This window comes from Bradyrhizobium sp. CCGB01 (assembly GCF_024199795.1).
Taxonomy (GTDB): Bacteria; Pseudomonadota; Alphaproteobacteria; order Rhizobiales; family Xanthobacteraceae; genus Bradyrhizobium.
Genome location: NZ_JANADK010000001.1, coordinates 339,170 through 395,118, shown reverse-complemented (window position 1 = coordinate 395,118; position 55,949 = coordinate 339,170). Strand labels below are relative to the sequence as shown.

Genomic DNA, 55,949 nt, shown 5'->3' with positions numbered 1-55,949 from the left:
ATGGCGCTGACTCTTCATTCCCTCTGCAATGTGATGCCGGATGGATCACATTCCAGTCTCCACGCCCCTCACCCAGGCACGATCTTTTTCGCAGGACCGGTTCCCAGCCCCAGGGATCATGCCTAAGTTCGTCTCATTATGCGCGCAAAGCCGACCCCGATAAATACACCTGAAACTACGGATCCCGCCTCGCGCGGTTTCTCCATCGACGCCCATCGGCTGACGGCGCCGAAGGCGGCGCCGGGTCTGTATCTGGTCGCGACCCCCATCGGCAATCTCGGCGACATCACGCTGCGCGCGCTTCAGACGCTCGCCGGCGTCGACATCATCGCCTGCGAGGACACCCGCATCACGCGGCGCCTGACCGAGCGCTACGCCATCGCGGCGCAGCTCAAGCAATATCACGAGCACAACGCGGAAGCGGCGCGTCCAAAAATCCTGGAGGCGCTTGCGGCAGGCGGCTCGGTCGCGCTGGTGTCGGATGCCGGCACGCCGCTGATCTCCGACCCCGGCTTCAAGCTGGTGCGCGAGGTCTGCGCCGCGGGCCATGCGGTCTACGCGCTGCCCGGCCCGTCCTCGGTGCTGGCGGCACTGTCGGTCGCCGCATTGCCGACCGACCGCTTCTTTTTCGAGGGCTTTCTGCCCGCGAAATCCGCTGCGCGCAGGTCGCGTCTCACCGAGCTCGCCCGCATCGATGCGACGCTGGTGATGTTCGACTCCGGCAACCGCGTGCAGGATACGCTGGCCGAGCTCGCCGAGATCATGGGGTCGCGCGAGGCCGCGATCTGCCGCGAATTGACGAAACTGCACGAGGAAATTTCGCGCGCGACGCTGCATGAGCTGGCGCGCGACGCCGCCACGCTGGAGACGCGCGGCGAATTCGTGCTGGTGATCGCGCCGCCTGCGGCGGACGCCGAGGTGCTGACGCCGGATGCGCTCGACGGTCTCCTACGCGAACAGCTCGCCGCGCACAGCGTCAAGGATGCCGTCGTGCATGCGGTCGCACTCTCGGGCCGGCCGCGCCGCGAGGTCTATGCCCGCGCGCTCGAGCTCGCAAAGGACCTGCGGGGCGGCAATGGCGAAGACTGACGGCCCGGCGGAACCGAAAGTCGCCTCGCCCGAACGCATCGCCGCGTTCCACACCGGCATTTCGGCCGAGAGCCGCGCCGCCGCCTATCTGATGGCAAAAGGCTACCGCATCCTCGCAAAGCGCTACCGCACCCCGCATGGCGAGATCGATATCGTGGCGCGCCGCCGCAATCTGATCGCCTTCGTCGAGGTCAAGGCCCGCGCGACGCTGGATGATGCCGCCTTCGCCGTGACGCCGCGCCAGCAGCAGCGCATCATCGACGCTGCGCAAGGCTGGCTCGTTGCGCATCCCGAGCATGCCGAATTCGAACTGCGATTCGACGCCATGCTGATTGCGCCGAAGCGACTTCCGCGCCATGTGTTGGCGGCATTCGACGCCTCGACCTGAAAGGCAGACCATGAAACTAAACGTCGCCGTCCAGATGGACCCCATCGCCCGCATCAACATCAAGGGCGATTCCACCTTCGCGCTGCTCCTGGAGGCGCAGAAGCGCGGCCACGGCCTGTCCTATTACACGCCCGACAAGCTCTCGATGGTCGGCGAGGAGATCGTCGCACCGGTCCAGCTCCTGACCGTGCGCGACGAGCCCGGCAATCACTTCACCCTGGGCGAGCCCAAACGCGAAGCGCTCAACGGCTTCGACGTGGTGCTGCTCCGCCAGGATCCGCCATTCGACCTCGCCTACATCACCTCGACGCACTTCCTGGAGCGCATCCATCCGAAGACGCTCGTCGTCAACGATCCCGCCTCGGTGCGCAACGCGCCGGAAAAACTGTTCGTGATGAACTTTCCGCAGCTGATGCCCCCGACCCTGATCTCGCGCGACCTCGATGAGATCAACGCCTTTCGCGACAAGCATGGCGCCGTCGTCATGAAGCCGCTGCACGGTCATGGCGGCGCAGCAGTGTTCCGCGTGATGCCGCAGGACATGAATTTCGGCTCGCTGTTCGACATGTTCTCGGTGACCTTCAAGGAGCCGTGGGTGATCCAGCAGTTCATCCCCGAGGTGAAGCACGGGGACAAGCGCATCATCCTCGTCAACGGCGAGTTCGCCGGCGCGGTGAACCGCGTGCCGGCCGCCGACGACCTCCGCTCCAACATGGTCCGCGGCGGCGCCGCGCAGGAGACCGAGCTCACGCCACGCGAGCGCGAGATCTGCGCGACCGTCGGACCGGCGCTACGCGAGCGTGGCCTGCTGTTCGTCGGCATCGACGTCATCAACGGCAATCTCACCGAGATCAACGTGACCTCGCCGACGGGCATCCGCGCCATCGCGCGGCTCGGCGGCCCTGACGTTGCGGCGAAGCTCTGGGACGTGATCGAGCAGAAGCGGAAGAAGTAGCAGCTGTCGTTACGCACGCTGTCTCTCCAACGTCGTCCCCGCGAACGCGGGGACCCATACCGCGGAATCCATCGATTGCGAACGGTCGGAGTACCGAACAACGGGTCTTCGCCAAATTTCTCCCTGGGGTTATGGGTCCCTGCGTTCGCAGGGACGACATCGGTTATGTGTTGCTTTGTTTCCGTCTCACCGCGATCGCGCATCACTAACCACCCATTCACCATGACGCCGCGCGCGTCATGCGAACGAACGAGCGACCACGCGTGATTCTACGGGGCCATTGGCCGACCGGATAACGCGACGTTCACCATCTGCCCAGAACGCGCGTCGTCACGGGCCATCACACTCGGCCTCGCAACACCCCTTATACTTTTACTCCCTACTCATCGACGCCGGGGAACCCGCCACGTGCGGTTCGAGTGCCCTGCGTAAGAGTAGAAGCGTATGAACACCGCACGCATTGTCGTTCTCGTCATCGCGCTGGGCGCCGGCGGCGTCGCTGCGTATCTGGCGAGCGGCTTCGACAACAAGCCCGCGCCCGCCCTTCCCGTCGCCGAAAAGCTGCCGACGGTCGAGGTCCTGATCGCGAAGAACGACATCCAGCTCGGCCAGGCCGTCAAGCCCGAGGATCTGCAATGGCAGTCCTGGCCGGCGGCGACCGCGAGCAGCGCTTTCATCCGCCGCGACAGCAGGCCCGAAGCCCAGACCCAGATCGCAGGCTCGATCGCGCGCGTGCCGTTGATGCAGGGCGAGCCGATCCGCGAGCAGAAGCTGGTGAGAGCCGAGGGCTCGGGCTTCATGGCCGCGATCCTGCCCTCCGGCATGCGAGCCGTCTCCACCGAGATTTCAGCCGAGACCGGCGCCGGCGGCTTCATCCTGCCGAACGACCGCGTCGACATCGTCCTGACGCGGCGCCTGAAGAATCCCGACGGCGCCAACGGCGCGACCGGCGGCAACGACCTGATCCTGTCCGAGGTCATCCTGAGCAACATCCGTGTGCTCGCGATCGACCAGGCGCCGAAAGAAAAAGACGGCCAGAACGCCGTGCTCGGCAAGACCGTCACACTCGAGCTCAAGCCGGAGCAGGTCGCGACGCTGTCGGCCTCGCGCCAGGGCGGCACGCTGACGCTCGCGCTGCGCAGCATCGCCGATGCCAACGCCGTCGACGGCACGCCCGACGACCAGGCGAACAAGCGTCCGGGCGGCGTGAACGTAATCCGTTACGGGGTGCAGGCACGGCAACTGACGTCACAGAAGTGATGATGGGGATACCATGAACTACGGGGATGATCGGACGGGCATGCGCATTCGGGGGAAGCGCGCACGCTCGTTCTGGACGGGGGCGATGCTGATGCTGGGGCTGGTCGCAGCTCCTGGCTGGAGCAGCGCCGCGGACGCGCCGGTCGGAGACCAGGCGCCGATGCAGGCACCGGATCTCGGCGTGTCGCCGGTTGCGACCGTCGCTCCGGCGCGAACACGCTCGCTGTCGCTCGGCGTCGGCAAATCGGTCGTCATCGACCTGCCGCGCGAGGTCAAGGATGTGCTGGTGGCCGATCCCAAGATCGCCAATGCTGTGATCCGCTCGTCGCAGCGCGCCTATATCATCGGCGGCCAGGTCGGCCAGACCAATGTCGTGTTCTTCACCGCCGACGGCCAGCAGGTCGCCTCCTACGACATCGCGGTGAAGCGCGACCTCAACGGCATGCGTACGGCGCTACGCCAGTCGCTGCCGGGCGTGCAGATCGAAGGCGTCGGCGAAAGCGTGATGCTGACCGGCTCGGTGTCGAGCCCGATCGAGGCCCAGCAGGCCGGCGACGTCGCCGCGAAGCTGGTCGGCGGCTCCGACAAGGTCGTCAACAACATCGTCGTGCGCGGCCGCGACCAGGTGATGCTCAAGGTCGTCGTCGGCGAAGTCCGCCGCGACATCGTCAAGCAGCTGGGCGTCGACCTCAGCGCCAGCCTGAATGCCGGCACCGCGGTCGTGAACTTCAACAATTCCAACCCGTTCTCGGTCAGCGGCGGACCGCTCGTCAGCAGCAACGGGCTTGGGGTCAGCGGCCTCGCCAAGGGCGTGGCCACCGTCAACGCCACGATGCGCGCGATGGAAAGCGCCGGTGTGATGCGGACCCTGGCCGAACCGAGCCTGACGGCGATCTCGGGTGAATCGGCGACCTTCATCGCCGGTGGCGAATTTCCGATCCCCGCAGGCTATTCCTGCGATCCGGTCACCCACGTCTGTACCACCCAGATCACCTACAAGAAGTTCGGCATCTCCCTGAACTTCACCCCGGTCGTGCTCAGCGAAGGCCGCATCAGCCTGCGGGTGATGACCGAGGTTTCGGAGCTGTCGAACCAGAACGCCATCTCCGTGACCCAGGCGGTGTCCTCGACCTCGACCAGCTCGATCACCATCCCGTCGATCCAGACCCGCCGCGCCGAAACCACGCTGGAGATTCCCTCCGGCGGCTCAATGGCGATGGCCGGCCTGATCCAGCAGCAGACCAAGCAGGCGATCAACGGCCTACCCGGCGTCGACCAGGTGCCGATCATCGGCGCGCTGTTCCGCAGCCAGGACTTCGTCAACAACGAGACCGAGCTGATGGTGATCGTGACGCCCTATGTGGTGCGCGCGGTCGCCCAGAAGGAATTGTCGCGGCCCGACGACGGCTTCGCGCCGGCGTCGGACGCCCAGACGGCGCTGCTCGGCCGCATGAACCGCCTCTATGGCATCGCGCGCCGCGTCGATCCGATCGACGGCAATCGCGCCGATTTCGGCTTCATCATCGACTGAGACGAACGGTTTGGGGACCGGGCAAGAAACGGGGCAAGAGGGGACAAAGCGATGACGAAGACGATCGCCGATCGACGTCGCAACCTGCGGATCGCGCTCGCGATGACGGGGCTCTCCGTCATGCTCGGCGCCTGCAACACCACCGGTGAGATCGTCACCCAGACGGTGCCGACCGACTATCGCCAGCGCCACCCGATCGCGGTGCAGGAAGCCAAGAAGTCGATCGTGATCTTCGTCGGCAAGGCCAGAGGCGGCCTCTCCGCCGCGCAGCACGCGGACGTCGCGGGCATCGCCCGGGACTGGGTGAGCGAAGGCACCGGTTCCGTCATCGTCGACGTGCCGGTCGACAGTGCGAATTCGCGCGCCGCGGCGGCGACCTATCGTGAAATCCGTTCGGTGCTCGCATCCGGCGGCGTGCCGTCGCGCGCCATCGTCCAGCATCCGTATCGCCCCGAGGATCCCGGCCTGCTGCCGACCATCCGCCTGAGCTATTCCAGGATCGCCGCGGTCGCCGGCCCCTGCGGGCTCTGGCCGGAAGACGTCGGCCCGTCGATCCTCGACCCCGGCTACAACGAGAACAGGCCGTACTTCAACCTGGGCTGCGCCACTCAGCGCAACCTCGCGGCAATGATCGACAACCCGGCCGACCTCGAGCAGCCGCGCGCCGAGACGCCGGTCTATACCGCACGTCGCGACATCGCCTTCGAGCGCTACCGCAAGGGCTCGACGACCGCGACCCCCTATCCCGAGGCCGACAAGGCCAAACTCAGCGACACCGGCAGATGACAGGCATCCACGACGAAGAAGCGGACGATCCGCGGCACCCCGAGGAACATATTGCACCGGTTCCTCGCATTTCGGTGCAGGCCTTTTGCGAGACCGAGCAGACGCTCACCGCCATGATGGCGGCCGGCGAAGACCGCCGTCTCGCCAAGGCACATCTCACCGCCAAGGGCGGCGGCCTTGCCGCGGCGATCGAAGTCTATGAGACGATGCCGACGCCGAACGTCATCGTGATCGAATCCGACGGCACACGCGATATCCTCGAAGGCCTCGACGATCTCGCCGGCGTCTGCGATCCCGGCACCCGCGTGGTCGTGATCGGCAACCCCAACGACACCGCGCCCTATCGCGAGCTGGTGCGCCGCGGCGTCAACGACTACGTGATGGGACCGGTCGAGACCCTCGACGTGGTGCGCTCGATCTGCAGCCTGTTCTCGGCGTCGGAAGCCATCATCACCGGCCGCGTCATCGCGGTGGTCGGCGCCAAGGGCGGCGTCGGCGCGTCCACGGTCGCACACAACGTGGCCTGGACCATCGCGCGCGACCTCGCGCTCGATTCCGTCGTGATCGATCTCGACCTTGCCTTCGGCACCGCGGGCCTCGACTACAACCAGGATCCGGCACAGGGCATCGCCAACGCGGTGCTGTCGCAAGACCGGCCTGACACGGCGCTGATGGAGCGCCTGCTCGCCAAGTGCACCGAGCGCCTCAGCCTCCTCGCCGCGCCTGCCACCCTTGACCGCGTCTACGATTTCGGCGCCGAAGCTTTCGACGCGATCTTCGACACGCTGCGCATGTCCACGCCCTGCATCGTGCTCGACGTTCCCCACCAATGGTCGGGCTGGACGCGCCGCGCGCTCGTGAACGCCGACGACATCGTGATCGTGGCCGAGCCCGATCTGGCCAATTTGCGCAACACCAAGAACATGCTCAGCGTGCTCAAGGCGGCACGACCGAACGACCGGCCCCCGCTGTACTGCATCAACCAGGTCGGCATGCACAAGCGGGCGGAGATCGAGGTCAAGGCGTTCGCCAAGACCATGGAGAGCCAGCCGATCGCGGTGATCCCGTTCGATTCGAAACTGTTCTCGACCGCGGCCAATAACGGCCAGATGATCGCGGAGGTCTCCAAGAGCCACCGCACCACGCTGCTGTTCCAGAACATGGCGAACCGCCTCGCCGGTCGCGGCGAGGTGAAGAAGCCGAAGCGCTCGCTGCTCGGACCGCTGCTCAGGAAGCTCAAGGGCAGGTCAAGCCGCGGGTCGGCCCCGCATCGCAAGGCGTCCTAGAAAATACAGGGCGGACTATCTGTCCGCCCGTTGCTGCTTCTTCGCCAGCAACTGCCGCAGCGCCGTGACCTTCGCCGCGGCCTGATCCGGCGGCAGGTCACCCTTCACGATGGTTTCGGCCTCGGCCTGCTTGCCTTGCAATCCTACGACGAGCGCGAGATTGGCGCGCACGCGGGCATCGGCGGGATTTCGCGCATTGGCGCGGCGCAGCGTTTCCTCGGCCCGCGGCAGATTGTTCTGGAGCATGTAGGACAGGCCGAGATTGGACAAAACCTGCGGCTCCTCGGGCACGATCTTCAGCGCGGTCGCATAATATTGCTGCGCCTCTTCGTTGCGGCCGAGCTGGTCGAGCGCTGCGCCTTGCGCCGACAGAATGCGCCAGTCCGGATCTTCAGGCGTATGCGCGCGGCTGAGCACATCGAAGGCCTGCTGGAAATTGCCGCTGTCGGCGAGCGCGCGGCCATAGCCGGCAAGCAGCGCCTTGTTGCTGGGATGATTGAGCACGGCCTGCTCCATCACCGCGACGGCCTGGGCGCGCTGGCCGGTCTCGCGCAGCGCCTTGCCGTATTCGAGGGCAACGTTGGGATCGCTCGGCTTGGCGCGATAGCGCTCGCGAAGGGCGTCCATGTCCGGCTTGGGGTCGGCCGTGGCGGCAGTTTCCGGCTTGCCGCCCAGGGCGCCGGTGACGTCCTCCAGACTCGTGGTCTGGCAGCCGCCGAGGGCGAGCACCAGAAGCGCGGAGAACAGATATCTCGCCGGGGGAGAGGCAAGGGACGAACGCTTGGGCATACTCTGATCACTCGGCGATTGATCAGAGATGCTTACCGATTAACGCTAAAGTCCCGTTAAGGACGCGGCCGCGACGACCTTAGTCGGTGAACTCGGCGCCGAATTCGCAGCCGATGCGCCAGCGCAGGCGGCATTGGCGGGAATAATCGGGCGCGAAGATGATGGTGAATTGCGGCGGCACTTCCAGAAACTCCGCCACGACTTTCACGCCGCCATCCGAGATATCCGTGATCGTGCAGTCCCGCGGCAGCGATCCCGCGCCAAAGTGAATCTTGGCGAGCCGGCTGCACACCCGACGTTCGCTTCTCCGGCGATTTGCAAGCATTTGAATTGTTCACCCGTTAGACCACGGCCCATCCCGCACCCTAGGAGTAGCGAACATTCGTTGGGATGTGCTGATGAGAGCCGCTCGCATTCGAGGCGTAGTGTCTGCGTGATGTTTACGACTGGTTAGGGATTTCCGGGCCCTTGAATCGTTCCCGTATTGTTCTTGCAGAAAAGGCCACGCTCTGCTACCCCTAATTGCACAAGAGGGCAGGCTGGTTCGGGCATGGTTCAGCGGGTTTCTACCGTCGCCTTTGAGGGGATCGAGGCCCGCTCGGTCGACGTGCAGGTGCAGGTCGCGCCGGGCCTGCCGGCCTTTGCCATCGTCGGCCTGCCGGACAAGGCGGTGTCGGAGGCCCGGGAACGCGTCCGCTCGGCGCTGATCGCCTCGGGGCTGGCGCTGCCGGCGCGGCGGATCATCGTCAATCTCGCGCCCGCCGACCTCCCGAAGGAGGGCAGCCACTACGACCTGCCGATCGCGCTCGGGCTGATGGCAGCGATCGGCGCGATTCCGCCGGATGCGCTGACCGGTTTTACTGTTCTCGGCGAGCTCGGTCTCGACGGCTCGATCGCGCCGGTGGCCGGCGTCTTGCCCGCCGCGATCGGCGCCAATGTGCGCGAGGAAGGCTTGATCTGTCCGGCGGCCTGCGGCTCGGAAGCCGCGTGGGCGAGCCCGGACATCCAGATCATTGCCGCAACTTCGCTGATCCAGATCGCCAACCATTTCAAGGGCACACAGGTGCTGTCGCGGCCCACGCCGAAAGTGCACGAGACGGTCACCTCCCCGCTCGATCTGCGCGACATCAAGGGCCAGGAAAGCGCCAAGCGCGCGCTGGAGATCGCAGCCGCCGGCGGACATCATCTGCTGATGATCGGTGCGCCCGGTGCCGGCAAGTCGATGCTGGCGGCGCGCCTGCCCTCGATCCTGCCGCCGCTGTCGCCCGGCGAACTGCTCGAAGTCTCGATGATCGCCTCCGTGGCCGGCGAGATCGAGGGCGGTGCGCTGACCGCGCGACGGCCGTTCCGCTCGCCGCATCACTCTGCGAGCATGGCCGCGCTCACCGGCGGCGGCATGCGCGCCAAGCCCGGCGAGATCTCGCTCGCGCATCAGGGTGTGCTGTTTCTCGACGAGCTGCCGGAATTCGATCCGCGCGTGCTGGATTCGCTGCGCCAGCCGCTGGAGAACGGCGAGGTCTCCGTCTCCCGCGCCAATCATCGCGTGACATATCCTGCGCGCTTCATGCTGGTCGCGGCGATGAATCCCTGCCGCTGCGGCAATGCGTTCGAGCCGGGCTATGCCTGCAAGCGCGGCCGCATCGACCGCTGCACCGGCGATTACCAGGCGCGCATCTCCGGTCCGCTGATGGACCGCATCGATTTGCGCATCGAGGTGCCCGCGGTGACCGCGGCCGACCTGATCCTGCCGCCGCCAGCCGAGGGCTCGGCCGAAGTCGCCGCGCGCGTGGCGGCGGCGCGCGACATCCAGCTCGCGCGTTACGCGGATGCGGGCCTGCCGCATGTCCGCACCAATGCCGAGGCGCCGGCCTCGGTGTTGGAAGAGATCGCAAGGCCGGATGCGCAGGGCCAGAAATTGCTGCGCGATGCCGCGGAGACCATGCGCCTGTCGGCGCGCGGCTATCACCGCGTGCTGCGGGTAGCGCGCACGCTCGCCGATCTCGACGGCGCCGAGAAGATCGGCCGGCTGCATCTCGCCGAGGCGCTGTCCTACCGCGCACTCGCGGAGGATGTGCGCCAGTTGGCGTGACCGCTTCGCGCGTCAACCCGGCGGTAACGAGTTTCCTTTACGCTCTGCAAACCATACGGCCCAAGAGCTCGTAAGCGAGTTCCCAAGAGCAGTTCACTCGGGCGTGGCGAGTAGCGTGTCATGTTGCGTTTCAAGATCCTGGCTTCGGTTGTTCCCCTGCTCGCGGCCGCGGTGTTCGCGCGCGGCGAGATCGGATCGGTCTCGCATCCCTGCATCGCGCTGGGCGACACCTCGGTCGAGCTCACATCCCTGTTCTGGACCGCCGGCGTCCATGTCGCCTTCACCGACGATCCGTCGCGGGCCACGGTGCGGGTCCGGATCACCGACGATGCCGACGAGGCAGACTTCGCGGTCGTCGACGACGGTCTCGGCTCCGAGCCCGACTCCTGCCGGGCCAATCCGGCGACGCGCCTCATCACGATTGCCGCGCAGCCGGTCGACGGCGGCCCGGTCATTTATCTTTCCACCGACGGTCCGGCCGATTATCGCATCTATGTGCGCTCGAAGACGTTCTCGCAGCGCGAAGCGGCCGCGCTGATCGTCGGCGCCCATGGCGGCCACCGCCCGCTCCCGCTCCAGGCCGCCTCGCTCTGACGCATTAAGAACTCGCTAACGCTGTTTGGAGGCCGAACCAAAGCCTCAAGCTGTTCGCAAGGTCGGCGAGACATCGTCGCACGCAGCGGCGGTGGGGTTTCGGACAAGAGTCGGGGTCGGTGGCGATGGGTCGGACGTTCCGGATCAAGGTGCGCATGCGCCGCTTCAGGCGACAGCATCCCCGCATCGCCTTCGCGATCCGCTCCTTCATGATCTTCTCGGCGACGTTCGGCGCCGCCTATGGTTTCGTCTCGGGCAGCCGGTCCGAGAATTCCGGCTACGATCCCAACGCATTCGCAATCGGCGCGAGCTTCCTGTTCGCGCTCGCCTGCCTCGGCCTCGCCACGCTCAGCATGCGGCTGCGCTTCGTCAACAAGCGGATGCGCACGCTGGCTGCCCACAACGAGGCGCTGATCGACCGCAATTGGGAGCTGAAGGAAGCGGAAGAACGCGCCCGCAGCCTGTTCGAACAGCAGGGCGATCTGATCGTGCTGCGCGACCATCAGGGCCGCATCAGCTTCGCCAACGACGCCTATTGCGCGCTCGCAGGACAGGCGCGCGGCGCGTTGGTCGGCACGCGCTTCGATTTCGACGTGCTGGAACAGGGCGACGGCGCCCGCGAAAGCAGCGGCACGCGCGTCCACGACCAGAAGATCGCAACCCCGCTCGGCGCGCGCTGGATCGCCTGGCGCGAAGGCTATGTCCGCCTCGACGCCGGCCAGCCCGCCGAATTGCAGAGCGTCGGACGCGACGTCACCGACCGCACCGAGACCGAGCGCGCGCTGTCGGACGCGCGCGACCAGGCCGATGCCGCCAACCGTGCCAAGTCGCGCTTCCTGGCGATGGCCTCGCACGAGATCCGCACCCCGCTCAACGGCATCATCGGCATGGGCGGCCTCCTGCTCGACACCACGCTGACGCCGGAGCAGACGACCTATGCCAGGGCGGTGAAAACCTCCGGCGAGGCGCTGATGGCGCTGATCGAGGAGCTGCTCGACTATTCCAAGATCGAAGCCGGCAAGCTCGATCTCGAGCAGCGCCCCTTCGCGCTCTCGACCCTGATCGAGGAGATCACCGAGCTGCTCGCGCCGCGCGCGCAGGCAAAGAAGCTCGAGATCGCCGCCTATGTCGACGAGCGCCTGCCGCTCGAGGTGGTCGGCGATGCCGCGCGGCTGCGCCAGGTGCTGCTCAACCTCGCCGGCAACGCCATCAAGTTCACCGCGAGCGGCGGCGTCGCGCTGATCGTCGAACCCGGCATCTGGCCGAACGAGATCAGCTTCCTCGTCCGCGACACCGGCATCGGCATCGCAGCCGAAGCGCGGACACGCATCTTCCGCGAGTTCGAGCAGGCCGACGAACGCATCGCTCGCACCTATGGCGGCACCGGGCTCGGCCTTCCGATCAGCGAACGCATCGTCAAGCGCATGGGCGGCCGCATCACCCTGGAGAGCGAGCCGGGCAAGGGCTCGACCTTCGAGGTCGCGATCCCGCTTGCGCCATCGCAAACCGGCGCGGGACAGACGGCGTTCCCAAGCCCCGATCTCACCGGCAAGTCGATCCTCCTGATCGCCGACGGTATCGAGGCCTCGCTGATCGCGCGGCGCCTGGAGCGCTGGGGCGGCCAGACCTGCATGGTCGCGGATGCGGCCGTCGCCGAAGCGCTGCTGCCGGAACGTTCTTGGCATGCCGTGCTGATCGATCGTGCGATCGGTCCTGCCATTGCCGATCATCTCGGCGAGGTGGCCCGCACGCACGCGCTGCAGCGGCTCGTGCTGCTGACGTCGAGCTCGCGCCATGAGAAGCTTTCGCCGGCCTTTACCGGCTTCCTGGTGAAGCCGCTGCGCGCGGCCTCGCTCGCTGCACGCCTCGCGCAGACGCCGGAGGTCGCCTCGCCCGAGCTCGCGCCGGAGCCGCCGGCTGACTCCGCCAGCGCAGGACCGGTGAAAGGCCTGTCGATCCTCGTTGCGGAGGATAACGAGATCAACGCGCTGCTGATGCGCTCGCTGCTGACCAAGCTCGGCCACCGCGTCGTTATCGCCGTCCAGGGTGCGGCCGCGCTGGAATCCTGGCTTGCGGCATCATCGGCCGGCACGCCCTACGACCTCGTGCTGATGGACATCCAGATGCCGCAGCTCGACGGTATCGAGGCGACCAAACGCATCCGCGCCCATGAGGCCGCCACCGGCGGCCACCACACGCCGATCCTGGCGCTCACCGCCAACACGCTGGTGGAGGATCGCTATGCCTGTTTCGAGGCCGGCATGAACGGATTTCTGATCAAGCCGCTCGATCGCGAGAAGCTGGACGAGGCACTGGCCGGGCTCGCGGCGTCACGGCATCTGGCGGTATAGCGGCAATCGACGCTGCCGTAGGGTGGATTAGCGAAGCGTACTCCACCAACTTCGCTCCGCAATTGCGGAAGCATGGTGGGTTACGCCGTGCGAACTGCGCTTTGCGCAGTCGCAGGGCTAACCCACCCTACGAAGCTACAGCCTTCGCAGCGCCACGCTCGCCACAGTATGGTCCGCGCCCTTCTTCAGGATCAGCGTCGCGCGGGGGCGGGTCGGCAGGATGTTGTCCTCGAGGTTGGCGAGGTTGGTGCGCTCCCAGATCGCGATCGCGGTGGCGGTGGCCTCCTCGTCCGACAACAGCGCATAGCGGTTGAAGTAGGATTTTGGATTGGTGAACGCGGTGTCACGCAGCGCCAGGAAGCGCTTGATGTACCATTGCCGCAGCGCCGCCTCGTCGGCGTCGATATAGACCGAGAAATCGAAGAAGTCGGAGACGACCGGCACCGCCTTGCCGTCGCGCGGCAGCTTGCCGGTTTGCAGCACGTTGACGCCCTCGACGATCAGGATGTCGGGCTGGTCGACCTCGGCCCACTGGTTCGGCACGATGTCGTAGGTCAGATGCGAATAGACCGGCGCGCGCACATGACGGCGGCCGGACTTGATGTCGGAGAGAAAGCCGAGCAGCAGCGGCAGATCATAGCTCTCGGGAAAACCCTTCTTCTGCATGATGCCCTGCCGCTCGAGCACGGCGTTGGGATACAGAAATCCGTCGGTGGTGATCAGCTCGACCTTCGGGCGCGGCGACCAGCGCGCCAGCAGCGCCTGGAGCACGCGGGCGGTGGTCGATTTTCCGACCGCGACCGAGCCGGCGACGCCGATGATGTAGGGCACCTTGCGATCGCGGATGTCGAGGAACTGGCGCTCCGCGTAATACAGCCGCTGCATCGCATCGACATAGATCGAGAGGAGGCGCGACAGCGGCAGATAAATGTCCTCGACCTCCTGCAAGTCCAGGCGATCGTGCAGTGAGCGCAGCCGGTCGAACTCGCCTGGCTCCAAGGTCATTGGCGTGTCGTCACGCAGTCGCGACCATTGCTCGCGCGTATAGACGCGGTACGGATTATACTGCTGCTCGGGTGCGCGGATATCCATGACGCGACCTTTCCGTTGGGGCGTACTAGCCCTTACGCGAAGCTTTCTCTTCCAACCCTGACATCGAGGTCCGCTTGTCCAGCGCGGCCTCGACCTCTTCCAGCTTTACGCCTCGCGCCTTGAGCAGCACAAGGAAGTGGTAGAGCAGGTCGGCACTCTCGGCGATCAGATGCGCGCGATCGTTTTCGACTGCTGCGATTACGGTTTCGACTGCTTCCTCACCGAACTTCTTGGCGCAATGCTCGGCACCCTTGTCCAGGAGCTTGCGGGTATAGGACGCTTCGCCGCCGGCCGCCGCGCGGGCGTCGATGGTCTCGGCCAGATCGTGGATCGTGAAACGCGGCATCGGAATTACTCAGAAACACGCTTGGCAGCACACTTGGCCACGGAGGCCATTCCCCGCCAGCCTGTGTAGCATTTTTATGAACGGGAGTCGTCAGGCATCGAGGCGCATGGCCAGTCCGCGCCGGGCCATGTGCTCCTTGGCTTCGCGGATGGTGAATTCGCCGAAATGGAAGATCGAGGCGGCGAGCACGGCCGTGGCGTGGCCGTCGCGGATGCCGTCGACGAGATGATCAAGATTGCCGACGCCGCCCGAGGCGATCACGGGGACGGGAACGCTGTCGGCGATCGCCCGGGTCAGCGGGATGTCAAAGCCCTGCCGGGTCCCGTCGCGGTCCATGGAAGTGAGCAGAATTTCACCAGCGCCGAGCGAGACCACTTCCTGGGCATATTCGATGGCATCGATGCCGGTCGAGTTGCGCCCGCCATGGGTGAAGATCTCCCAGCGGTCGCCGCCCGGCCGCTTCACCCGCTTGGCGTCGATCGCAACCACCACGCACTGCTCGCCGAACTTCTCGGCGGCTTCCTTGACGAACTCGCGCCGCGACACCGCGGCGCTGTTGATCGAGACCTTGTCGGCGCCGGCACGCAGCAGCGTCTTGATGTCGTTGACCTCACGCACGCCGCCGCCGACTGTCACGGGCATGAAGCAGGCCTCCGCCGTGCGCCGGACCACGTCCAGCATGATGCCGCGGTTCTCATGGGTCGCGGTGATGTCGAGGAAGGTGAGCTCGTCGGCACCGGCGGCGTCATAGGCGATCGCGGCTTCGACGGGATCACCGGCGTCGCGCAAATCGACAAAGTTGACGCCCTTGACGACCCGTCCGTCCTTGACGTCGAGGCAGGGGATCACGCGCACCTTGAACATCTGTCAGCTCCTGCGCGCATCGCGGATCAAGGTGAGCGCCGCGGCCGGATCGAGCCGGCCGTCATACAGCGCGCGGCCTGCGATCGCGCCGGCGAGCTTTTTCGCCCGGGGCGCCAGCATCGCCTTGACGTCGTCGATCGAGGCGAGGCCGCCGGAGGCGATCACGGGGATCGAGATGGCGTCGGCCAGCGCAATGGTCGCGTCGAGATTCAATCCCTTCAGCAGGCCGTCGCGCGCGATGTCGGTGAAGATGATGGCGGCGACGCCGGCATCCTCGAAGCGCTGTGCGATCTCGAGCACCGTCACCTGCGAGGTCTCGGCCCAGCCTTCGACGGCGACCTTGCCGTCGCGCGCGTCGAGCCCGACCGCAACGCGGCCGGGGAATTTCCTTGCAGCCGCCTTCACCAGTTCAGGGTCGCGCACCGCGGCGGTGCCGATGATGACGCGGGTGATGCCCTTGTCGAGCCAGGCTTCGACGGTGGCGAGATCGCGAATGCCGCCGCCGAGCTGCACCGGGATCTTGAGCGTCTTGAGCATCACCTCGACCGCCTGCGCATTCACCGGCTTGCCGGCAAAGGCGCCGTCGAGATCGACGACGTGGAGATACTCGAAGCCCTGTTCGACAAAGCTCTGCGCCTGCGCGGCGGGATTGAGGTTGAACACGGTCGCGCGCGCCATGTCGCCTTGCTCGAGGCGCACGCACTGGCCGTTCTTGAGGTCGATCGCGGGAAAGAGAATCACGGTTTCCATCGCAAAAAGTTCGAGATCAGGGCCAGGCCGAAACGCTGGCTCTTCTCGGGGTGGAATTGGGTGCCGATGGCGGTGTCCTTCGCGACGATCGCGGTGACGGGCCCGCCGTAGTCGGCACGCGCGAGCACGTCCGCCTCGTTGGCAGCGTTGAGGTGGTAGGAGTGCACGAAATAAGCGTGCTGCCCCTTGGGGCCGAGCGGCAACTTGTTCAGCACCGGATGCTCGCGCAGCATGTCGAGCGTATTCCAGCCCATGTGCGGGATCTTCAGGCTCTCGTCGCGCGGCGTGATCTTCTCGACGTCGCCGCCGATCCAGTTCAGGCCGTCCGTCGTGACATGCTCCTTGCCGCGGCTCGCCATCAGCTGCATGCCGACGCAGATACCGAAGAAGGGCCGCGCCTTGACGCGCACCGCTTCGGTGATCGCCTCGACCATGCCGTTCACGGCGTCGAGACCGCGCCGGCAATCGGCAAAGGCGCCGACGCCCGGCAGCACCAGACGGTCGGCGCTGTACGCCTGATCCGGATCGCTGGTGACGAAGACCTTCTGCGGAGTCTCCAGGCTGCGCGCGGCGCGCTCGAACGCCTTGGCGGCGGAATGCAGGTTACCGGAACCGTAATCGATGATGGCGACGCTCACCTTGACCCTCCCGGTTCCGGAAACAATCCAATGATGCCGCCGGCCGGCAGTGGCGGCGGGTTCGAGAATTGCTGACCCGGCACGCTGCGGGTCGGCGGCGGACCACCGCGATCGACGGCCCATTGATCGTTGACGATGCCTTGCTGCTTCTGGCTCCAGCGCTCGAAGAAGCGGCGCTCGGCGGTATCCTCGTCGTCCGCGACGACAACATCGAGCTGCCGCCATTTTCCGCGCGACAGCGTCCAACGGCGGAGGCTCGAGGCCTCAAAGCCCATCAAGAGCGCGACGATCATGTTGGCAAAGAAGATCGCACTACGGCCAACGCCGAGGCTATGCAGCCCCGCATCGAACGCAGCGAGGAAAATCAGCCAGCCGATCAGCGCAAGCCAGAGCCTGTTCCAGAGTAGCCAGAACGGGCCGAAGATCATCGCCCAGAAATGGAAGCCGTCGCGCACGAACACGAACTTGTCGGTCGCGCGCAGATCGGCTCCGGCAGGGGAGGGAGCATGAACTGTGTAGACAGGCATGGTGATGCCCCGTTCTCTAAATTCAGTGATACCGCAAGCGGCGCGTGCCGCCGGGTCGAGACGTCAGCCGCCGAGCGAGCCCTTGGTGGACGGGATTTCGCCCGCCGCCTTCGGGTCGATCGCGACGGCGGTGCGCAGCGCCCGCGCCAGACCCTTGAAGCAGGACTCGGCGATATGATGGCTGTTATCGCCATATAGGGTCTCGACGTGGAGAGTCACGCCGGCGTTCATGGCGAAGGCCTGGAACCATTCGCGCACCAGCTCGGTGTCGAACTCGCCGATCTTGTCGCGGGGAAAGTCGGCCTTGAACACCAGGAACGGGCGGCCCGAGATGTCGATGACCACGCGCGACAGCGTCTCGTCCATGGGCATGTGCACGCCGGCATAGCGGGTGATGCCCGCCATGTTGCCGAGCGCCTGCTTGACCGCCTGGCCAAGCGCGATGCCGGTGTCTTCGGTGGTATGGTGATAATCAATGTGCAGGTCGCCAACCGCCTTGACCGTGAGGTCGATGCGGGAATGGCGGGCGAGGAGATCGAGCATATGGTCGAAAAAGCCGATGCCGGTCGCGATATTGGCCACGCCGGTGCCATCGAGGTTCACGGTGACCTCGATGTCGGTTTCCTTGGTCTTGCGCTTGATCGTCGCGGTGCGCATTGAAATCTGGCTTCCATCCTAGCTTGGGGCCGAAAACGCCGGTCTTTTAACAGCCAAATGACGCCTTCGCTACTGCGGGAACGGCTGCCCGGGCCTCTACTTCTGCCTATGGTGAGCGAAATTGGGCCCGGGGCGGCCCGTTGTACGGTCGGCCCCGACCGCCTAAATCAGGCCTGACAACGAGGTATTTGATGCAGGATTCCCAGAACAGCGCGCCGGGCTGGCACGGCACCACGATTTTGACGGTCCGCAAGGGCGGCAAGGTGGTGGTCGGCGGCGACGGCCAGGTCTCGATCGGCCAGACCGTGATCAAGTCCAACGCCAAGAAAGTGCGGAAGCTCGGCAGGGGCGACGTCATCGGCGGCTTTGCCGGCGCCACGGCCGACGCCTTCACACTCTTTGAGCGGTTGGAGTCCAAACTCGAGCAATATCCGGGGCAATTGACCCGGGCCGCGGTCGAGCTGGCCAAGGACTGGCGGACCGACCGTTATCTGCGGCGGCTGGAGGCCATGATGATCGTGGCCGACAAGGATGTCTCCCTGGTGCTGACAGGCACCGGCGACGTGCTGGAGCCCGAGGCCGGGGTCATGGCGATCGGCTCCGGCGGCAACTACGCGCTGGCGGCGGCGCGGGCCCTGCTCGACACCGACAAGGACGCCGAGACCATCGTCCGCCGCTCCCTCGACATCGCCGCCGACATCTGCGTCTACACCAACCGCAACCTGACCATCGAGAGCCTGGCGAGCGGCTAGGCCATGGCGCCCGGCTACGCCTTCCGCCCGATGACCGCGGCCGATTTGCCGCTGGTCCGGCGGTGGCTGGGCGAAGCGCAGGTGCGGGAATGGTGGGGCGATCCCGACGAGCAGTTTGCACTCGTCAGCGGCGATCTCGTTGAGCCCGCGATGGAGCAGTTCATCGTGTTGGCCGGCACCCGGCCGTTCGGCTATCTTCAATGCTATCGCCTGACAGCCTGGAATACCGGCTTTGGGCCGCAACCGGAGGGCACTCGTGGGATCGACCAGTTCATCGGCGAAAGCGACATGATCGCGCGCGGCCACGGCTCCGCGTTCATCCGCCAGTTCGTCGACGGGCAGTTGCGGCAGGGCCTGCCGCGCATCGTCACCGATCCGGATCCGCTCAACGCACGTGCCGTGCGCGCCTATGAGAAGGCCGGCTTCGTCCGCGACCGCATGGTCGAGACGCCGGACGGGCCAGCGCTGCTGATGGTGCGCGAGCCGTGACGCTGACAAGCGCACACGAGAGCAAGGTCGCCGTACCGCCGCTCGCCTGGGTCGGCATTGCGCTGCTGCTGCTGGCGCTGCAGGCCTCGATCCTGCTGGCGATGGGCCGCGTGCCGATCTGCACCTGCGGCACCATCAAGCTGTGGCACGGCGTGGTCAACAGCTCGGAGAATTCGCAGCACATCGCCGACTGGTACACCTTCTCGCACGTCCTGCACGGCTTCCTGTTCTACGGATTCACCTGGCTGCTGTTCGCGCGCCTGCCGTTCCTGCGGTTGCCTCTTCCAAGCTTGTCCTGGCCGGCGCGGCTGATCATCGCGATGCTGATCGAAGGCGCCTGGGAGATCGTCGAGAACTCGCCGTTCATCATCGAGCGCTACCGCGCGGGCACGATCTCGCTGGATTATTACGGCGACAGCATCGTCAATTCGGTCTCGGACACGCTGTTCATGATGCTGGGGTTCCTCGCCGCGCGCGCACTGCCCGTAACATTGACCGTCGTGCTCGGGCTCGCCTTCGAAATCATGCTGGCGCTCCACATTCGCGACAATCTGACGCTCAATATCCTGATGCTGATCCATCCGATCGACGCCGTGAAACAATGGCAATCCGGACCGCCGATCATCTGACGGCAAAAAACCGGCTTGTCCCGACCCGCATCTGACCCTAGCTAAGGTCCCATGACAGACTTCTCTCCCCGCGAAATCGTCTCCGAACTCGACCGTTTCATCGTCGGCCAGGCCGACGCCAAGCGCGCCGTCTCGATCGCGCTGCGTAACCGCTGGCGCCGGCAGCAGCTCTCCGGCTCCCTGCGCGAAGAAGTGCTGCCGAAGAATATCTTGATGATCGGCCCCACCGGGGTCGGCAAGACGGAGATCGCGCGACGATTGGCAAAACTCGCCAATGCACCGTTCCTGAAGGTGGAAGCGACGAAATTCACCGAGGTCGGCTATGTCGGCCGCGACGTCGAGCAGATCGTGCGTGATCTCGTCGAGGTCGCGATCGCCCAGGTGCGTGAGCGCAAGCGCAAGGACGTGCAGGCGCGCGCGCAGCTCGCTGCCGAGGAGCGCGTGCTCGACGCGCTGGTCGGCGCCAATTCCAGCCAGGCAACGCGCGAATCGTTCCGCAAGAAGCTGCGCGCCGGCGAGCTCAACGACAAGGAAATCGAGATCGAGACGCAGTCCTCGGGCGGCGGCATGCCGATGTTCGAGATCCCGGGCATGCCTGGCGCACAGATGGGTGCGGTTTCGATCGGTGACATCTTCGGCAAGCTGGGTGGCCGCAGCAAGACGCGGCGACTGACGGTGGAGAGCTCGCACGAGATCCTCGTCAACGAGGAATCCGACAAGCTGCTGGATACCGAGCAGCTCACGCTGGAGGCGATCAACGCGGTCGAGAACAACGGCATCGTGTTCCTGGACGAGATCGACAAGATCTGCGCCCGCGACGGCCGGGTCGGCGGCGACGTCTCGCGCGAGGGCGTGCAGCGCGATCTGCTGCCGCTGATCGAAGGCACCACGGTCTCGACCAAGCACGGCGCGGTGAAGACCGACCACATCCTGTTCATTGCCTCCGGCGCCTTCCATGTCGCAAAGCCGTCCGACCTGTTGCCGGAATTGCAGGGCCGCCTGCCGATTCGCGTCGAGCTGCAGGCGCTGACCCGCGACGACATGCGACGCATCCTGACCGAGCCCGAGGCCTCGCTGATCAAGCAATATGTCGCCCTGATGCAGACCGAGGGCGTGACGCTCGACATCACCGACAGCGCCGTCGACGCGCTGGCCGACGTCGCGGTCGCCGTCAATTCCACCGTCGAGAACATCGGCGCGCGGCGGCTCCAGACCGTGATGGAGCGGGTGCTGGACGAGATCTCCTTCACCGCACCCGACCGCAGCGGCGAGACCGTCCGGATCGATGCGGACTTCGTGCAGAAGCACGTCGGTGACCTCGCCAAGAACGCGGATTTGAGCCGGTTCATTTTGTAATTCAGCCGGGGTCAGCTATCTATCGGGCCGGCGTCCCCGCCTGGTGCACAATTGCGCACGGGCGCGGGGACCCATAACCACCGGTCCTTGTTGAAACAGATGGCGGCTCCGATCCCGACTCAAACAACTTCCTGTGGTTATGGGTCCCGGATCTGCGCTCGCTGTGCTCGCTTGTCCGGGACGACGGCGGAGATAGATCGCGCCAGCTCGGGTGTGGCGTGATCGCTCGAATCCAGAAGAATCCCTGGCGCATCCTGCTCGCGATCAACGCGGCGGTGATCGTCGGCGTGTTCGTTCACAAGATCCAGCTGCCGCCTTACGTCCCCTACATCCACCTCCTCGTCGACTATCATTTCGGCTTCATCAAGCGCGCGCTGATCGGGGCGATCGTCGCGCTGTTCATGAACAAGGTGCCGGTCTGGCTCGTGTTCGCTCTCGGCGGGGCAACGTGGCTGGTGACGCTGGGGCTGTTCGTCAGGCTGTTCCAAAAAACGTTTGGCTTCACCGCGAAGACGCTGCCGCTGTTCGTCTTCATCGCGGGCTCGCCGTTCTTCCTCAAGAACTTCATGCACACGCTCGGCCATTTCGACATCTATGGCTGCGCACTCGCGCTCGTCCTGCTGCTGATGCCGGCCGGCTCGTTGCTGTTCGTGGCTTTGGCCGCGCTGTTCTCGATCGTCCTCGTGCTGATCCACCACATTCATCTGCTGATGTACGTGCCGACGATCATCACCATCGTCGTGATCCGGCACTACCTCGCCTGCGGCATGACCAGAACGAACGCCGCGTTCGGCTTGGTCGCGCTGCTGTGCGTGAGCGCGTTGTTCTTCGCCGCGCAATTTTGGGGAACGATGCCGATCCCCGAAGCGGATTTCGTGGCCTACCTGAGGACCCGGATGGCAGATCCGGCGCGGACCGATCTGCTGCAATTTGCCTACATCTGGTACCAGCCGCTGGCGAAGGAAGTTTCCGACACCTGGGGCCGCCTGCCGCACAACATCCTCGGCGTGCCGGTGTTTGCCCTGCTGATCTGGCTGCACACGCCGCTCTGGCGCTATTTCGCCGGCCTGATCGGCGCGCTCGCAAACGACGTGCACCGGCGCCTCGTGATCGCCGCGCTGATCGGCGTCAGCCTCGCCTATCTCGTGATGTTCGCGATGGTGTTCGATTATTCGCGCTGGATCTCGAACTGGGCGGTCTGCATGTTCCTGATCCTGCATGCGGTGAAGATGCTCCCCGCCGCGCGGGACACGCCGCTGATTCCGGCGGAAGATCAGAAGACAAACATCGTCGGCCTGATCATCACCTTGATCCCACGCGTCGGAATCGTCCGGCCGTTTTAGAATCTCGCCCGGCGAATGCGGACATAAAGCGCGCCCTCGCCGCCATGGCCGATAGCGGCCTCCTCGAAGCCGACGACGAAGGTGCGGAATTCCGGCAGGCTCAGCCATTCCGGCACCTGCCGGCGCAGCACGCCGCTTTCGCCGCCGCTGCGGCCCTTGCCGGTGATGACGAGCACGAAGGTCAGGCCGTCGTGATGAGCCCGGTGCAGGAAGCCGGTGAGGGCGCGATGGGCGCGCATCTGGGTCATGCCGTGCAGATCGAGCCGCGCCTCGATCTCGCTGCGGCCGCGCGACAGTTTTGTTCGCTCGCGCTTGCCGAGCGGCGCCAAGGGCGGCATCGCCGGCTTTGCAGCGCGTGGCGCCGGCGCAGCGGCAATCGGACGGGACGAGGGAGCAGGTCGCGTCGCTGGTACGGCGGGTGAAGGCTCGGCGCGCGGCAAGGCATGCGCCTTTGCCACGCGATGCTTCCTCAACGGCTTCACTTGCTTTGCGACGAGGTCCCACAACTCGCGCTCTTCCTCGGTCAGCGCGCGGCGGCGCGACGAGGGACGAGGCTCCAGCACGGGCGGGCGGGACGATCGCTTCATTGCTGGTCGGAACGACGATTCACGCGCTTGCGCTGTTCGCGGTCGGGCTTGATGTTGGGACGCGGCTCCGGCAACGGCACCGGGCTTGCCACCGCAACGGTGGCGTCGTTGGCTTGTGGCACGGCGGGCGAAGCCGCGCCAGCCTTGCCGGATTCAGCCGGCTTCGCCGCAGCGTTCTTCGCGGGATCGGTCTGCGGAAACAGTTTTGCGATTTTTTCCGAGGGACGCGGATCAGGCACCGGCAGCCTTGCGCCGCGCACGGATGGATCGAGGCCCTTCGGCACCAGCATGACAAAGTGCATGGGATGGCGCAGCCGCCCGGACACGCGGCCGGCATCCGCGCCGGCGCCGAAATAGAGATCGGCGCGGGCAGGCCCGATGATGGCCGAGCCGGTGTCCTGCGCGATCATCAGCCGGTGGAACGGCGTCTTCGAGCGCTCGGAATCGATCGGCAGCTCGCCCTCGATGAAGAACGGCGTGCCGTAGACATGCAGCGACTTGTCGACCGCGATCGAGCGGCCGGCCGTCAGCGGAATGCCCTGCGCGCCCACCGCCTCGTCCTTGTCGGAGAGATTGACCTCGCGGAAGAAGATGTAGGAGCGGTTCTGGCGCCGCAGGTCCTTGGCGCCATCAGGATTCTGCGCCATCCACTCCCTGATCTTCTGCATCGACATCTCTTCCTTCGGAATGATGCCGCGCTCGATCAGGACGCGCCCGACGGCGGTGTAGGGATAGCCGTTATAGGCATCGTAATTGAGCCGGACCGTACCGCCGTCGTCGAACTTGATCCGCGCCGAGCCCTGGATCTGGGCGAACAGCAGATCGGTCGGGTCCTTCAGCCAGGCGATCTCGAGTCCGCGGCCGGCGATCTTGCCGTCCTCGATCTCGCCGCGGTCGTAATAGGGCACGAGCTTGCGGCGGCCGATCTTGCGGTAGACCGGGCCCTTGTTGGGCAGGCTGACCGAGTCCTGCTTGTAGCCGCGAACGAACAGGTTCGAGGGCCGGCGATAGACCGGCACATTGAAGACCTCGGTCTGCGTGCGCGATCCATCCAGCACCGGCTCGTAATAGCCGGTGACGAAACCGTCGGGCTCGCCGAGACGCGAGATCCTCAGCGGCGAAAAATTCTCCTCGAAGAAAGTTTTAGCCCTGGCGTCGTCGCTGAGCTCGAGCGACTTGGCGGCGCGGCAGGGTTCGTTCAGCGAGGCGCCAAGCGCTTTCGGCTCAGGCGCCCCGGTCTGCGCGTTGATCGTCCGGCAACTGGCGCGGAACGTCTTGTAGGCGGCGAGATGATTGTCGTCGCTCCAGCCCTTCACGTCCGCCCAGGCCAGCGGCAGATATTGCGCACCGGGGACTTCGAACGGCAGGGGAAGCTGCGGATAGGGCAACGCCCGCGGCGGTGCGGCGGGCAATTCCGGGCGATGATGGTGATGGCTGCGATAGTGACGCCGCGCGGCCTCGGCGCCGAGCGAAAACGACGACAGCACGACGACACCTGCGCAAAGCGCCGTCGCGCTGTTCTTGAGGAAAATCTTAATTCGCGCTTCCGGTGCCAACCAGCTTCCAGTTTGGATCGCGAGAGGTGATGTCGCGGGCGAACGTCCAGATGTCGGTGATGTCGGCGACCGTGTCGGCGCTGCCGTCGACGATGTTGCCGGTCTTGTCGCGGGTGGCCGAGATCATCTGCGAGACGAAGCGGATGGTGAGCTGGGCCGTGCGATCGCGCAGCTCGGCGCCGACGAGCTCGGCCTTGTCGATCGAGACGAAGCGCGTCTCGGTCTTCTGCTCGTTCTTCTCGCGTTCCTTGATGGCGGCGTCGAAGCTCTCATAGACCTCCGACGACAGCAGGTCGCGCAGCGCACGGCGATCGCCATTGGCAAAGGCCAGCACGATCATCTCATAGGCGCCGCGGGCCCCGGAGATGAAATGGCGCGGGTCGAACGTGGAATCTTTATCGACGATGGCGTCGAGACCCTGGGCGAGCGCGGAGCCCGGCTCGGCCAGACCCTTCCAGCGATCGGAGGGCGGGGTCGGGTCAGCCGTCGGCGCCAGCGGGGCCTGGTCGATCACCTTGCCTGGCATGGTCACAACGTTCTTGTCCTGGGCACCCCCCAGCGCATTACGGGCGGCGGTGCGGTCGAACGGCGGCCGCTCGTTGCCTGTCCGCTGCCCCAGCACGCTGCGAAGCCTCAGAAAGATAAAGACCGCCAGCGCCAGGAAGATGATGGTGTAGATGTCCACGTCGAATTCGCTTTCTGGTCTTCTCTATAAGGGGTCGTCTCGAAGAGGTCGTCGCCGGGAAAATCAATCCGGCCAGTAGACCGTTCCATACGGGAACGGCAAGTCTACATCACCATTTTTGGATCCGCGGGTCTGGTCCGTGGGATGTAGGCACGAAATCTTGCCCGGCCAATGGCGCCTTTTGGCACAGCGCCGAGTGTAGCGCGTTTTATGCTTAAGGGGAAACCCGATCCTGCCCGGAAATCGCGCATCTTCAATCGTTTAACGTGTGATTTCGCCAGGGGGCCGGATTGAACGTCACAATTGTGGGCGTGGTCCGGATCCCCGTCCGGGACCGTTCGTCCTTGTGGAACGAGGCGGCCCTATGTTAGCCAACCGCCGCGAAATTCAGCCCCAATCGGGTAAGGAGAGACTTCGATGACCAACGGTAACGGCACCCCTCCCGAGGCGGCCCAGGCTCCCCAGCTCAACGTGCTGGCGCAGTACACCAAGGACCTGTCGTTCGAAAATCCGAACGCGCCCAGCTCGCTCCAGCAGCAGGGCCAGCCGCCCCAGATCAACATCCAGATCAATGTCAGCGCCAACAACCTGAGTGATACCGAGTTCGAGGTGACGCTGTCGGTCGAGGGCAAGGCCGAGACAGCCGGCAAGATCATGTTCTCGTTCGAGCTCGCCTATGCTGGCGTGTTCCGCATCACCAACGTGCCGAAGGAGAACCTGCATCCGCTGGTCATGATCGAGTGCCCGCGCCTGCTGTTCCCGTTCGCCCGCGAGATCATCGCGACGGCGGTGCGCGACGGCGGGTTCCCGCCGCTGATGCTGGACCCGGTCGACTTCGTCGGTCTCTATCGTCAGAACATGGAGCGGCAAATGGCCGCCCAGGGCGGACAGACCGGTCAGGCCTAACCAGCCGGAGGGGCGACTGGAGCGGGCAGGAACTCGTTCCAGATCGCCTTGTCGCCGAGCGTTGCGATGAAGGCCCGGTGGGCCTCGCGCTCGGCATCGGAAATCCGCGGCGCGAGCGGCACGGTCCGCTGCCGCCGTGGCGTATCGCCAGCAGCAGTGACTCTGATATCTTCGGCGTCCGACGCTAGTAGCAGCTGCGACTGCCGCGCCCCGACCAGATCGACATAGACTTCGGCGAGCAGCTCGGCGTCGAGCAGCGCGCCGTGCTTGGTGCGGTGTGAATTGTCGATCGAATAGCGCGAGCAGAGATCGTCGAGCCGGTTCGACACGCCGGGATGCTTGCGCCGCGCCAGCAGCAGGGTATCGACCAGACGCTCACGCGGGACCGCCGCGCGCTTGATCTTGTCGAGCTCGGCATTGATGAAGCCGATATCGAACGAAGCGTTGTGGATCACCAGCGGCGCATCGCCGATGAACTCCAGAAACGCATCGGCGACCTCGTGGAACAGCGGCTTGGTCGACAGGAATTCCGCCGACAGCCCGTGGACTGCGAAGGCTTCCGCCGGCATGTCGCGTTCGGGGTTGATATAGACGTGATACGTCTGTCCCGTCGGCATGCGGTTGAAAATCTCGACGCAGCCGATTTCGACCAGCCGATCGCCGCGGAGCGGATCGAGGCCGGTGGTTTCGGTGTCGAGAACGATTTCACGCATGATTTGGGACGCCGTGTGAGAGCGGCGAATCAGGCTCGCCGCTGCGGCATCTTAACGACCTCGGCCAGGATGTGCGTGATTTGGGCGCGCACCGGTTCAAGTCCGTGTGACGTATCCACTACGAAATCGGCCCGCTTGCGCTTCTCGGCATCCGGCGTCTGCTTGGCGATGATGGCATCGAGCTTGGCCTCATCCATCGTGCCGCGTTCCAGCACACGCTTGCGCTGGAGTTCCGGCGAGGTCGACACCACGACCACGGCATCGACCCGCTTCTCACCGCCGGTTTCGAACAGCAGCGGGATATCCAGGACCACGACGGGCGCCTCGGCTGCTTCCGCATCGGCGAAGAATTTCTGCCGGGAGGCGCCGAGCATCGGATGGACAATCTGCTCGAGCTGCTTGATGGCCGCCGGGTCATGCACGACGCGCGCGGACAGTTTTGGCCGGTCGACCTTGCCGTTCGCGGTGGTGCCGGGGAAGGCGGCCTCGATCGCGGGCGCGGCCTCGCCCTCGTAGAGCTGGTGGACGGCAGCATCGGCGTCGTAGACGGGAACGCCGGCCTCCGCGAACAATTTCGCGGTGGTGGATTTTCCCATGCCGATCGAGCCGGTCAGTCCAAGGATCCGCATCAGCGCCAAGCCATCTCTGTCATCACACCGCAACTAGCCGTTCGCGCCGCAGGAACGCAAGCAGCGGCAGCAGCGGCAGTCCGAGAATGGTGAAATGGTCACCCTCGATGCGTTCGAACAGATGGCTGCCGAGACCTTCGAGCTGATAGGCGCCGACGCTGGTCGTCACCGCATCTCCGGCGGCGTCGAGATAGGCTGAAAGCTCCGTCTCGGTCATCGGCCGCATGGTCATGCGAGCCACCGAAACATGCTCGAAAACAATTTCGCCGTCTCGCGCCACGGCGACCGCGGAATTCAGCTTGTGGCTTTTGCCGGCAAGGTCGCGCAATTGCGCCATCGCCTGTGCGCGGCCCGCGGGCTTGTTGAAAAGACGCTCGCCCAGAGCCAGCGTCTGGTCGGCACCGATCACATAGCTTCCCGGATGCCCCGCCGAGACTGCCCTGGCCTTTTCACGCGCCAGCAGCAGGGCGATGTCATGCGGACCCGAAAGATTCGAGGCGGCCTGAATGCCACGCTCGTCGATATCGGCCGTGATCGCCTTGAACTCCAGTCCGGCACTGGCCAGCAGCATCTTTCGCGCGCTGCTCTGCGAGGCCAGGATCAACGGAATTTCGCCGCGCCAGAGAGACATCGCCGAAACTATTCCGCGGGCCGGTTGCGCTGGCGATCACTGTAGAGCTTCATGATCGCCGCGGCGGTTTCCTCGATCGATCGCCGCGTGACGTCGAGCAGCGGCCAATCGTGCTTGGCGCTCAGCTTGCGCGCGAACGCGACCTCGTCGGCGACCGCCTGCCTGTCGGTATAGGTGTCGCTGCTGGAGTCGGCACCCATCGAGAGCAGGCGGTTCTGGCGCACCTGGATCAGGCGTTCCGGCGTCGCATGCAGGCTCACCACGAGCGGCCGCGTCAGAGTCTCCAATTGCGCCGGCACCGGAATGCCCGGAACCAGCGGCACGTTGGCGGTGCGGATGCCGCGATTGGCCAGGTAAATCGACGTTGGTGTCTTGGAGGTGCGCGAGACGCCGACGAGCACCACGTCGGCATCGTCGAGGCCTTCGACATGCTGGCCGTCGTCATGGATCATCGTGTAGTTCAGCGCATCGATGCGCTTGAAATATTCTGCATTGAGGACGTGCTGGGCGCCGACGCGGCCCGTGGTCGCAGCGCCGAGATACGCCTCGAACAACTGCATCACCGGGCCGATGATCGACAGGCTCGGAACATTGATCTCCTTGCACTTGTCCTCGAGCCTGGAGACCAGATCCTTCTCCAGCAGCGTGAACAGCACGATTCCCGGCGCTTCCTCGATCTCGTCGAGGACGCGGTCGAGCTGCTTCTGGCTGCGCACCAGCGGATAGACATGCTCGACCGGGGTTACGTTGGCGTACTGCGCGGCAACGGCGCGCGCGACCGTGATCAGCGTCTCACCGGTGGAGTCGGAGACGAGGTGCAGATGGAAATAATTGTTCGAGGTCGGCACAAAAGCCCTTTGTATGAAGGCGGGGTGGTTTGTGGATTTCTGTGGACCTTAACCCCTCGGAAAGGGATGTGCGACACCAGGGGCGGGACAAGTGCCGATTTTCTTCACACCGCTGCCCGTCAGAACAAGTCCGGCCGCCCGCCGGGAGGGAAGCGGGATTGCGCGGACAACCGCCTTGATAAGCTGCCGACAGAAACGCGCAAGCCTTTGAAGCTGGCCGACTTATCGGAAATGGCCAGATCGGTCGGGGATATGTTGATGGATGTGAACAAGCGCGCGTGAACGTGCGGACGGAATTGCGTGAGTCCAATCCACGGTCACATAGACTCAAACCTTAAGAATCTAAGATTCTAGATTTGAGGAAGGCGCTACGGACGGATATGTGTGCAGGGTAAGACCTTAACGAGTTCTTACTATCCCCAGCGTTCCCCGCGCTGGGCGGAAATCCGGACGCAGGAAATGTTCGAAGACGTCTATCTCTGGATCAAGGCGCTGCATGTGATCGCCGTCATCTCCTGGATGGCGGGCATGCTCTATCTGCCACGACTGTTCGTTTATCACTCCGAGGCCGAAATCGGCTCGAAACAGTCGGAAACGTTCAAGGTGATGGAACGCCGGCTGCTCAAGGCGATCATCAACCCCGCCATGATCGTCACATGGCTTGCCGGGCTCTATCTTGCCTGGGCCGGCCACTGGTTCTCTTTCGGCTGGCTGCACGTAAAACTGGCACTGGTCCTGGCGATGTCCGCGGTCCACGGCTTTTTTGCGCGCTGGCTCAAGGACTTTGCCGCCGACCGGCGACCCCGGAGCCAGAAATTCTATCGGATTATCAATGAGGTGCCGACTGTTCTGATGATTTTCATCGTCATCATGGTGATCGTGAAGCCGTTCTAGACAGGACCCGCGATGAATCGCTCAGTGCTTCGGCTTGCGGAGTGGAAAGCGATTTTCTATATTGGCGACATCCCACCCAACGCAGGCGGATGTGGTTTTGTCTGAGCTTTCCAGAGGCCGGACACCGCATCAGGTTTAAGCCTCACCGGCGCTCACCTTGCCAGACCTGCGGACCTTACCTTCTCACGTCCGCATTTCAGAGCCTCCTCGCACCCCCTCCCAAGGTTACCCCACAGGACCACCCCAATGCGGGAAATTAAACTCCAGGACCTCAAGTCGAAGACGCCGGCCGAGCTCGTCTCGTTCGCGGAAGAGAATGGGGTCGAGAATGCCAGCACCATGCGCAAGCAGGAGCTGTTGTTTGCCATCCTGAAGCAGCTTGCGCTCGCCGAAACCGACATCGTCGGCGAAGGCGTCGTCGAAGTGCTCTCCGACGGTTTCGGCTTCCTCCGCTCGCCCGATGCGAATTATCTGCCGGGCCCGGACGACATCTACGTTTCGCCCTCGCAGATCCGCCGTTTCGGCCTGCGCACCGGCGACACCATCGAAGGCCACATTCGCAGCCCGAAAGAGGGCGAGCGCTATTTCGCGCTGCTGAAGGTCAACACGCTCAATTTCGAGGACCCGGAAAAGGCCAAGCACAAGGTCAATTTCGACAACCTCACGCCGCTGTTTCCGAATCAGCGATTCCGCATGGAAATCGACGATCCGACGCGGAAAGACCTTTCTGCAAGGGTGATCGACATCGTAGCCCCGATCGGCAAGGGCCAGCGCGCGCTGATCGTCGCGCCGCCGCGGACCGGTAAAACCGTGCTGATGCAGAACATCGCGCACTCGATCACGCACAATCATCCCGAATGCTATCTGATCGTGCTTCTGATCGACGAGCGTCCGGAAGAAGTCACGGACATGCAGCGCTCGGTGAAGGGCGAGGTCGTGTCGTCGACCTTCGACGAGCCGGCGGTGCGTCACGTCCAGGTCGCCGAGATGGTGATCGAGAAAGCCAAGCGCCTGGTCGAGCATGGCCGCGACGTCGTGATCCTGCTCGATTCGATTACGCGCCTCGGTCGCGCCTACAACACCGTGGTGCCGTCATCCGGCAAGGTGCTGACCGGTGGCGTCGACGCCAACGCGCTCCAGCGTCCCAAGCGCTTCTTCGGTGCCGCCCGCAACATCGAGGAGGGCGGCTCGCTGACCATCATCGCGACCGCGCTGGTCGATACCGGTAGCCGCATGGACGAAGTCATCTTCGAAGAGTTCAAGGGCACCGGTAACTCGGAACTGATCCTGGACCGCAAGGTCTCGGACAAGCGCACCTTCCCGGCGATCGACATCTCGCGCTCCGGCACCCGCAAGGAGGAGCTCATCACCGATCCGCAGGTGCTCAAGAAGATGTACGTGCTCCGCCGCATCCTCAACCCGATGGGCACGATGGACGCGATCGACTTCCTGCTCGACAAGCTGCGCTCGACCAAGAGCAATTCGGAGTTCTTCGACTCGATGAACACCTGAGTGTGTTGCAGCAAACGATCAGAGGGCGCCTTCGGGCGCCCTTTTTCGTTTGTGCAGCTTTGCTGCAGCGATAGTGCAGCATGGGAAGTTGCTGGAAGCGCGGATCCGGATATCTCTCAAGCCTCTGACCTGCTTACGTAAAAACCTGACATGGGTCGCGCCGAGAGGTTCTCCGCGGAGGAATTTTGCAGCAAAATTCTCTGTGTATATTGCCACGCAATACGGGTCTTGCTGCGGGTTCCAACGCAGCAAATTGGGATTTCCATCTCAAAACTGGGGCGTTTGCCTTTTCGCCCACAGCCGGACAAATAGGCCATGCATCCGCGAGACCAGACCATCTTCGCGCTGTCGTCCGGCCGTGCGCCAAGCGCGATCGCGGTGGTGCGCGTGTCCGGGTCGCAGGCCGGACTGGCGTTGGCGACGCTCGCAGGTGAGCGCCCGGCGCCGAGACAGGCCAGCCGCCGGCTGCTCCGCGATAGTGCGAACCAGCCGCTCGATGACGCGGTGGTGCTCTGGTTTCCGGGGCCGGCAAGCGCCACCGGTGAGGACGTCGCCGAATTCCATGTCCATGGTGGCCGCGCGGTACTGGCGGCGCTCCTCGCCGCTATTTCGCAAATTCCGAACACGCGCGCGGCCGAGCCCGGCGAGTTCACGCGGCGGGCGTTCGAGAACGGCAAGCTCGACCTCACCGAAGCCGAAGGCCTCGACGATCTCATTCACGCCGACACCGATCGTCAGCGCCGCCAGGCGCTCCGCCAGTTGCAGGGCTTGCTCGGCAATCGCGCGCGCGACTGGCGCGAGCGCATCATCGAAGCCTCGGCCTTGATCGAGGCCGGCATCGATTTTTCGGACGAGGGCGATGTGCCCGCGGAATTGATGGCGCCTGCGGTCAAGGCGATCAAGGCGCTGCACGATGAAATTACAAAAGTCCTTGCGGCACAGGGACATTCTGAACGCCTCCGCGACGGCCTCGTGGTTGCGATTGCGGGGGAGCCGAATGTCGGCAAGTCCACGCTGATCAATCAGCTGGCGCGCCGCGATGTCGCGATTGTCTCGCCACACGCCGGCACGACGCGTGACGTCATCGAAGTGCAGCTCGATCTCGATGGCTATCCGGTGACGATCATCGACACCGCCGGCATTCGCGAGACCGACGATCCCGTGGAGCAGGAGGGGGTGCGCCGGGCGCGGGCGCGAGCCGAAGACGCGGACCTCGTGCTGTGGCTGGTCGACGCGGAGCAAGCGACCGATCCGGACGCGCTGCAGTCACTTCGGAAATTCGGCGACCGCGTCGGGTCCATTGGCCAAGTCTGGATTGTGCGCAACAAGATCGACCTTGGCGGGGCCGGGGGTTCCGGTTCGCACGGCGAGTTCGGGATCTCGGCGAGCCGGGGCGATGGCATCGCCGAGCTGGTCGAGGCTCTCGTGACATTCGCCGCCGAATTTTTTGGAGCCAGCGAAGGCGCCGTGGTGACCCGGGCTCGCCAGCGCGATCTGTTGAGCCGCGCGGCAGGCAGTTTGCGCCGGAGTCTGGACCTTGTAGAAGAGGGCGAAGAGCTCGCCGCCGAAGAGCTGCGTGCTGCCGCTTATGCCCTGGGCCGGTTGCTCGGCCGGGTGGACGTCGAGGACGTCCTTGGCGCCATCTTCCAGAAATTCTGCATCGGAAAGTAGCGCTAGTTCTTCAATGTAGAACTAGCGCTTGTTCCAATCCTTGCTGCTTCACGTGAAACGGGGAACCGGGGTTCCATCTTGTTTCACGTGAAACAGATTCGATCCCTCCTAGCCCGGATGGAGCGAAGCGTAATCCGGGTCCGCTTGCGCCGACCTGACGGGCCCGCGGATTTCGCTTCGCTCCATCCGGGCTCCGCATTGGCGCACCGGAGCAGTAGGGGATTTAGAGGAGCGCCCAAGCCCCAAACTCGTCATTGCGAAGAGCTCTTACCGCGAAGCGATCCAGACCGGGTGGGGTGCTGAATTGCTTCGCTCCGCTCCAATGACCAGGTGAGGCTCCGCCACGTTCGATCCCTCGCTATGGTGGACGCTACACCAAGAGCGGAGCCTCTTGCCTCTTCGCGTCGACCTACACTGTTTCACGTGAAACGCAGCCTGTGCGCCCACTTTGCTCCCCCGGGAAACAGCAGCCTCTTCAACTCCCTTCCTACTGTGCATGGGGTTGTTTTCGTCAAAACGCATTCTAGGCTCCGCCTCACCCGTTTCACGTGAAACACCCGCCCCCAGTTTCCACTTCCGGCTTTCCCGCCGCTGGGATAGAAGTCCGCCCATGCGAACAGAGCGCGAGAGTTTTGACGTCATCGTCATTGGTGGTGGTCATGCCGGCTGTGAGGCCGCGGCTGCCTCCGCCCGCATGGGCGCGACAACTGCTCTGGTGACGCACCGCTTCTCCACCATCGGCGCGATGTCCTGCAACCCCGCCATTGGCGGCCTCGGCAAGGGACATCTGGTCCGTGAAGTTGATGCTCTCGACGGTTTGATGGGCCGGGTCGGTGATGCCGGTGGCATCCAGTTTCGTGTCCTCAACCGCCGAAAGGGCCCCGCTGTGCGCGGTCCTCGCGCCCAGGCCGATCGGAAGCTTTATGCCGCGGCGATGCAGGCAGCGATCACCGCGACTGAAGGTCTTTCCGTCATTGAAGGCGAGGCCGACGAGCTGATCGTTGTCGAGGGACGGGTGACCGGACTGCGCTTGGCCGATGGCCGGGAGCTTCGGGCAGGGGCCGTTGTCATCACCACCGGTACCTTTCTCCGCGGTTTGATCCATCTCGGAGAGAAGAATTGGCCCGCCGGCCGGGTCGGTGAGGCCCCCGCGATGGGCCTTTCCAGCTCCTTTGAACGTGCCGGCTTCACTCTTGGTCGGCTCAAGACCGGCACGCCGCCCCGTCTGGATGGCACCACGATCGACTGGTCCGCGGTCGAGATGCAGCCCGGAGACGAGCCGCCGGAACCGTTCTCGGTGATGACGGAGCGGATCACGACCCCGCAGATCCAGTGCGGGATCACCCGCACCACGTCCGCCACCCACGAGGTGATCCGGGCCAATGTCCATCGCTCCCCGATGTACTCCGGCCAGATCAAGAGCTCCGGACCGCGCTATTGTCCCTCGATCGAGGACAAGATCGTCCGGTTCGGCGACCGCGACGGCCATCAGATCTTCCTGGAGCCGGAAGGGCTCGACGACAGCACGGTCTATCCCAACGGTATCTCGACCTCGCTGCCGGAAGAGGTCCAGCTTGCGATCCTCGCCAGCATCCCCGGCCTTAAGCGTGTGAAGATGGTCCGTCCGGGCTATGCCATCGAGTACGACCACATCGATCCCCGTGAGCTCGATCCAACCCTCCAGACCAAGCGTCTGCGCGGTCTGTTCCTGGCCGGGCAGATCAATGGCACGACGGGATATGAGGAAGCGGCCGGTCAGGGCATCGTGGCCGGTCTGAATGCTGCGCTGGCGGCAAGCGGCGCCGCGCTGACCGTGTTCGACCGTGCGGACGGCTATCTCGGGGTGATGATCGACGATCTCGTCACCCGTGGCATCAGCGAGCCCTATCGGATGTTCACCTCCAGGGCCGAGTACCGGCTGACGCTTCGGGCCGACAACGCCGACCAGCGCCTGACCGAGAAGGGCATCGCCCTGGGGTGTGTCGGGACAGCCCGAACCCGGCATCACCGGGCCAAGATGGATGCCCTGAACGCGGCCAGGGCACTCTCGAAGTCCCTCACGATCACCCCGAACGAAGCGATCAAGCACGGACTGTCCCTGAACCGGGATGGTCAGCGCCGGTCGGCGTTCGAGCTGATGGCCTATCCGGATATCGGCTGGAGCCAGGTCCGTGCGATCTGGCCGGAGCTGTCCGCCATTGATGCTGTGATTGCGACCCATCTCGAGATCGACGCCAAGTACGACGTCTATCTGGAGCGCCAGAGTGCCGACGTCGAAGCCTTCAGGCGGGACGAGGGCATGGTGCTTTCCGAAGTCGACTACCAGCTCGTGCCGGGTCTCTCCAATGAGGTGCGGGCGAAGCTGGAGAAGGCGCGCCCGTTCACGGTCGGCCAGGCCGGCCGGATCGACGGAATGACGCCAGCGGCGCTCGGCATCCTCGCGGCCTATCTCCGCCGCGAAGCTCGGAAGACCTCCAAGGCAATCGCATAGGCGTTTCACGTGAAACAGCGCGGATCGGGCGGGGACAGACCGCTATCGCGACGACCCGGAGCAGGTGAGGGCGCCGCTCGGCGAACCGAGCAGCCGCCGGCCGGGCCGAAGTTCGACAAGGCCAGCGCCAACGATCAGGCGCTGGATTCGATCATCGCCGCGGACAAGGTCGCGGCCCTCAAGCTCGCGCCCGTTTCACGTGAAACCGAAGCCCGGCTTGATCACTATATCACGCTGCTCAGGGCGTGGCAGGCCAAGACCAATTTGGTCGCGCCCTCGACCTTGCCGTACCTCTGGACCCGGCACATCGCCGACTCGCTCCAGCTCGTGGCTCTCGCGCCTTCGGCCAAACGCTGGGCCGACCTCGGCAGCGGTGGCGGCTTTCCCGGCGTCGTGCTCGCCTGCGCCATGGCCGGGACGCCTGATACCAGCGTCCATCTCGTCGAGCGAATCGCCAAGAAGGCCGCCTTTCTGCGCGAAGCAATCCGCGTCACCACATCTCCGGGAGTCGTACATCTGGCTGAGATCGGGGATAATGTGGATAGAATCACCGGCCCCGTCGATTGCGTCACCGCGCGCGCGCTCGCTCCGCTACATCAACTCATCGGCTTTGCGGAGCCGCTGATGCGCCAGGGCGCAAAAGCGTTGTTTCTGAAGGGTCAAGATGTAGAGGCTGAATTGACCGAAGCCGCTAAATATTGGAATATTCAGCCGCAGCTTCACCAGAGTCGGACAGGTGACGGTTGGATCGTCGAGCTGACGTCCGTCGAACGGCGCGGGTGAGTCGTTCCAGGGGTTGATTGGGGAATTTGCGATGAGCGTAATTGACGAGCCGCAGCAAGAACAAACCGCCCAGGAACAGACCGCTGAGGTCCCGCAGGGCCACCCGCGCATCCTGGCGCTGGCGAATCAGAAGGGCGGCGTGGGAAAAACAACCACGGCGATTAATCTTGGCACGGCACTCGCTGCGATCGGCGAGCGCGTCCTGATCGTCGATCTCGATCCGCAGGGCAACGCCTCGACCGGTCTCGGCATCGATCGCCGCAACCGCTCCTGCTCGACCTACGACGTGCTGATCGGTGAAGCCCCGCTGCGCGAGGCAGTTGTTTCGACCGCGGTGCCGCGGCTGCACATTGCGCCCTCGACCATGGATCTCTCCGGCCTCGAGCTCGAGCTCGGCACCACGCCCGGTCGTGCGTTCAAGCTGCGCGACGCCATCGGCGCGCTCAACAACAACGTCTCGCCGGACGCCGATTACACCTATGTGCTGATCGACTGCCCGCCCTCGCTCAACCTGCTCACGGTGAACGCGATGGCCGCCTCCGACGCGATTCTGGTGCCGCTGCAGTGCGAGTTCTTCGCGCTCGAAGGTCTGTCGCAATTGCTCCAGACCGTGGAGCAGGTGCGCTCGACGCTCAATCCGAACCTGTCGATCCACGGCATCGTGCTGACCATGTTCGACTCGCGCAACAACCTCTCGAACCAGGTCGTCGCCGACGTCCGTCAGTTCATGGGCGAGAAGGTCTACAAGACTATGATCCCGCGCAACGTGCGCATCTCGGAAGCGCCGTCCTACGGCAAGCCGGTCCTGGTCTACGATCTCAAATGCGTCGGCAGCGAAGCCTATCTGCGGCTCGCCACCGAAGTGATCCAGCGCGAGCGCGAGCTGCGCGTCACGCATTGACAATGCCGTAGGTACGTAGGGTGGGTTAGCCGAAGGCACCCACCACGTCTGCCACCTCGAACAAACCAATGGTGGGTTACGCTACGCTAACCCACCCTACGATCTACGATTCGAAATTCAGTTCTGGAGTGCTGCACCGTGAATCCAAGGGAGCTGGCGATGGCCGACGAAGCGCGTTCGCGACTGGGCCGGGGTCTTGCGAGTCTGATCGGCGATGTCGGCGGCGAGGCTCAGCACGTCGATCGTCCGCGCGCGCAGCGCAAGGTGCCGATCGAATTCGTCAAGCCCAATCCGCGCAACCCGCGGCGCACGTTTTCGGAGACCGAGCTCAAGGAGCTCTCCGATTCGATCAGGCAGCACGGCGTGATCCAGCCGATCGTGGTGCGTCCGGTGAAGGGCGCGCAGGACCGCTACGAGATCATCGCCGGCGAACGGCGCTGGCGCGCCTCGCAGATGGCCGGCCTGCACGAAGTGCCGATCGTCCCGGTCGACATCAGCGACAGCGATGCGCTGGAATTCGCGATCGTCGAGAACGTTCAGCGCGAAGACCTCAACCCGATGGAAGAGGCGCTGGGCTATCACGCGCTGGCCAACGAGTTCAAACGCAGCCAGGACGACATCGCAAAAGTCGTCGGCAAGAGCCGCAGCCACATCGCCAACATGATGCGGCTGACGAAACTGCCGGCCGAGGTGCAGGCCTTGATCACGAGCGGCGAGCTGACGGCCGGTCACGCCCGTGCGCTGATCGGCGTGCCCGATCCGGTCGCGGCCGCCAGGCGCATCGTCGAGGAGGGCCTCAACGTCCGTCAGGCCGAGGCGCTGGCACATGAAGAGGGCGTGCCGGAGCGCAAGCCGCAGAAGGCGCGCGCCACCGGCGGTAAGGAAAAGGACCCCGACACGATCGATCTGGAGAAGCGTGTCAGCGATGCGCTCGGGCTCAAGGTCACCGTCAATCACCGCGACCCCGGCGGCTCCGTCCAGATCAATTACCGCAACCTCGATCAGCTCGACGAGGTGATGAAGCGGCTGGCGAAGGGCGCGCTCTAGTCCTTACTCGCACTGTCTCACCCTCACCCTGAGGAGCCGCGAAGCGGCGTCTCGAAGGGCGAGGGCCCGGGCCTTCATCCTTCGAGACGCGCGCTAGAGCGCGCTCCTCAGGATGAGGAACTATGGCCGTCATTGCGACGCGCTTCTGCTTCCACATCGTCATTGCGAGCGCAGCGAAGCAATCCAGAATCTTTCCGCGGAGATACTCTGGATTGCTTCGTCGCTTGCGCTCCTCGCAATGACGTGGAGAGAGCGGAGGCTCTTCAGCCCCGCCGCTTCGCATTCGCGGCGATTGCCATCAGCGTGCGCTGGGCGATGGCGGCGGCGAGGGTGGATTGCTTGCGGGTGTCGAGCGCGGCGGTGGCGAGCTGCTCGATGATGGCGGCGAGCCGCGGCACGCTGAAATTTCGCAGCGCCGTTTCGACCGCGGGCTTTCGTGAAAAATGCAGGCGGGGAAAGCCGCCGTCGAGCACGGCGGAGGCCGGCGTGCCATCGGCAATCGCGAGAGCGGATTTGTGCAGCCATGCCGCCTGGCGCTGCGCGGCCGAGATGATCACACCGGGGTAGGTGCCGGCGATCATGGCCTTTGCGAATTCGGTCTCGACGATGTCAGGCCGGCCGGCGAAGGCGCCGTCGACGATCGGATCGAGTTTCAGCTCGGACGCATCGGCGACCACGGACATCACATCGTCCAGCGTGATCTCGCCTTTGCCATGGGCATAGAGCGTCAGCTTGCGCAGCTCGTTGCGCGAGGCCTGGCGGTCGCCGCCGAGGAACGACATCAGCGCCGCGCGGGCATCCTGCGCGATGCGCAAATTGGCGATGCGGAGCTCGTCTTCCATCAGTCTTGCAAGGTCGCGCTCGGTGTCGGGATAGCAGCCGATCGCGACGGCCGTCTTGGCCTTCTCGCAGGCCTTGCGCAGCGGCGATTCCGGACGCAGCTCGCCGGCCTCGATCACGATGCGGCAATCCTTCACGTTCATCTCCGCCAGCGTGTCGACACCGCTGGCAAAGCTGCGCGAGCCGGCACGGATACGGATGGCGCGGCGGCCGCCGAACAACGGCACCGTCATGGCCTCGTCGACGAGCCGCGACGGCTCGGCGGAGAGCTCGTCGCCGTCGAGCTTTACGAGCGAGAAGGGATCATTGGGGTCGTCGACGGCGGAGGCAATCAGTGCATCGGCGCGCTCGCGCACGAGGCCGGCATCGGGACCGTAGAGCAGGATGATCGGTCGGCCCCCGTCGGGACGGGCGAGGAAGGCGTCGATCTCTTTTCCGCGCAGCGCGACCATCGGGCCTGATTGTCATTCCGGGGCGCGCGCAGCGCGAACCCGGAATCTGAAGATTGTGGATCGAGATTCCGGGTTCACGCTTCGCGTGCCCCGGAATGACAGAGGTAGTTACGTGCCGGCGGTGAAGAACGAGGCGAGCCGGGTCGTGATGTTCTCGGCGATCTCGTTGGCGGCACGGTCCTCAGCATCGCGCAAGGCGCGGTTGCGGGAGAAGCGCTGGTAGGAGCCGGGCATGTCATAGGACACGCGCGAGAAGGTGGTGCCGGTCATCACCGACTTGCCGCTGACCACCTCGACCAGATTGTACTGGGCGTCGATGCCGTAATTCTCGCTGGTCGGCAGGCCGGTATTGGGATCGACGATCAGCGACGACTTGTTGCTCGTGAAGCGGATCTCGAGGCGGTGCGTCGGCGGCATGCCGGTCGCCGTGCCGTAAAGCTTGAACGCCAGGGCATTGCGGACCTCGACGCCGACGCGGGCTTCGCGGGAGGCATTCGCCTTGGAGATCGGCGGGAGATCGACCCCCATCAGCTTCTCGCGCAGGCCGGGGGTACCGTCGGTACGCTCGGCATACATCGGCTGGAAGCAGCCAGCCGTCAGCGCCGCCAATGCGGCAACCGCCAGCAAGCGGGCTGCGATGCGGATCCTAGCCGACAACATTCACGATCCTCTTGGGGACGATAATCACCTTGCGGACGGGCTTGCCGTCCAGGGCCAGTTTTACCGCATCGAGGGCCAAAACGGCAGCCTCGATTTCCGGATTCTGGGCCGCTGTTGCAACTGTGACCTCGCCCCGTTTCTTGCCATTGACCTGAACCACCAAGGTCACGCTGTCTTCAACCAGCAAATCGCGTTCGATTTGGGGCCAATTGGCCTCCGAAACCAGCCCGGAGTGACCCAGAACCTGCCAGCACTCCTCGGCCAGATGCGGCATCATCGGGGAGAACAGCTGGACCAGGATCTGGCTGGCCTCCCGGATCGCCCAGGCCAAGTCGGCGGCCGGCTGGCCGGGGCGCTGGAGCACCTCCGAAAACGCGTTGGCGAATTCGCGGATGTGGGCGAGGCAGACGTTGAAGTGCAGCCGTTCGACGCCGGTGGTTACCTTGTCCAGCGCGCCGTGGGCCGCTTTGCGCAAGGCCGTGGCATCCGGACCGAAAGAGGCCGGCCGGGCCGCCGGCGCGGTCTTGCCGAGTTCCACCGCATCGTTCACCAGCCGCCACAGCCGCTGCACGAAGCGCGAGGCGCCCTGGACGCGCTCGTCGCTCCAGATCACGTCGCGGTCGGGTGGGGAGTCCGACAGCATGAACCAGCGGGCGACGTCGGCACCATAAGTCTCGATGATGTCGTCGGGGTCGACCGTGTTCTTCTTCGACTTCGACATCTTCTCGATCGGACCGATCTGGATGTCTTCGCCTGACGTCAGCAGCGTCGCGCGCCTGCCATTGCCGCCGATTTCGATCTTCACTTCGGCCGGCTGCACATAGGTGCCGTCGGCCTTCTGGTAGGTCTCGTGCACCACCATGCCCTGGGTGAACATGCCGGCGAACGGCTCGTCCAGCGCAATGTGCCCGGTCGCCTTCATCGCGCGGGTGAAGAAGCGGCTGTAAAGCAGATGCAGGATCGCGTGCTCGACGCCGCCGATATACTGGTCGACCGGCAGCATCCGGTTGGCGACGGCAGGCGTCGTCGGCGCGCTCTCGTTCCAGGGGTCGGTGAAGCGCGCAAAATACCAGGACGAATCCACGAAGGTATCCATGGTGTCGGTTTCGCGCTGCGCCTTGCCGCCGCATTTCGGGCAGGTGACGTGCTTCCAGGTCGGGTGATGGTCGAGCGCGTTGCCCGGCTTGTCGAAGGTCGCATCATCAGGCAGCGTCACCGGCAGGTCCGCATCCGGCACCGGCACCACGTCGCATTTCGGACAATGGATGACGGGAATCGGACAGCCCCAATAGCGCTGGCGCGAAATGCCCCAGTCGCGCAGGCGGAAATTGACCTGACGCTCGCCGACCGGCGCGTTGCCGCGCAGCTCGTTTTCCAGCCGTTTTGCAACTTCGTCCTTGGCCTGCTCGATGGTCATGCCGTCGAGGAAGCGCGAATTGATCATGCGGCCGTCACCGTCATAAGCGGTGTCGGTGATCACGAAGGTCTTTGGATCCTGGCCCTCGGGGCACACCACCGGCGTGTTGCCGAGATTGTACTTGTTGACGAAGTCGAGATCGCGCTGGTCGTGCGCGGGGCAGCCGAAGATCGCGCCGGTGCCGTATTCCATCAGCACGAAGTTGGCGACATAGACCGGCAGCTTCCAGCTCGGGTCGAACGGATGCACAGCGCGGATGCCGGTGTCAAAACCCTGCTTCTCCGCGGTGTCGATGATCTCCTGCGCGGTGCCGATCTTCTTGATGTCGGCGATGAACTGCGCAAGTTTCGGGTTCTTCGCGGCGGCAGCCTGCGCCAGCGGATGATCCGACGAGATCGCCATGAACTTCGCGCCGAACAGCGTATCGGGACGCGTCGTGAAAATCTTCAGCTCGCTCTCGCCAGCCGGCGTGGTCGCCGCATCGAGCGCGAAGCGGACCAGCAGGCCCTCGGAGCGGCCGATCCAGTTGCGCTGCATCAGCCGAACCTTGTCGGGCCAGCGATCCAGCCCATCCAGCGCCGACAGCAGTTCCTGCGAGTACTTCGTGATCTTGAAGACCCACTGGCTCATCTCGCGCTGTTCGACGATCGCACCCGAACGCCAGCCGCGGCCGTCGATCACCTGCTCGTTGGCGAGCACGGTCATGTCGACCGGATCCCAGTTGAGCTTGCGCTTCTCGCGCTCGGCGAGGCCCGCGCCGAGCATGTCCAGAAACATCTTCTGCTGATGCTTGTAGTAGCTGGGATCGCAGGTCGCGAATTCGCGTGACCAGTCCAGCGACAGCCCGATCGAGCGGAGCTGCTTCTTCATCGCGGCGATGTTGTCGTAGGTCCAGGCCTTCGGCGCGACCTTGCGCTCGATGGCGGCGTTCTCGGCCGGCAGGCCGAACGCGTCCCAGCCCATCGGGTGCAGGACGTTGAACCCCTTGGCGCGCATGAAGCGGGCCAGCACGTCGCCGAGCGTGTAATTGCGGACATGGCCGATATGGATGCGCCCGGACGGGTAGGGGAACATCTCCAGGACGTAGTATTTCGGCCGCGAGTCGTCGTTCTTCGAGACGAAGATCGCCTGTTGGTCCCAGGTAGCCTGCCAGCGCGGTTCGGCGTCGCGGGCGTTGTAGCGTTCGGAGGTCATGGAATCGTTGGGTTTTCGTGGATTCGGCCGTCTAAAGACGGCGGACTAGGCCATAGAAGTCCTTAAGGGGTCAATGGGTTGCCGTTCGCGGCGGCGCCCCGCAATGCTGCTCCGCAAAAGTACGGAGCGGCCTATTGGGATCGGGTTAAGGGGTCGGTGCGAGGTTGGCCGCCAACAGCACCCGCCAGGCGATGGATTCAGGCTTCGACGATCTCGATTACGACTATGCCGCGTCCATCGCCGGACGGGCGGTGCGGAGCATGGCCGAGCAGCGAATTCCGCCGACGCCGACCAATTTTGCGGTCTGGTTCCACTATTTCGCCGGCACCCATGACGACCTGCGCAACGCGATTGACCTCCTGATCGACCACAGCCGTCCCTTCGACGCCAGGATCAATCAGGATCTGTTCGAGACCTATGTCGCGCCCCGGGCGGGCGTCGTCGCCTCCAAGACGTCCGAGCGGCTGCATGCCCTCATGGGGGTGGCGCAGGAGTTTCTGGCGACGGCGATCGCCGACAATCATTTCCAGATGCAGGCGATCAGCGAGGTCGCCGATCAGGGCAAGGCCGGCGTCGATCCGAAGGTGCTGGTCGCCCAGCTCATGAATGAATTGAGCCGTGCCGCCACACGGGCGACCCGGCTCGAGGCGGGCTTTTTGGAAAAGACCCGCGAGCTCGACGTGATCCGCGACTCGCTGTCCAAGTCCGAGGAGAGCGCCCGGACCGACACGCTGACGGGCCTCGCCAACCGGCGGGCGCTCGATGAATTCCTGCGCAAGGCGCAGGCGACCGCGGATTGGGGCGAGCCGCTCAGCGTGCTCTTGCTCGACATCGACCACTTCAAGACCTTCAACGACAATTTCGGCCATGGCGTCGGCGACCAGGTGCTGCGGTTGATGGCAAAAGTGTTGCGCGAAAAAGTTCGCGAGCAGGATCTGCCTGCCCGCTATGGCGGCGAGGAGCTGATCGCCGTGCTGCCGGATGCCGATCTCGCCACGTGCGCCGGGATCGCCGAGCGCATCAGGTACGCGATCGCCGAATGCACGATCACGCGCCGCTCGACCGGCGAGACCCTGCCCGGCATCAGCGTGTCGATCGGCGTGGCGCAGTACCGTGCGGGCGAGGCGATCACCGATCTCATCGAGCGCTGCGACCGCGCGCTCTATCTCGCCAAGGGCGGTGGCCGAAATCGTGTTGTGACGGAAGTCGAGCTCGATCGCGCCGGGGCCGCGGGCTAGGCGCTAGCCGCCATCATCATGTCGGCCGAGCCGCTCTCGATCGCCTGCACGCCGTGCTCGACGACGTTGTTGCGGCCGCGGTGTTTTGCGGCGTAGAGCGCGGCGTCGGCGGCTTCGATGAGATCGCCGGGACGCAGCGTCTCGTTGGGCCGCGCCGCAGCGACGCCGATCGAGACGGTGACGATCATGTGGGCCGAGGTGATGTGCGGCAGGCACAGCTTCAGCACCGCCGCGCGCACCTGCTCGCCGATCTCGACGGCGCGGTTCACATCGGTGTTCGGCAGCAACAGGCAGAACTCCTCGCCGCCATAGCGCGCCGCAAAGCCCATCGTGTCGGCGGCGATGCCGGACAGCGACTCGCCGAGCCTGGTCAGGCAGGAATCGCCTTCGAGATGGCCATAGGTGTCGTTGAAGAGCTTGAAGTGATCGACGTCGATCATCAGCAGCGCGAGGTCGCTGCCATATTGCTGCGCGCGCATCCATTCGAAGTCGAGCCGGCTCTGGAAGCCGCGGCGATTGGCGAGGCCCGACAGCATGTCGATCGAGGCCATCACGGTCAGGCGGTCGTTGCTCGCGATCAGCTCGCGCTCGCGCTGGCTGAGCTGCGCGGCCATGGCGTTGAACGCGCGGGCCAGCGGCACGAACTCGGCCGGCAGCCGATTGCGCGCGGCGCGCGCCGAGAGGTCGCCCTCGCCGAGGCGCTTGGCCATGTCGGCCAGCATCTCGATCGGCTTGATCACAAGCTTCTCGGCGGCGATCAACGCGCCGAGCAGGACGAACAGGACGACGAAAGCGAGCTGGAGATAGGCGGTGCGAATGTCGCGGCTGACCGCCGCGGACACCTTGTCCTCGTCGATGCTGGCGATCAGGCGGGCATTGGTGCCGGCGATGCGGATATAGCTGACCGCGCGGCGCGAGCCGTCGGCGGCAAGGAAAGAGAGCGAGCCTTCGTCCTGGTCCGAACGCAGGGCCCTGTCGGCGATCGCGGACATCAGCGGCATGTTGTCGAGCGGACGGCCGATCGTGCTGTGCTGGTCAGCCGGTGCGGCCAGCACGGTGCCGGCGCTGTCGACCAGCACTGCGGTGATGCCGGCGCGGCCGCCGAGATTGCTCATGACCTTCGACATCCAGTCGAGGTTCACGGTGGCGAGCACGACGGCATCCGGCACACCGCTGAACGCGGACACCGGATAAACCGCCATCACGGTCGGTGACGGGACCGGCCGCGACAGGATGAAGTCGCTCAGCACGAAGCGGCCGGTTTCCTGCGCCTGCTGGAAGTAAGGCCGGTCGCTGAGGTCGAGGCCGACATACATGTTGTTGGTGGCGCACTGGATGCGTCCGTCCTGGCCGGCGATCAACAGCGTGCGGATCCAGGGAAGGTTCGACGGCAGGCTCGCGCGCAGCACGTCGCAGCTCTTGCTGATGCCGCCGGCGGAGGCGCGGATGAAGGCTTCAGATTTGAGGATGGTCTCGACCGACGAGATCACTTCGCGCTGCGCATCGGCGCTGTGTCTTGCAATGGTGGTGAATTCAGTCGCGGCCTGCGCGATCTGCCGTGCGCGCGTGTCCTCGAGCGAACGGATGCGCTCGAACATCAAGGGCGTCACCAGAATCACCGCGAGCAACGCAAGCCGTGCCCGGATACCGAGAACCTGCTTGAGTTTCGCTCGTTTGCGGTTGAAACTGACGTTTGCCATCTTCGCTGCCCACCCCATGGGCCAAGGTAAAGCGAAGGGTTCAAAAACTCTTTCTTGAACTCGGTAAAATTAGAACTAGCTCCGCAACAATCCGGTCCGATCCGACGTCATGACAGAAAACAACGCCGTGCCGGTAACCGGCGATTCACCAAACGCGCTCGCCGCGGTCGAAGCCGAAATTGCTCGCGCCTGCAAGGAAGCCCGGCGCGATCGCGCCTCCGTGACGCTGATCGCGGTGTCCAAGACTTTTGCCGCGGATGCAATTATGCCGGTAATCGCCGCCGGACAGCGCGTATTCGGCGAAAACCGCGTGCAGGAGGCCAAAGGCAAGTGGCCGGCGTTAACGTCCGCTTATTCCGGCATCGCGCTGCATCTGATCGGGCCGCTGCAATCCAACAAGGCGAAGGAGGCGGTCGCGCTGTTCGATGCCATCCATTCGGTCGACCGCCCGAGCATTTGCCAAGCGTTAGCCAAGGAAATCGAATCCCAGAACAAGCACCCGGAACTGTTCGTCCAGATCAATGTCGGCGAGGAGCCGCAGAAGGCCGGTATCGCTCCCGGCGAGGCCGATGCCTTCATTGCCAGCTGCCGCGACACCTATGGACTGACGATCTCCGGGCTGATGTGCATCCCGCCGGTCGACGAGCCGCCAGCAGCGCATTTCGCGCTGACGGCCAAGATCGCGGAGCGCAATGGTTTGAAGAAGCTTTCGATGGGCATGAGCGCGGATTTCGCGAACGCCATCATGCTCGGCGCCACGCATGTCCGCGTGGGGAGCGCGATCTTCGGGCATCGGTGAAGCCGCTGGCGAAGGCTGAGCCGCACAAAGGCTCTCGAATTCGTCATTGCGAGCGTAGCGAAGCAATCCAGAATCCTTCCGCGGAGGCAGTCTGGATTGCTTCGTCGCAAGGGCTCCTCGCAATAACGGCGGTGGCTACGCGAACCCCACCGACACCTTCCCCAGCGCGCCAAAATCCACCGCAAAGTGATCGCCGGCCTGGATCGGCAGCGGCGGATGGCACGTGCCCGTTGTCACCACCTCCCCTGCCCGCAACGTGATGCCGAGCCCGCGCAGCTCGTTGGCAAGCCAGGCCAGGGCAACACGGGGATCGCCGAGCACGTTCTTGCCGTGGCCGAGATAGTGCTGGCCGCGCAGCGTGATCTGCGGCCGCTCCTCGACGAGATCCATGGCACGCCAGTCCGCAGTCGTCGCTGCGCCCAGTACGAACAGATGCGCGCAGGCATTGTCGGCGATGAGCTGCGCCTCGCCGGCGCCGGCGAAATCGACAAAGCGCGAATCGGGAATCTCGATTGCAGGATGGAAGGTGCCGACGGCGGCGAGGACCTCCTCAACGCTGTAAGGCGCGGACCGCGGCGGCAGATCGCGCCCCATGCGGAACGCGAATTCGGGCTCGCCGACGCGCATCGCGATGCCTTTCATCGGGGCTGTGCCGCCATCGGCGATCACGGTGTCGCTCATGATGCGACCGGCCAGCGGTCCCGTGACGTTGATATGCTTCTGTCCGGACTCGCTCGTTGCCGCGATCTTCCAGCCGAACAATTGTCCGAGCGCTTGCGTTTCGAGCGCGGCCTGGATCGCATAGCCCTCGGTGCGGCTCTGCGGCCGCAACCGCGGCTCCAGCGCATCAAACTTGCTGCCGTCGCGCCAATGTTTGACGAAGACCTGCGAAGCGGCGGCGATCCGATCCTTGTCGAGCATGTGCCCTCACCCGATGATGATTCTTGTTCGTGGCCCAAGCCGCCGCAGCAATTGCAGCATGGCTGCCTTGGTCATGGAGACGCAGCCTGCGGTCGGCCCGAAATTGTCGCGCGCCAGATGCAGGAACACGGCGCTGCCGCGGCCGGCGATGCGCGGCCGGGTGTTGTGGTCGATTTCGATGATGAAGTCATAGAGATGGTCGGCCCGCTTGAGCCGGTCACCGCCCTGCTCCGGCCCGAGCCGGATCGCCTGATTGTAGTGGCGATCTCCCGGGTCCTCGCACCAGGCGTCCGTGTCGCCGATGGTCCGGGCCGGAAGAAAGGTCTGCGGGCGGCTGTGGCGGTCGCCCCGCCACCATAATTGCCTGGGGCGGAAGCTGCCCCTCGGGGTGCCGCCATCGCCCTCGCGCTTGTTCGCCAGGATTCCGCCCCGCCCCAGCGCCACCGGGATCGTCAGCGCGCCGGCCGTCAGCCAGCCCCGGCGCGGATTCCCGGCCGCAGGCTTAACGCGGATCGCTCGGAGCGGTCCGGAGCCAAGATTCCTGGTGTAACTACCTGAAGCAGCTTTGTTTTTCATGTGAACGTGCGATGTCGAATTCATTACAGGACATTCATCAAAACGCCCTGCAATTTTGAGTTAGAGTGGTTCTGGCTTGTGAATCGGTAACAGCCCACTACTTCATCACGAATAACAATAATAACAGCGACCCCCCTAAACTTCCCTCTCGGCTGGGTGCAGCATGGATGCGCGCCGCGCCGGACCCAAAAGGATGATCCCCTATGGCCAATGCCCGCAAGATCCTGATCGTGGATGACGATACCGATCTGCGCGATACGTTGGTGGAGCAATTATCGCTGCACGAAGAATTTGAAGCCTCCGCGGTCGATACCGGCGCCAAGGGTGCGAGCGCCGCGAAGGCCAATGCCCCGGATCTCGTCCTTATGGATGTCGGCCTGCCCGACACTGATGGCCGCGAGGTGGTCCGTTCCCTGCGCAAGGGCGGCTTCAAGGCCCCGATCATCATGCTCACCGGGCACGACACCGATTCCGACACCATTTTGGGACTTGAATCCGGCGCCAACGACTACGTCGCAAAACCGTTCCGCTTCGCCGTGCTGCTGGCCCGCATCCGCGCCCAGCTCCGTCAGCACGAGGCGAGCGAGGACGCCGTGTTCTCGGTCGGCCCCTACTCCTTCCGTCCGGGCTCGAAGATGCTGACCGCGGCCAATGCGCGCAAGGTCCGCCTCACCGAGAAGGAAACCGCCATCCTTCGCTTCCTCTACCGGGCCGGCCAGATGCCGGTCTCGCGCGAGACCCTGCTCCAGGAAGTCTGGGGCTATAATTCCGGCGTCACCACCCACACGCTGGAAACCCACATCTACCGCCTCCGCCAGAAGATCGAGAAGGACGCCGCCAACCCGGAGATCCTGGTCACGGAAGCCGGTGGCTACAAGCTGGTGCCGTGATACGCTTCATGGGCGTGCGAATCGTTTTAGATCGCGTGCCTTTCGAGCCCCGGACCTGAATGTCAATCGACGACGACGTAGCGCTTCTCGAGCGTGTCCCGACACTGCGCCTGTTGGGAGACGCTTCGTTGCGCATGCTGGCGATCGGCTCCGAGCAGCGTAACTTCGTCCGTGGCGACGTCCTGTTCAATCTCGGCGACGAGGCCGATGCCGGCTACGTGGTCCAGCGCGGCGCCTTTCGGGTCGACGACGGCGCCGGCGCGGAGATGATCGCAGGTCCCGGTGCGTTGATCGGCGAGCTTGCGCTGGTGGTGCCGATGAAGCGGCCGTCGAGCGCGATCGCGCTGGAGCACGCCTCCGTCATTCGCGTCGCGCGCAGCCTGTTCCAGCGCGTGCTCGAGAGCGACCCTGCCGCCGCCGTTCGCCTCCGCGACGAATTCGCGGTGCGCTCCAGCCAGATTGCGAGCGATATTTTGATGGCGGGCGCGAAGCTGACGTCCTGAGAGATCGCAGCTTCGTAGCAGGGCTTCCCGAATTCAGACGTCCAGCGTCACCGTGACGGGCACATGGTCCGACGGCCGCTCCCAGCTCCGCGCGTCGCGCAGGATCTTGAAATCGCTGACCGCGTCCTTCAGTGCGCGCGAGACCCAGATGTGGTCGAGCCTGCGGCCGCGGTCGCCGACGGTCCAGTCGGCGGAGCGGTAGCTCCACCACGTGTAGACCTTCTCCGACATCGGGATGCGCTCTCGCGCGACGTCGACCCATTCACCGGCCGTTAGCGCCGCTTGCAGCTTCTCGGTTTCTACAGGCGTGTGCGAGACCACTTTCAGAAGCTGCTTGTGCGACCACACGTCGTTCTCGTGCGGCGCGACGTTGAGATCGCCGACCAGGATGTGGCGATCCTCGCCGCGCGGATGCAGCGGCTCGCAGGCCTTCATCTCGTCGAGGAAGCGAAGCTTGTGGTCGAATTTCTCGTTCAGCGCCGGATCGGGAATGTCGCCGCCGGCGGGAACGTAGAAATTATGCAGCACCAGCGGCTTTGCGATGCTGGCCTTTTCGCCGAACGACACCGAGATATGGCGCGAATCCACCTTGTCGCAGAAGGTGCGGATGTCCTTCGATTCGAACGGGATCTTCGAGACGATGGCGACGCCATGATAGCCCTTCTGCCCGTTCAGCGCGACATGCTCATAGCCGAGCCGCTTGAAGCGCTTCAGTGGAAAGGCATCGTCGATGCATTTTGTCTCCTGGAGGCACAGCACGTCCGGCCGCGTGCTCTTGAGAAACTTCGCGACCAGGTCGATGCGAAGCCGCACCGAATTGATGTTCCAGGTTGTCAGGGAAAGACGCATGAGGGATGCGTCTTAGCATGGAATGGCGTGGGCGAAATGCTTGTCCACAGGCGCGGTTTCGTAGGGTGGGTTAGCCCCGGGCTGCGCGAAGCGCAGTCCCTTGGCGTAACCCACCTCTTTGATTTCCGCGGTGGCAGAAGTGGTGGGTTACGCCTTCGGCTAACCCACCCTACGCGCCGTCAACCCGGCGACGGGCCGTAATTGGTGAAGTCGATCTTGAACATGCCGGGATCGAGCTTCTTGCTCGAGTCCAGATTGTAGACCGCGATCGTGGTGTCGTAGCCCTGCGGGTCGGTGACGGTCCACTGCTTCAACTGGCCGTCCTTGGCGCCGAACATCAGCAAGAGACGGCTGGTGCCGACAAGCGCCTGCTTCTCCTCGATAGTGACGCTGACGAAGACGTCGTCGGCCGAGACGTTGACGACGTTGGTGTCCTTCATCAGGTCGATGCGATCGGACAGCAGGAAGCGCAGCGGCGTCTGCGACAGCGGATAGACGTCCTGGGTCGCGAGCTTGCGGTCGCGCACCACGAGCGAGGATCCGTCGGCGACGATGTCGATCGGGCTCGGCGCGTCATATTCGAAGCGCACCTTGCCCGGTTTCTGAATGTAGAAGTCGCCCTGCGTCTTGCTGCCGTCGGGACCGACCTGGACGAAATTCCCGACCAGCGTCGAAAGCGACGACAGATACGCGCTGACCTTGGCCGCCTGCGCCTTCTGGTTGGCATCGAAGGTCTGGAAGATGCTGCTCGGCACGTTGCGGCGCGGATCCGGAATGACCGGGTTGGGCGGCGTCTGGGTCGCGCCGGTGACAGCGGGCCCTCCCCCCGCCGGACCGCCATCGCGGCCCTTCGGCGCGGGCTTCGGCACGGGGACGTTCTGCGCGAACGACGCCCCGGTGACCATCGCGGCGGTGACCAGAAGCACGCCCGCCACGCGCGCGCTTCGCGCAGCGATGGTGGCGGCAAATCGAATGTCCGGATGTCTGATCAACGCGTCGTCCTGTATGGCTGGGCGCCCTTTTACCGTGATTTCGGGCAAAAGCAGATATCGATTTTGCGTGAAATGATGCCTTGAGGCGGCTTGCCTCACATATGGCTGTCTTCTTCCTCGACCAGAATCTCGCGCTTGCCGGCGTGGTTGGCGGGTCCGACGATGCCTTCGAGTTCCATGCGCTCCATCAGCGATGCGGCACGATTATAGCCGATTTGCAGGCGGCGCTGGATGTAGCTGGTCGAGGCCTTGCGGTCGCGTTTGACGATCGCAACGGCCTGCGTGAACAGGTCGCCGCCGCCATCCGCGCCCATGCCGCTGGCGTCGAACACGGCGCCGCCGTCCTCGTCCTCGGTGGGCTCTTCGGCAGTAACGGCTTCGAGATATTCCGGCTGGCCCTGCGTCTTGAGGTGACGCACCACCTTTTCGACTTCCTCGTCCGAGGCGAAAGGTCCGTGCACGCGGCTGATGCGGCCGCCGCCTGCCATGTACAGCATGTCGCCCTGGCCGAGCAGCTGCTCGGCGCCCATTTCGCCAAGGATGGTGCGGCTGTCGATCTTGGACGTCACCTGGAAGGCGATGCGGGTCGGGAAGTTCGCCTTGATGGTGCCGGTGATGACGTCGACCGACGGGCGTTGCGTCGCCAGGATCACATGCAGGCCGGCGGCGCGCGCCATCTGCGCGAGACGCTGCACCGCGCCTTCGATGTCCTTGCCGGCGACCATCATCAGGTCGGCCATTTCGTCGACGATGATGACGATGTAGGGCAGCGGGTCGAGCGAGAGCTTCTCTTCCTCGTAGATCGCCTTGCCGGTCTCCTTGTCGAAGCCGGTGTGCACCGTGCGCGTCGGTTCCTCACCCTTGGCTTTCAACTCAAGCAGGCGCGTGTTGTAGCCGTCGATGTTGCGCACACCGAGCTTGGCCATGTTCTTGTAGCGCTCTTCCATCTCGCGCACGGCCCATTTCAGCGCGACCACCGCCTTCTTCGGGTCGGTCACGACGGGCGTGAGCAGATGGGGAATGCCGTCATAGACGGACAGTTCGAGCATCTTCGGATCGACCATGATCAGGCGGCACTGGTCCGGGCGCAGCCGATAGACCAGGCTGAGGATCATGGTGTTGATGGCGACCGACTTGCCGGAGCCGGTGGTGCCGGCGATCAGCATGTGCGGCGTGCGCGCGAGGTCGATGATCACGGGATCGCCGCCGATGGTCTTGCCGAGGCAGAGCGGCAGCTTTGCAACCGTGTCGGTCGCTTCCTTTGCGATCAGCAGCTCGCGCAAATAGACCTTTTCGCGATGCGCGTTCGGCAGTTCGATGCCGATGGCGTTGCGGCCGGGCACGACCGCGACGCGCGCCGACAGCGCGCTCATCGAGCGCGCGATGTCGTCGGCGAGCCCGATCACGCGCGACGACTTGATGCCGGGCGCCGGCTCCAGCTCGTACAGCGTGACCACGGGACCCGGATTGGCCTTCACGATCTCGCCGCGCACGCCGAAATCCTGCAGCACGCCTTCGAGCGAGCGAGAATTGGCCTCCAGCTCGGCCTTGCTGAGCGGCTGGCGATCGCCGGCCTTGGGCGCGGCCAGCACGGAGACGGATGGAAGCTCGAACTTGTCGGAAGATTTCTTGGAAGCGGCCTTCGATGCAGCCTTCTTGCGCGGGGCGCGCGCGGCCGGCTCCTCCTCTTCCTCTTCTTCCTCCTCCTCGTCCGCTTCCTCGTGCTCGTCCTCGTAGTCTTCGTCTTCGGATTGGGGCGAGATCGACGGTGCGGCGCGGCCGCCGCCGAGATTCGGCTCCTGGCGACTGAACGCAACGGCTTTGGTCTTCGGTCCGCTCGACACCAGCGAGCGGTAAGCAGCGCCGAACAGCCAGATCAGCCGTGCCTTCGTGCTCATCAATGCGTGGAACAGCCAGCCGAGCGACACCGAGCCGCGATCGCTCTCCTCGTCGTCATCGAGCGGCTTGTCGTCGTTCTCGATCTCCGCGAGCTCGTCATCATGCTCGCGAGCGCCGAGACCGCAGGCGATCAGGAAGGTCGCCGCCATCGCGGCGAACAGGATCGTGCCCAGGATCATGCGATAGATCGTGCCGGGCGGTCCGAAAATCACCGCGGGCGCGCGCACCAGGGCATCGCCGACCACGCCGCCGAGGCCGGTCGGCAGCGGCCAGGCGCCGCCATGCGGCCAGCAGCTGACAAAGCCCGCGGCGATCACGGTGCAGAGAATCCAGGAGCCGAGCCGCAGCGCCTCGCGGTCGAACGGGCGATGGGTCATCATGCGCCAGCCCCAGACCGCGACCGTCAGGACCAGCATGATGGCGCCGAGCCCGAGGATCTGCATCGCAAGGTCGGCGCCGATCGCGCCGGCATAGCCGAGAATGTTGCGGATCGGCCGCGAGGTCGCGTGGCTGAGGCTGGGATCCTGCACCGACCAGGTCATCAACGCCGCCGAGGCGACGCCCGACAACCCGATCAGTCCGAGCCCGGTGAGCTCGCGCATGCGCCGCGCCAGCCCCTCGCGGATCGAGGGCGGCAGATGGCCGACCAGTGGAATGACACGTTCGATTGCCGACATGCTCATGGGCCCGCCTAACCCAGAGTTTCGACCAGCCGGTGCAGCGCCTGCGCCGTGGTCTCACTATCCTGCACCAGTGCCAGGCGAATGTAGCCGGCACCGGGATTGAAGCCGTCGGGCTGACGCCGCGCCAGAAAGGAACCGGGCACCACGCGCACGCCGGCTTCCTTGAAAAGCTTGAGAGTCACGGAGACATCGTCGCCGATCTCGGACGTATTGAGCCAGACGCAGAAGCCCGCGTCGGGCCGGCGATAGCCGTAACGATCGCCGATGATCTGGTCGGCGAGATCGAACTTGATCCGGTAGAGCCTGCGGTTCTCCTCGACATGCGCCTCATCGCCATAGGCAACGGTCGCGACATGCTGGAGCGGCACCGGCACCTGCGGCGCCGCGATGTTGCGCAGCTCCAGGAATATGCCGATGAGTTTCTTGTCGCCGGCGGCGAAGCCGACACGCAGGCCCGGCAGGTTGGAGCGCTTCGACAGCGACTGGAACGCAACCACGCGGGTGAAATCGGGGCCGGCGCATTCCAGCGCGCTGCCCGGGGCTTCGCGGGTGTAGATCTCGGAATAGCACTCGTCGCTGAGGATCACGAAGCCGTAGCGGTCGGCAAGCTGCTTCAGCCGCCTGAAATAGTCGGGCTTGGCGACCGAGCCTTGCGGATTGGCCGGCGAGGCCAGATAGAACGCCACGGTGCGCGCGAGCGTCGCTTCGTCGATGGCGTCGAGATCGGGCAGGAACCCGTTTTCGATCGTTGTCGGCAGATAAACCTGTTCGCAGGCCGCGGCGCCGGCGCCGGCGCCATAGACCGGATAGAACGGGTTCGGCATCAGGATGGCGGGCTTGCCGGGACGCGGGCCGACATAGCGCGCAGCCGCGATCGCGGCGAGGAACAGCCCCTCTCGGCTGCCATTGAGGACGAGAATCTCAGCCTTGGGGTCGAGCGGCCGCGGCAGCTTGAAGCGCGACGACAACCAGGCGCTCGCCGCCTGGCGGAATGGCTCGGTGCCCTGGTTCATCGGGTAACGGCCGAAATCGGCGATATGCTTGGCCAGCACCGGACCGACGAAATCGGGCACCGGATGCTGCGGTTCGCCGACTGCGAGCGAAATCAAGGGTTTGCCGGGCTGATGCGGCGCCAACAGCTCGTTCAGCCGGACAAAGGGCGAGCGTTCGTTGTCGGAGCTTCCACTGGCCTGCGGCGCACGGGATGAGGCGGTCATGACCATTCTGGGCGCCAGTACTCTCGGAACAGCCGGTCGCGCGCAGGCGCCGGCGGGAAAGCGGTTCAGTTCACCATAGATAGGGCGAGGTTAAGACGCGATTAACCATCGGCCGGCCGGCCCGTCCAGAGTGGAATAATTGGGCCGGATAACAACGGGATGCGGGGCTTGTTCGCGACGTTGCGGGTTCCCGCATCGCGAAACTCAGGCCGCCCCGGCGCCCTTTGCGGGGCGCCGAATCTTGCGCATCACCGTCGTGCAAATTGCATCGCCGGCGCCTAGTGCCCCGGCAGCTTCTCGAATGTCGCCATGCCCGCGGGGATCGCATGGAACTCCTGCTTGTCGCAGGTGTAGATCGCCATCTGCGGGTGGAACTGTTTTGGCTCGTCCAGCGTGCCGACCTTCAGGATCGCGGCCGGCAGGCCCGGAACCTTGGTCACCAGATGGGTGCCGCATTCGGCGCAGAATTCGCGCGTCACGGCGCGCTCGAGGTCCTTGCGCGTGAACTGCTTGGGCTGCCCTGTGATGTAGCTGAAGCCGGTCGCCGGCATCGCGATGAAGGTGTTGGGCGCGCCGCCCGAGATGTACTGGCACTCTCGGCAATGACACTGGGCCTGCATCATCGGATCGCCTTCGGCCACGTAGCGCACTTCGCCGCAATAGCATCCGCCTTCCAAACGCATGACGACCTCCCGATTTGTTGT

The 55,949-nt window shown here is 64.8% G+C and carries 55 protein-coding genes; 28 read left to right on the top strand and 27 right to left on the bottom strand.

All coding sequences use genetic code 11. The annotated features are described in order from the left end of the window. Positions 1-138 precede the first annotated feature (138 nt). The 7 genes from rsmI (at position 139) to NLM25_RS01785 (ending at position 7,295) form a co-directional block, all read left to right on the top strand. Positions 139-1,089 (top strand): 16S rRNA (cytidine(1402)-2'-O)-methyltransferase, encoded by a 951-nt coding sequence (rsmI, locus tag NLM25_RS01815; RefSeq protein ID WP_254135813.1) that lies wholly within the window; start codon positions 139-141, stop codon positions 1,087-1,089. Next, a complete protein-coding gene (locus NLM25_RS01810; protein WP_254114792.1) occupies positions 1,076-1,477 on the top strand; it encodes a YraN family protein in 402 nt (133 codons plus the stop codon). The genes rsmI and NLM25_RS01810 overlap by 14 nt, the downstream gene beginning before the upstream one ends. Before the next feature lie 10 nt (positions 1,478-1,487). Continuing rightward, positions 1,488-2,432, top strand: a complete 945-nt coding sequence (gene gshB, locus NLM25_RS01805) for a glutathione synthase (protein WP_254114793.1) — start codon at positions 1,488-1,490, stop codon at positions 2,430-2,432. Positions 2,433-2,876: 444 nt separating this feature from the next. Beyond that, positions 2,877-3,692 (top strand): Flp pilus assembly protein CpaB, encoded by an 816-nt coding sequence (gene cpaB / locus NLM25_RS01800; protein WP_254135812.1) that lies wholly within the window; start codon positions 2,877-2,879, stop codon positions 3,690-3,692. 13 nt (positions 3,693-3,705) lie between these two features. Then, complete coding sequence (locus NLM25_RS01795; protein ID WP_254135811.1) at positions 3,706-5,223, top strand: type II and III secretion system protein family protein; 1,518 nt, start codon at positions 3,706-3,708, stop codon at positions 5,221-5,223. 51 nt (positions 5,224-5,274) lie between these two features. After that, complete coding sequence (locus NLM25_RS01790; protein WP_254135810.1) at positions 5,275-6,009, top strand: CpaD family pilus assembly protein; 735 nt, start codon at positions 5,275-5,277, stop codon at positions 6,007-6,009. Beyond that, positions 6,006-7,295, top strand: coding sequence for an AAA family ATPase (locus NLM25_RS01785; RefSeq protein WP_254135809.1), 1,290 nt, complete (start codon positions 6,006-6,008; stop codon positions 7,293-7,295). The genes NLM25_RS01790 and NLM25_RS01785 overlap by 4 nt, the downstream gene beginning before the upstream one ends. 15 nt (positions 7,296-7,310) lie before the next feature. Here the strand turns inward: NLM25_RS01785 and NLM25_RS01780 are convergent, their stop codons facing one another. Then, complete coding sequence (locus tag NLM25_RS01780) at positions 7,311-8,084, bottom strand: tetratricopeptide repeat protein (RefSeq protein ID WP_254114798.1); 774 nt, start codon at positions 8,082-8,084, stop codon at positions 7,311-7,313. Between the two features lie 79 nt (positions 8,085-8,163). After that, positions 8,164-8,409 (bottom strand): PilZ domain-containing protein, encoded by a 246-nt coding sequence (locus NLM25_RS01775; RefSeq protein WP_011083489.1) that lies wholly within the window; start codon positions 8,407-8,409, stop codon positions 8,164-8,166. 225 nt (positions 8,410-8,634) lie between these two features. Here NLM25_RS01775 and NLM25_RS01770 point away from each other — a divergent pair, with 225 nt between their 5' ends. The 3 genes from NLM25_RS01770 (at position 8,635) to NLM25_RS01760 (ending at position 13,118) form a co-directional block, all read left to right on the top strand. After that, positions 8,635-10,173 carry a YifB family Mg chelatase-like AAA ATPase gene (locus NLM25_RS01770; protein WP_254135808.1) on the top strand — a complete coding sequence of 513 codons (1,539 nt, stop codon included), beginning with the start codon at positions 8,635-8,637 and terminating at the stop codon, positions 10,171-10,173. A 120-nt stretch (positions 10,174-10,293) separates the two neighbouring features. After that, entirely contained in the window at positions 10,294-10,767 is a 474-nt protein-coding gene (locus tag NLM25_RS01765; protein ID WP_254135807.1) for a hypothetical protein, read from the top strand. Between the two features lie 125 nt (positions 10,768-10,892). After that, a complete protein-coding gene (locus NLM25_RS01760) occupies positions 10,893-13,118 on the top strand; it encodes an ATP-binding protein (RefSeq protein WP_254135806.1) in 2,226 nt (741 codons plus the stop codon). Positions 13,119-13,253: 135 nt separating this feature from the next. Here NLM25_RS01760 and coaA read toward each other — a convergent pair whose 3' ends face one another. The 7 genes from coaA to hisB form a co-directional block, all read right to left on the bottom strand. Further along, positions 13,254-14,210: a type I pantothenate kinase gene (gene coaA / locus NLM25_RS01755; protein ID WP_254114807.1), complete on the bottom strand. Its 957-nt coding sequence runs from the start codon at positions 14,208-14,210 to the stop codon at positions 13,254-13,256. 25 nt (positions 14,211-14,235) lie between these two features. Further along, on the bottom strand, positions 14,236-14,556 hold the full coding sequence (locus NLM25_RS01750) for a phosphoribosyl-ATP diphosphatase (protein ID WP_254114808.1): 321 nt from the start codon (positions 14,554-14,556) through the stop codon (positions 14,236-14,238). A gap of 90 nt (positions 14,557-14,646) precedes the next feature. Continuing rightward, a complete protein-coding gene (gene hisF / locus NLM25_RS01745) occupies positions 14,647-15,420 on the bottom strand; it encodes an imidazole glycerol phosphate synthase subunit HisF (RefSeq protein ID WP_027561669.1) in 774 nt (257 codons plus the stop codon). A gap of 3 nt (positions 15,421-15,423) precedes the next feature. Further along, positions 15,424-16,170 (bottom strand): 1-(5-phosphoribosyl)-5-[(5-phosphoribosylamino)methylideneamino]imidazole-4-carboxamide isomerase, encoded by a 747-nt coding sequence (gene hisA, locus NLM25_RS01740; RefSeq protein WP_254135805.1) that lies wholly within the window; start codon positions 16,168-16,170, stop codon positions 15,424-15,426. Further along, positions 16,158-16,808: an imidazole glycerol phosphate synthase subunit HisH gene (hisH, locus tag NLM25_RS01735; protein ID WP_254135804.1), complete on the bottom strand. Its 651-nt coding sequence runs from the start codon at positions 16,806-16,808 to the stop codon at positions 16,158-16,160. The genes hisA and hisH overlap by 13 nt, the downstream gene beginning before the upstream one ends. Then, complete coding sequence (locus tag NLM25_RS01730; RefSeq protein ID WP_254114812.1) at positions 16,805-17,335, bottom strand: DUF2628 domain-containing protein; 531 nt, start codon at positions 17,333-17,335, stop codon at positions 16,805-16,807. The genes hisH and NLM25_RS01730 overlap by 4 nt, the downstream gene beginning before the upstream one ends. Before the next feature lie 63 nt (positions 17,336-17,398). Further along, a complete protein-coding gene (hisB, locus tag NLM25_RS01725; RefSeq protein WP_254114813.1) occupies positions 17,399-17,992 on the bottom strand; it encodes an imidazoleglycerol-phosphate dehydratase HisB in 594 nt (197 codons plus the stop codon). A 191-nt stretch (positions 17,993-18,183) separates the two neighbouring features. Here hisB and hslV point away from each other — a divergent pair, with 191 nt between their 5' ends. From hslV to NLM25_RS01700, 5 genes are all read left to right on the top strand, one after another. Next, positions 18,184-18,744, top strand: coding sequence for an ATP-dependent protease subunit HslV (hslV, locus tag NLM25_RS01720; protein WP_254114814.1), 561 nt, complete (start codon positions 18,184-18,186; stop codon positions 18,742-18,744). 3 nt (positions 18,745-18,747) lie between these two features. Next, a complete protein-coding gene (locus tag NLM25_RS01715; RefSeq protein ID WP_254135803.1) occupies positions 18,748-19,233 on the top strand; it encodes a GNAT family N-acetyltransferase in 486 nt (161 codons plus the stop codon). Then, the gene (locus NLM25_RS01710) at positions 19,230-19,862 is read left to right on the top strand and encodes a DUF2585 domain-containing protein (protein ID WP_254135802.1); all 633 of its coding nucleotides are present in this window, start codon (positions 19,230-19,232) and stop codon (positions 19,860-19,862) included. Before NLM25_RS01715 ends, NLM25_RS01710 begins: the two co-directional genes overlap by 4 nt. Before the next feature lie 51 nt (positions 19,863-19,913). Then, a complete protein-coding gene (gene hslU / locus NLM25_RS01705) occupies positions 19,914-21,218 on the top strand; it encodes an ATP-dependent protease ATPase subunit HslU (protein ID WP_254135801.1) in 1,305 nt (434 codons plus the stop codon). 218 nt (positions 21,219-21,436) lie between these two features. Continuing rightward, positions 21,437-22,561, top strand: a complete 1,125-nt coding sequence (locus NLM25_RS01700; protein ID WP_254135800.1) for a hypothetical protein — start codon at positions 21,437-21,439, stop codon at positions 22,559-22,561. Here NLM25_RS01700 and NLM25_RS01695 read toward each other — a convergent pair. Genes NLM25_RS01695 through NLM25_RS01685 form a run of 3 tightly spaced genes read right to left on the bottom strand, consistent with a single transcriptional unit; the run spans position 22,558 to position 25,389 of the window. After that, complete coding sequence (locus NLM25_RS01695) at positions 22,558-23,148, bottom strand: Smr/MutS family protein (RefSeq protein ID WP_254135799.1); 591 nt, start codon at positions 23,146-23,148, stop codon at positions 22,558-22,560. The genes NLM25_RS01700 and NLM25_RS01695 overlap by 4 nt on opposite strands. Next, positions 23,145-24,704: a murein transglycosylase A gene (locus NLM25_RS01690; protein ID WP_254135798.1), complete on the bottom strand. Its 1,560-nt coding sequence runs from the start codon at positions 24,702-24,704 to the stop codon at positions 23,145-23,147. Before NLM25_RS01690 ends, NLM25_RS01695 begins: the two co-directional genes overlap by 4 nt. Then, a complete protein-coding gene (locus NLM25_RS01685; protein WP_254135797.1) occupies positions 24,682-25,389 on the bottom strand; it encodes a Tim44/TimA family putative adaptor protein in 708 nt (235 codons plus the stop codon). The genes NLM25_RS01690 and NLM25_RS01685 overlap by 23 nt, the downstream gene beginning before the upstream one ends. A 417-nt stretch (positions 25,390-25,806) precedes the next feature. Between NLM25_RS01685 and secB the strand changes: the two genes are divergently transcribed. Continuing rightward, positions 25,807-26,295: a protein-export chaperone SecB gene (gene secB, locus NLM25_RS01680; protein WP_254114822.1), complete on the top strand. Its 489-nt coding sequence runs from the start codon at positions 25,807-25,809 to the stop codon at positions 26,293-26,295. Here secB and dnaQ read toward each other — a convergent pair. From dnaQ to NLM25_RS01660, 4 genes are read right to left on the bottom strand one after another with little or no spacing between them, the layout of a single operon-like run. Beyond that, the gene (gene dnaQ, locus NLM25_RS01675) at positions 26,292-27,008 is read right to left on the bottom strand and encodes a DNA polymerase III subunit epsilon (RefSeq protein WP_254114823.1); all 717 of its coding nucleotides are present in this window, start codon (positions 27,006-27,008) and stop codon (positions 26,292-26,294) included. The two genes, secB and dnaQ, sit on opposite strands and share 4 nt — an antisense overlap. A gap of 29 nt (positions 27,009-27,037) precedes the next feature. Next, entirely contained in the window at positions 27,038-27,637 is a 600-nt protein-coding gene (gene coaE / locus NLM25_RS01670; RefSeq protein WP_254114824.1) for a dephospho-CoA kinase, read from the bottom strand. A 22-nt stretch (positions 27,638-27,659) separates the two neighbouring features. Then, on the bottom strand, positions 27,660-28,268 hold the full coding sequence (locus NLM25_RS01665; protein ID WP_254135796.1) for a Maf family protein: 609 nt from the start codon (positions 28,266-28,268) through the stop codon (positions 27,660-27,662). 8 nt (positions 28,269-28,276) lie between these two features. Further along, complete coding sequence (locus NLM25_RS01660; protein ID WP_254114826.1) at positions 28,277-29,116, bottom strand: pyruvate, water dikinase regulatory protein; 840 nt, start codon at positions 29,114-29,116, stop codon at positions 28,277-28,279. Between the two features lie 66 nt (positions 29,117-29,182). On the opposite strand from NLM25_RS01660, the gene NLM25_RS01655 reads away from it, so the two are divergent. The 8 genes from NLM25_RS01655 to NLM25_RS01620 all read left to right on the top strand — a co-directional run bounded on the left by NLM25_RS01655 (position 29,183) and on the right by NLM25_RS01620 (position 38,415). Continuing rightward, positions 29,183-29,398, top strand: coding sequence for a hypothetical protein (locus NLM25_RS01655; protein WP_254135795.1), 216 nt, complete (start codon positions 29,183-29,185; stop codon positions 29,396-29,398). Positions 29,399-29,575: 177 nt separating this feature from the next. Then, positions 29,576-30,010 (top strand): protoporphyrinogen oxidase HemJ, encoded by a 435-nt coding sequence (gene hemJ, locus NLM25_RS01650; protein WP_254135794.1) that lies wholly within the window; start codon positions 29,576-29,578, stop codon positions 30,008-30,010. A gap of 246 nt (positions 30,011-30,256) precedes the next feature. Next, positions 30,257-31,522, top strand: coding sequence for a transcription termination factor Rho (rho, locus tag NLM25_RS01645; RefSeq protein WP_166811593.1), 1,266 nt, complete (start codon positions 30,257-30,259; stop codon positions 31,520-31,522). A 315-nt stretch (positions 31,523-31,837) separates the two neighbouring features. Next, on the top strand, positions 31,838-33,193 hold the full coding sequence (mnmE, locus tag NLM25_RS01640) for a tRNA uridine-5-carboxymethylaminomethyl(34) synthesis GTPase MnmE (RefSeq protein WP_254114828.1): 1,356 nt from the start codon (positions 31,838-31,840) through the stop codon (positions 33,191-33,193). Between the two features lie 610 nt (positions 33,194-33,803). Beyond that, positions 33,804-35,684, top strand: a complete 1,881-nt coding sequence (gene mnmG / locus NLM25_RS01635; protein ID WP_254135793.1) for a tRNA uridine-5-carboxymethylaminomethyl(34) synthesis enzyme MnmG — start codon at positions 33,804-33,806, stop codon at positions 35,682-35,684. 141 nt (positions 35,685-35,825) lie between these two features. After that, the gene (gene rsmG / locus NLM25_RS01630) at positions 35,826-36,467 is read left to right on the top strand and encodes a 16S rRNA (guanine(527)-N(7))-methyltransferase RsmG (RefSeq protein WP_254141093.1); all 642 of its coding nucleotides are present in this window, start codon (positions 35,826-35,828) and stop codon (positions 36,465-36,467) included. A gap of 31 nt (positions 36,468-36,498) precedes the next feature. Beyond that, a complete protein-coding gene (locus tag NLM25_RS01625; protein ID WP_254114830.1) occupies positions 36,499-37,368 on the top strand; it encodes a ParA family protein in 870 nt (289 codons plus the stop codon). Between the two features lie 159 nt (positions 37,369-37,527). After that, positions 37,528-38,415: a ParB/RepB/Spo0J family partition protein gene (locus NLM25_RS01620; RefSeq protein WP_254135792.1), complete on the top strand. Its 888-nt coding sequence runs from the start codon at positions 37,528-37,530 to the stop codon at positions 38,413-38,415. 263 nt (positions 38,416-38,678) lie between these two features. On the opposite strand, the gene holA is transcribed toward NLM25_RS01620, so the two are convergent. The 3 genes from holA to leuS all read right to left on the bottom strand — a co-directional run bounded on the left by holA (position 38,679) and on the right by leuS (position 42,978). Further along, a complete protein-coding gene (gene holA, locus NLM25_RS01615; protein ID WP_254135791.1) occupies positions 38,679-39,707 on the bottom strand; it encodes a DNA polymerase III subunit delta in 1,029 nt (342 codons plus the stop codon). Positions 39,708-39,815: 108 nt separating this feature from the next. Then, entirely contained in the window at positions 39,816-40,367 is a 552-nt protein-coding gene (gene lptE, locus NLM25_RS01610; protein WP_254114833.1) for an LPS assembly lipoprotein LptE, read from the bottom strand. After that, positions 40,354-42,978, bottom strand: coding sequence for a leucine--tRNA ligase (leuS, locus tag NLM25_RS01605; protein ID WP_254135790.1), 2,625 nt, complete (start codon positions 42,976-42,978; stop codon positions 40,354-40,356). Before leuS ends, lptE begins: the two co-directional genes overlap by 14 nt. 191 nt (positions 42,979-43,169) lie before the next feature. On the opposite strand from leuS, the gene NLM25_RS01600 reads away from it, so the two are divergent. Then, positions 43,170-44,216 (top strand): GGDEF domain-containing protein, encoded by a 1,047-nt coding sequence (locus NLM25_RS01600; protein WP_254141092.1) that lies wholly within the window; start codon positions 43,170-43,172, stop codon positions 44,214-44,216. Here NLM25_RS01600 and NLM25_RS01595 read toward each other — a convergent pair. Next, entirely contained in the window at positions 44,213-45,916 is a 1,704-nt protein-coding gene (locus NLM25_RS01595) for a diguanylate cyclase domain-containing protein (RefSeq protein ID WP_254114835.1), read from the bottom strand. The two genes, NLM25_RS01600 and NLM25_RS01595, sit on opposite strands and share 4 nt — an antisense overlap. 109 nt (positions 45,917-46,025) lie before the next feature. On the opposite strand from NLM25_RS01595, the gene NLM25_RS01590 reads away from it, so the two are divergent. Further along, positions 46,026-46,715: a YggS family pyridoxal phosphate-dependent enzyme gene (locus NLM25_RS01590; RefSeq protein ID WP_254135789.1), complete on the top strand. Its 690-nt coding sequence runs from the start codon at positions 46,026-46,028 to the stop codon at positions 46,713-46,715. 135 nt (positions 46,716-46,850) lie between these two features. Here NLM25_RS01590 and NLM25_RS01585 read toward each other — a convergent pair whose 3' ends face one another. Then, positions 46,851-47,636: a 2-keto-4-pentenoate hydratase gene (locus NLM25_RS01585; protein ID WP_254135788.1), complete on the bottom strand. Its 786-nt coding sequence runs from the start codon at positions 47,634-47,636 to the stop codon at positions 46,851-46,853. Between the two features lie 6 nt (positions 47,637-47,642). Then, positions 47,643-48,212: a L,D-transpeptidase gene (locus tag NLM25_RS01580; protein ID WP_254135787.1), complete on the bottom strand. Its 570-nt coding sequence runs from the start codon at positions 48,210-48,212 to the stop codon at positions 47,643-47,645. A 203-nt stretch (positions 48,213-48,415) separates the two neighbouring features. On the opposite strand from NLM25_RS01580, the gene NLM25_RS01575 reads away from it, so the two are divergent. Both NLM25_RS01575 and NLM25_RS01570 read left to right on the top strand, forming a co-directional pair. Then, positions 48,416-49,102 carry a response regulator transcription factor gene (locus NLM25_RS01575; protein ID WP_007598630.1) on the top strand — a complete coding sequence of 229 codons (687 nt, stop codon included), beginning with the start codon at positions 48,416-48,418 and terminating at the stop codon, positions 49,100-49,102. Positions 49,103-49,161: 59 nt separating this feature from the next. Continuing rightward, positions 49,162-49,605 carry a cyclic nucleotide-binding domain-containing protein gene (locus tag NLM25_RS01570; protein ID WP_254114839.1) on the top strand — a complete coding sequence of 148 codons (444 nt, stop codon included), beginning with the start codon at positions 49,162-49,164 and terminating at the stop codon, positions 49,603-49,605. A 33-nt stretch (positions 49,606-49,638) separates the two neighbouring features. Here the strand turns inward: NLM25_RS01570 and xth are convergent, their stop codons facing one another. The 5 genes from xth to NLM25_RS01545 all read right to left on the bottom strand — a co-directional run bounded on the left by xth (position 49,639) and on the right by NLM25_RS01545 (position 55,928). Continuing rightward, complete coding sequence (xth, locus tag NLM25_RS01565; protein WP_254135786.1) at positions 49,639-50,454, bottom strand: exodeoxyribonuclease III; 816 nt, start codon at positions 50,452-50,454, stop codon at positions 49,639-49,641. A gap of 179 nt (positions 50,455-50,633) precedes the next feature. Then, entirely contained in the window at positions 50,634-51,389 is a 756-nt protein-coding gene (locus tag NLM25_RS01560) for an outer-membrane lipoprotein carrier protein LolA (RefSeq protein ID WP_254141091.1), read from the bottom strand. Between the two features lie 152 nt (positions 51,390-51,541). Continuing rightward, positions 51,542-54,028: a DNA translocase FtsK gene (locus NLM25_RS01555; protein ID WP_254135785.1), complete on the bottom strand. Its 2,487-nt coding sequence runs from the start codon at positions 54,026-54,028 to the stop codon at positions 51,542-51,544. 8 nt (positions 54,029-54,036) lie between these two features. Further along, positions 54,037-55,251, bottom strand: a complete 1,215-nt coding sequence (locus NLM25_RS01550; RefSeq protein ID WP_254135784.1) for an aminotransferase class I/II-fold pyridoxal phosphate-dependent enzyme — start codon at positions 55,249-55,251, stop codon at positions 54,037-54,039. Between the two features lie 272 nt (positions 55,252-55,523). Beyond that, the gene (locus NLM25_RS01545; protein WP_234684178.1) at positions 55,524-55,928 is read right to left on the bottom strand and encodes a GFA family protein; all 405 of its coding nucleotides are present in this window, start codon (positions 55,926-55,928) and stop codon (positions 55,524-55,526) included. Between the last annotated feature and the right edge of the window lie 21 nt (positions 55,929-55,949).

Coding starts and splice junctions, on each gene's coding strand:
- rsmI (WP_254135813.1), top strand. CDS start 139: ATGCGCGCAAAGCCGACCCCGATAAATACACCTGAAACTACGGATCCC.
- NLM25_RS01810 (WP_254114792.1), top strand. CDS start 1,076: ATGGCGAAGACTGACGGCCCGGCGGAACCGAAAGTCGCCTCGCCCGAA.
- gshB (WP_254114793.1), top strand. CDS start 1,488: ATGAAACTAAACGTCGCCGTCCAGATGGACCCCATCGCCCGCATCAAC.
- cpaB (WP_254135812.1), top strand. CDS start 2,877: ATGAACACCGCACGCATTGTCGTTCTCGTCATCGCGCTGGGCGCCGGC.
- NLM25_RS01795 (WP_254135811.1), top strand. CDS start 3,706: ATGAACTACGGGGATGATCGGACGGGCATGCGCATTCGGGGGAAGCGC.
- NLM25_RS01790 (WP_254135810.1), top strand. CDS start 5,275: ATGACGAAGACGATCGCCGATCGACGTCGCAACCTGCGGATCGCGCTC.
- NLM25_RS01785 (WP_254135809.1), top strand. CDS start 6,006: ATGACAGGCATCCACGACGAAGAAGCGGACGATCCGCGGCACCCCGAG.
- NLM25_RS01780 (WP_254114798.1), bottom strand. CDS start 8,084: ATGCCCAAGCGTTCGTCCCTTGCCTCTCCCCCGGCGAGATATCTGTTC.
- NLM25_RS01775 (WP_011083489.1), bottom strand. CDS start 8,409: ATGCTTGCAAATCGCCGGAGAAGCGAACGTCGGGTGTGCAGCCGGCTC.
- NLM25_RS01770 (WP_254135808.1), top strand. CDS start 8,635: ATGGTTCAGCGGGTTTCTACCGTCGCCTTTGAGGGGATCGAGGCCCGC.
- NLM25_RS01765 (WP_254135807.1), top strand. CDS start 10,294: ATGTTGCGTTTCAAGATCCTGGCTTCGGTTGTTCCCCTGCTCGCGGCC.
- NLM25_RS01760 (WP_254135806.1), top strand. CDS start 10,893: ATGGGTCGGACGTTCCGGATCAAGGTGCGCATGCGCCGCTTCAGGCGA.
- coaA (WP_254114807.1), bottom strand. CDS start 14,210: ATGGATATCCGCGCACCCGAGCAGCAGTATAATCCGTACCGCGTCTAT.
- NLM25_RS01750 (WP_254114808.1), bottom strand. CDS start 14,556: ATGCCGCGTTTCACGATCCACGATCTGGCCGAGACCATCGACGCCCGC.
- hisF (WP_027561669.1), bottom strand. CDS start 15,420: ATGTTCAAGGTGCGCGTGATCCCCTGCCTCGACGTCAAGGACGGACGG.
- hisA (WP_254135805.1), bottom strand. CDS start 16,170: ATGGAAACCGTGATTCTCTTTCCCGCGATCGACCTCAAGAACGGCCAG.
- NLM25_RS01730 (WP_254114812.1), bottom strand. CDS start 17,335: ATGCCTGTCTACACAGTTCATGCTCCCTCCCCTGCCGGAGCCGATCTG.
- hisB (WP_254114813.1), bottom strand. CDS start 17,992: ATGCGCACCGCGACGATCAAGCGCAAGACCAAGGAAACCGACATCGAG.
- hslV (WP_254114814.1), top strand. CDS start 18,184: ATGCAGGATTCCCAGAACAGCGCGCCGGGCTGGCACGGCACCACGATT.
- NLM25_RS01715 (WP_254135803.1), top strand. CDS start 18,748: ATGGCGCCCGGCTACGCCTTCCGCCCGATGACCGCGGCCGATTTGCCG.
- hslU (WP_254135801.1), top strand. CDS start 19,914: ATGACAGACTTCTCTCCCCGCGAAATCGTCTCCGAACTCGACCGTTTC.
- NLM25_RS01695 (WP_254135799.1), bottom strand. CDS start 23,148: ATGAAGCGATCGTCCCGCCCGCCCGTGCTGGAGCCTCGTCCCTCGTCG.
- secB (WP_254114822.1), top strand. CDS start 25,807: ATGACCAACGGTAACGGCACCCCTCCCGAGGCGGCCCAGGCTCCCCAG.
- dnaQ (WP_254114823.1), bottom strand. CDS start 27,008: ATGCGTGAAATCGTTCTCGACACCGAAACCACCGGCCTCGATCCGCTC.
- coaE (WP_254114824.1), bottom strand. CDS start 27,637: ATGCGGATCCTTGGACTGACCGGCTCGATCGGCATGGGAAAATCCACC.
- NLM25_RS01665 (WP_254135796.1), bottom strand. CDS start 28,268: ATGTCTCTCTGGCGCGGCGAAATTCCGTTGATCCTGGCCTCGCAGAGC.
- NLM25_RS01655 (WP_254135795.1), top strand. CDS start 29,183: ATGTGCGACACCAGGGGCGGGACAAGTGCCGATTTTCTTCACACCGCT.
- hemJ (WP_254135794.1), top strand. CDS start 29,576: ATGTTCGAAGACGTCTATCTCTGGATCAAGGCGCTGCATGTGATCGCC.
- rho (WP_166811593.1), top strand. CDS start 30,257: ATGCGGGAAATTAAACTCCAGGACCTCAAGTCGAAGACGCCGGCCGAG.
- mnmE (WP_254114828.1), top strand. CDS start 31,838: ATGCATCCGCGAGACCAGACCATCTTCGCGCTGTCGTCCGGCCGTGCG.
- mnmG (WP_254135793.1), top strand. CDS start 33,804: ATGCGAACAGAGCGCGAGAGTTTTGACGTCATCGTCATTGGTGGTGGT.
- NLM25_RS01625 (WP_254114830.1), top strand. CDS start 36,499: ATGAGCGTAATTGACGAGCCGCAGCAAGAACAAACCGCCCAGGAACAG.
- NLM25_RS01620 (WP_254135792.1), top strand. CDS start 37,528: ATGGCCGACGAAGCGCGTTCGCGACTGGGCCGGGGTCTTGCGAGTCTG.
- holA (WP_254135791.1), bottom strand. CDS start 39,707: ATGGTCGCGCTGCGCGGAAAAGAGATCGACGCCTTCCTCGCCCGTCCC.
- lptE (WP_254114833.1), bottom strand. CDS start 40,367: ATGTTGTCGGCTAGGATCCGCATCGCAGCCCGCTTGCTGGCGGTTGCC.
- leuS (WP_254135790.1), bottom strand. CDS start 42,978: ATGACCTCCGAACGCTACAACGCCCGCGACGCCGAACCGCGCTGGCAG.
- NLM25_RS01600 (WP_254141092.1), top strand. CDS start 43,170: ATGGATTCAGGCTTCGACGATCTCGATTACGACTATGCCGCGTCCATC.
- NLM25_RS01595 (WP_254114835.1), bottom strand. CDS start 45,916: ATGGCAAACGTCAGTTTCAACCGCAAACGAGCGAAACTCAAGCAGGTT.
- NLM25_RS01590 (WP_254135789.1), top strand. CDS start 46,026: ATGACAGAAAACAACGCCGTGCCGGTAACCGGCGATTCACCAAACGCG.
- NLM25_RS01585 (WP_254135788.1), bottom strand. CDS start 47,636: ATGCTCGACAAGGATCGGATCGCCGCCGCTTCGCAGGTCTTCGTCAAA.
- NLM25_RS01580 (WP_254135787.1), bottom strand. CDS start 48,212: ATGAAAAACAAAGCTGCTTCAGGTAGTTACACCAGGAATCTTGGCTCC.
- NLM25_RS01575 (WP_007598630.1), top strand. CDS start 48,416: ATGGCCAATGCCCGCAAGATCCTGATCGTGGATGACGATACCGATCTG.
- NLM25_RS01570 (WP_254114839.1), top strand. CDS start 49,162: ATGTCAATCGACGACGACGTAGCGCTTCTCGAGCGTGTCCCGACACTG.
- xth (WP_254135786.1), bottom strand. CDS start 50,454: ATGCGTCTTTCCCTGACAACCTGGAACATCAATTCGGTGCGGCTTCGC.
- NLM25_RS01555 (WP_254135785.1), bottom strand. CDS start 54,028: ATGAGCATGTCGGCAATCGAACGTGTCATTCCACTGGTCGGCCATCTG.
- NLM25_RS01550 (WP_254135784.1), bottom strand. CDS start 55,251: ATGGTCATGACCGCCTCATCCCGTGCGCCGCAGGCCAGTGGAAGCTCC.
- NLM25_RS01545 (WP_234684178.1), bottom strand. CDS start 55,928: ATGCGTTTGGAAGGCGGATGCTATTGCGGCGAAGTGCGCTACGTGGCC.